This is a genomic window from Corynebacterium sp., from assembly GCF_030532715.1.
In the GTDB taxonomy this organism is placed as follows: domain Bacteria; phylum Actinomycetota; class Actinomycetes; order Mycobacteriales; family Mycobacteriaceae; genus Corynebacterium.
This window is the reverse complement of the sequence record NZ_JAUNKO010000003.1, coordinates 228,079-284,528: the sequence shown is the minus strand read 5'-3', so window position 1 is coordinate 284,528 and position 56,450 is coordinate 228,079. Positions and strand designations below refer to the sequence as shown.

Annotated in this window: 57 protein-coding genes and 1 tRNA gene (2 of these 58 only partly in view); 30 read left to right on the top strand and 28 right to left on the bottom strand. The window is 59.4% G+C overall.

The window, feature by feature from the left end; translation table 11 throughout:
• Together Q4D83_RS06560 and Q4D83_RS06555 are read right to left on the bottom strand one after the other, a co-directional pair.
• Positions 1-764, bottom strand: partial view of a DUF5979 domain-containing protein gene (locus tag Q4D83_RS06560; RefSeq protein WP_303174042.1) — the 5' end (the start) only. 1,849 nt of this gene lie to the left of the window's left edge; the window shows 764 of its 2,613 coding nt (coding positions 1-764); its start codon is at positions 762-764; its stop codon lies off the left edge, out of view.
• A 383-nt stretch (positions 765-1,147) separates the two neighbouring features.
• Positions 1,148-3,334, bottom strand: a complete 2,187-nt coding sequence (locus Q4D83_RS06555; protein WP_303174040.1) for a DUF5979 domain-containing protein — start codon at positions 3,332-3,334, stop codon at positions 1,148-1,150.
• A 192-nt stretch (positions 3,335-3,526) separates the two neighbouring features.
• On the opposite strand from Q4D83_RS06555, the gene Q4D83_RS06550 reads away from it, so the two are divergent.
• Positions 3,527-3,895 carry a hypothetical protein gene (locus Q4D83_RS06550; protein WP_303174038.1) on the top strand — a complete coding sequence of 123 codons (369 nt, stop codon included), beginning with the start codon at positions 3,527-3,529 and terminating at the stop codon, positions 3,893-3,895.
• Positions 3,896-3,950: 55 nt separating this feature from the next.
• Here Q4D83_RS06550 and efeB read toward each other — a convergent pair whose 3' ends face one another.
• The 6 genes from efeB to Q4D83_RS06520 all read right to left on the bottom strand — a co-directional run bounded on the left by efeB (position 3,951) and on the right by Q4D83_RS06520 (position 10,849).
• Complete coding sequence (gene efeB / locus Q4D83_RS06545; RefSeq protein ID WP_303174036.1) at positions 3,951-5,204, bottom strand: iron uptake transporter deferrochelatase/peroxidase subunit; 1,254 nt, start codon at positions 5,202-5,204, stop codon at positions 3,951-3,953.
• Positions 5,205-5,230: 26 nt separating this feature from the next.
• Positions 5,231-6,505, bottom strand: a complete 1,275-nt coding sequence (efeO, locus tag Q4D83_RS06540) for an iron uptake system protein EfeO (RefSeq protein WP_303174035.1) — start codon at positions 6,503-6,505, stop codon at positions 5,231-5,233.
• A gap of 78 nt (positions 6,506-6,583) precedes the next feature.
• On the bottom strand, positions 6,584-7,474 hold the full coding sequence (gene efeU, locus Q4D83_RS06535) for an iron uptake transporter permease EfeU (protein WP_303174032.1): 891 nt from the start codon (positions 7,472-7,474) through the stop codon (positions 6,584-6,586).
• A gap of 111 nt (positions 7,475-7,585) precedes the next feature.
• A complete protein-coding gene (gene purD / locus Q4D83_RS06530) occupies positions 7,586-8,848 on the bottom strand; it encodes a phosphoribosylamine--glycine ligase (RefSeq protein ID WP_303174031.1) in 1,263 nt (420 codons plus the stop codon).
• 20 nt (positions 8,849-8,868) lie between these two features.
• Positions 8,869-9,528 (bottom strand): TrkA family potassium uptake protein, encoded by a 660-nt coding sequence (locus Q4D83_RS06525; RefSeq protein ID WP_303174029.1) that lies wholly within the window; start codon positions 9,526-9,528, stop codon positions 8,869-8,871.
• Positions 9,521-10,849: a TrkH family potassium uptake protein gene (locus Q4D83_RS06520; protein ID WP_303174028.1), complete on the bottom strand. Its 1,329-nt coding sequence runs from the start codon at positions 10,847-10,849 to the stop codon at positions 9,521-9,523. The genes Q4D83_RS06525 and Q4D83_RS06520 overlap by 8 nt, the downstream gene beginning before the upstream one ends.
• Before the next feature lie 58 nt (positions 10,850-10,907).
• On the opposite strand from Q4D83_RS06520, the gene Q4D83_RS06515 reads away from it, so the two are divergent.
• From Q4D83_RS06515 to Q4D83_RS06485, 7 genes are all read left to right on the top strand, one after another.
• A complete protein-coding gene (locus Q4D83_RS06515) occupies positions 10,908-11,315 on the top strand; it encodes an HIT family protein (protein WP_303174027.1) in 408 nt (135 codons plus the stop codon).
• Between the two features lie 37 nt (positions 11,316-11,352).
• Positions 11,353-12,132 (top strand): triacylglycerol lipase, encoded by a 780-nt coding sequence (locus Q4D83_RS06510; RefSeq protein WP_303174026.1) that lies wholly within the window; start codon positions 11,353-11,355, stop codon positions 12,130-12,132.
• The gene (locus tag Q4D83_RS06505; protein WP_303174025.1) at positions 12,129-12,404 is read left to right on the top strand and encodes a 2Fe-2S iron-sulfur cluster binding domain-containing protein; all 276 of its coding nucleotides are present in this window, start codon (positions 12,129-12,131) and stop codon (positions 12,402-12,404) included. The genes Q4D83_RS06510 and Q4D83_RS06505 overlap by 4 nt, the downstream gene beginning before the upstream one ends.
• 1,010 nt (positions 12,405-13,414) lie before the next feature.
• Positions 13,415-13,591: a hypothetical protein gene (locus Q4D83_RS06500; RefSeq protein ID WP_303174024.1), complete on the top strand. Its 177-nt coding sequence runs from the start codon at positions 13,415-13,417 to the stop codon at positions 13,589-13,591.
• Between the two features lie 728 nt (positions 13,592-14,319).
• Entirely contained in the window at positions 14,320-14,877 is a 558-nt protein-coding gene (locus tag Q4D83_RS06495) for a phospholipase A2 (RefSeq protein WP_303174022.1), read from the top strand.
• A gap of 315 nt (positions 14,878-15,192) precedes the next feature.
• Positions 15,193-15,534, top strand: a complete 342-nt coding sequence (locus tag Q4D83_RS06490; protein ID WP_303174021.1) for a hypothetical protein — start codon at positions 15,193-15,195, stop codon at positions 15,532-15,534.
• Positions 15,535-15,589: 55 nt separating this feature from the next.
• Positions 15,590-16,954 carry an MFS transporter gene (locus tag Q4D83_RS06485; RefSeq protein ID WP_303174019.1) on the top strand — a complete coding sequence of 455 codons (1,365 nt, stop codon included), beginning with the start codon at positions 15,590-15,592 and terminating at the stop codon, positions 16,952-16,954.
• Positions 16,955-17,035: 81 nt separating this feature from the next.
• Here Q4D83_RS06485 and Q4D83_RS06480 read toward each other — a convergent pair.
• Positions 17,036-17,111, bottom strand: a tRNA-Thr gene (locus tag Q4D83_RS06480).
• Positions 17,112-17,169: 58 nt separating this feature from the next.
• Here Q4D83_RS06480 and Q4D83_RS06475 point away from each other — a divergent pair.
• The 5 genes from Q4D83_RS06475 to otsB all read left to right on the top strand — a co-directional run bounded on the left by Q4D83_RS06475 (position 17,170) and on the right by otsB (position 21,886).
• The gene (locus Q4D83_RS06475) at positions 17,170-18,564 is read left to right on the top strand and encodes a threonine/serine exporter ThrE family protein (RefSeq protein WP_303174017.1); all 1,395 of its coding nucleotides are present in this window, start codon (positions 17,170-17,172) and stop codon (positions 18,562-18,564) included.
• A 41-nt stretch (positions 18,565-18,605) separates the two neighbouring features.
• Positions 18,606-18,956 (top strand): hypothetical protein, encoded by a 351-nt coding sequence (locus Q4D83_RS06470; protein ID WP_303174016.1) that lies wholly within the window; start codon positions 18,606-18,608, stop codon positions 18,954-18,956.
• Complete coding sequence (locus Q4D83_RS06465) at positions 18,953-20,356, top strand: trehalose-6-phosphate synthase (RefSeq protein ID WP_303174015.1); 1,404 nt, start codon at positions 18,953-18,955, stop codon at positions 20,354-20,356. The genes Q4D83_RS06470 and Q4D83_RS06465 overlap by 4 nt, the downstream gene beginning before the upstream one ends.
• Positions 20,353-20,805 carry an META domain-containing protein gene (locus Q4D83_RS06460; RefSeq protein WP_303174014.1) on the top strand — a complete coding sequence of 151 codons (453 nt, stop codon included), beginning with the start codon at positions 20,353-20,355 and terminating at the stop codon, positions 20,803-20,805. Before Q4D83_RS06465 ends, Q4D83_RS06460 begins: the two co-directional genes overlap by 4 nt.
• A 397-nt stretch (positions 20,806-21,202) precedes the next feature.
• Positions 21,203-21,886, top strand: a complete 684-nt coding sequence (gene otsB / locus Q4D83_RS06455) for a trehalose-phosphatase (RefSeq protein WP_303174012.1) — start codon at positions 21,203-21,205, stop codon at positions 21,884-21,886.
• On the opposite strand, the gene Q4D83_RS06450 is transcribed toward otsB, so the two are convergent.
• Complete coding sequence (locus tag Q4D83_RS06450) at positions 21,858-22,940, bottom strand: LacI family DNA-binding transcriptional regulator (RefSeq protein ID WP_303174010.1); 1,083 nt, start codon at positions 22,938-22,940, stop codon at positions 21,858-21,860. The two genes, otsB and Q4D83_RS06450, sit on opposite strands and share 29 nt — an antisense overlap.
• A 69-nt stretch (positions 22,941-23,009) precedes the next feature.
• Here Q4D83_RS06450 and Q4D83_RS06445 point away from each other — a divergent pair, with 69 nt between their 5' ends.
• From Q4D83_RS06445 to Q4D83_RS06435, 3 genes are read left to right on the top strand one after another with little or no spacing between them, the layout of a single operon-like run.
• Positions 23,010-23,945: a metal ABC transporter solute-binding protein, Zn/Mn family gene (locus Q4D83_RS06445; RefSeq protein ID WP_303174007.1), complete on the top strand. Its 936-nt coding sequence runs from the start codon at positions 23,010-23,012 to the stop codon at positions 23,943-23,945.
• Positions 23,942-24,631, top strand: coding sequence for a metal ABC transporter ATP-binding protein (locus Q4D83_RS06440; RefSeq protein ID WP_303174005.1), 690 nt, complete (start codon positions 23,942-23,944; stop codon positions 24,629-24,631). Before Q4D83_RS06445 ends, Q4D83_RS06440 begins: the two co-directional genes overlap by 4 nt.
• 26 nt (positions 24,632-24,657) lie before the next feature.
• Positions 24,658-25,464, top strand: a complete 807-nt coding sequence (locus Q4D83_RS06435) for a metal ABC transporter permease (protein WP_303174158.1) — start codon at positions 24,658-24,660, stop codon at positions 25,462-25,464.
• A gap of 8 nt (positions 25,465-25,472) precedes the next feature.
• Here the strand turns inward: Q4D83_RS06435 and rlmB are convergent, their stop codons facing one another.
• The 5 genes from rlmB to Q4D83_RS06410 are packed head-to-tail and all read right to left on the bottom strand — an operon-like array spanning position 25,473 to position 29,554.
• Positions 25,473-26,420 (bottom strand): 23S rRNA (guanosine(2251)-2'-O)-methyltransferase RlmB, encoded by a 948-nt coding sequence (gene rlmB, locus Q4D83_RS06430; RefSeq protein ID WP_303174004.1) that lies wholly within the window; start codon positions 26,418-26,420, stop codon positions 25,473-25,475.
• 5 nt (positions 26,421-26,425) lie between these two features.
• A complete protein-coding gene (cysS, locus tag Q4D83_RS06425; protein WP_303174003.1) occupies positions 26,426-27,802 on the bottom strand; it encodes a cysteine--tRNA ligase in 1,377 nt (458 codons plus the stop codon).
• A 3-nt stretch (positions 27,803-27,805) separates the two neighbouring features.
• Positions 27,806-28,291, bottom strand: coding sequence for a 2-C-methyl-D-erythritol 2,4-cyclodiphosphate synthase (gene ispF / locus Q4D83_RS06420; RefSeq protein WP_303174001.1), 486 nt, complete (start codon positions 28,289-28,291; stop codon positions 27,806-27,808).
• Positions 28,285-28,986 (bottom strand): 2-C-methyl-D-erythritol 4-phosphate cytidylyltransferase, encoded by a 702-nt coding sequence (gene ispD / locus Q4D83_RS06415; protein WP_303173999.1) that lies wholly within the window; start codon positions 28,984-28,986, stop codon positions 28,285-28,287. Before ispD ends, ispF begins: the two co-directional genes overlap by 7 nt.
• Positions 28,973-29,554 (bottom strand): CarD family transcriptional regulator, encoded by a 582-nt coding sequence (locus Q4D83_RS06410; RefSeq protein WP_303173997.1) that lies wholly within the window; start codon positions 29,552-29,554, stop codon positions 28,973-28,975. Before Q4D83_RS06410 ends, ispD begins: the two co-directional genes overlap by 14 nt.
• A gap of 166 nt (positions 29,555-29,720) precedes the next feature.
• Between Q4D83_RS06410 and Q4D83_RS06405 the strand changes: the two genes are divergently transcribed.
• The 3 genes from Q4D83_RS06405 to disA all read left to right on the top strand — a co-directional run bounded on the left by Q4D83_RS06405 (position 29,721) and on the right by disA (position 32,849).
• The gene (locus Q4D83_RS06405; protein ID WP_303173995.1) at positions 29,721-30,272 is read left to right on the top strand and encodes a hypothetical protein; all 552 of its coding nucleotides are present in this window, start codon (positions 29,721-29,723) and stop codon (positions 30,270-30,272) included.
• A gap of 167 nt (positions 30,273-30,439) precedes the next feature.
• Positions 30,440-31,786, top strand: a complete 1,347-nt coding sequence (gene radA / locus Q4D83_RS06400) for a DNA repair protein RadA (protein ID WP_303173993.1) — start codon at positions 30,440-30,442, stop codon at positions 31,784-31,786.
• Positions 31,787-31,793: 7 nt separating this feature from the next.
• Positions 31,794-32,849, top strand: a complete 1,056-nt coding sequence (gene disA, locus Q4D83_RS06395; RefSeq protein ID WP_303173991.1) for a DNA integrity scanning diadenylate cyclase DisA — start codon at positions 31,794-31,796, stop codon at positions 32,847-32,849.
• A gap of 101 nt (positions 32,850-32,950) precedes the next feature.
• On the opposite strand, the gene Q4D83_RS06390 is transcribed toward disA, so the two are convergent.
• Together Q4D83_RS06390 and Q4D83_RS06385 are read right to left on the bottom strand one after the other, a co-directional pair.
• Positions 32,951-33,646, bottom strand: a complete 696-nt coding sequence (locus tag Q4D83_RS06390; protein WP_303173989.1) for a hypothetical protein — start codon at positions 33,644-33,646, stop codon at positions 32,951-32,953.
• A gap of 5 nt (positions 33,647-33,651) precedes the next feature.
• Positions 33,652-34,290, bottom strand: coding sequence for a carbonic anhydrase (locus Q4D83_RS06385; RefSeq protein ID WP_303173987.1), 639 nt, complete (start codon positions 34,288-34,290; stop codon positions 33,652-33,654).
• A 60-nt stretch (positions 34,291-34,350) separates the two neighbouring features.
• Here Q4D83_RS06385 and Q4D83_RS06380 point away from each other — a divergent pair, with 60 nt between their 5' ends.
• From Q4D83_RS06380 to Q4D83_RS06355, 6 genes are all read left to right on the top strand, one after another.
• Entirely contained in the window at positions 34,351-35,199 is an 849-nt protein-coding gene (locus Q4D83_RS06380; RefSeq protein ID WP_303173985.1) for an A/G-specific adenine glycosylase, read from the top strand.
• A 469-nt stretch (positions 35,200-35,668) separates the two neighbouring features.
• Positions 35,669-36,670 carry a mannose/fructose/sorbose PTS transporter subunit IIA gene (locus Q4D83_RS06375; protein ID WP_303173983.1) on the top strand — a complete coding sequence of 334 codons (1,002 nt, stop codon included), beginning with the start codon at positions 35,669-35,671 and terminating at the stop codon, positions 36,668-36,670.
• Positions 36,667-37,470, top strand: a complete 804-nt coding sequence (locus Q4D83_RS06370; protein WP_303173981.1) for a PTS mannose/fructose/sorbose transporter subunit IIC — start codon at positions 36,667-36,669, stop codon at positions 37,468-37,470. Before Q4D83_RS06375 ends, Q4D83_RS06370 begins: the two co-directional genes overlap by 4 nt.
• Positions 37,471-37,493: 23 nt before the next feature.
• Positions 37,494-38,375 (top strand): PTS system mannose/fructose/sorbose family transporter subunit IID, encoded by an 882-nt coding sequence (locus tag Q4D83_RS06365; protein WP_303173980.1) that lies wholly within the window; start codon positions 37,494-37,496, stop codon positions 38,373-38,375.
• Positions 38,376-38,444: 69 nt separating this feature from the next.
• Positions 38,445-39,260: an HAD family hydrolase gene (locus Q4D83_RS06360; protein WP_303173978.1), complete on the top strand. Its 816-nt coding sequence runs from the start codon at positions 38,445-38,447 to the stop codon at positions 39,258-39,260.
• The gene (locus Q4D83_RS06355) at positions 39,257-39,682 is read left to right on the top strand and encodes a hypothetical protein (protein ID WP_303173977.1); all 426 of its coding nucleotides are present in this window, start codon (positions 39,257-39,259) and stop codon (positions 39,680-39,682) included. The genes Q4D83_RS06360 and Q4D83_RS06355 overlap by 4 nt, the downstream gene beginning before the upstream one ends.
• 9 nt (positions 39,683-39,691) lie before the next feature.
• Here Q4D83_RS06355 and Q4D83_RS06350 read toward each other — a convergent pair whose 3' ends face one another.
• From Q4D83_RS06350 to Q4D83_RS06340, 3 genes are all read right to left on the bottom strand, one after another.
• Positions 39,692-39,862, bottom strand: a complete 171-nt coding sequence (locus Q4D83_RS06350; RefSeq protein WP_303173976.1) for a DUF4236 domain-containing protein — start codon at positions 39,860-39,862, stop codon at positions 39,692-39,694.
• 59 nt (positions 39,863-39,921) lie between these two features.
• Positions 39,922-40,395 carry a GNAT family N-acetyltransferase gene (locus Q4D83_RS06345; RefSeq protein ID WP_303173975.1) on the bottom strand — a complete coding sequence of 158 codons (474 nt, stop codon included), beginning with the start codon at positions 40,393-40,395 and terminating at the stop codon, positions 39,922-39,924.
• A gap of 74 nt (positions 40,396-40,469) precedes the next feature.
• Positions 40,470-43,019 (bottom strand): ATP-dependent Clp protease ATP-binding subunit, encoded by a 2,550-nt coding sequence (locus tag Q4D83_RS06340; RefSeq protein ID WP_303173974.1) that lies wholly within the window; start codon positions 43,017-43,019, stop codon positions 40,470-40,472.
• 304 nt (positions 43,020-43,323) lie between these two features.
• On the opposite strand from Q4D83_RS06340, the gene Q4D83_RS06335 reads away from it, so the two are divergent.
• Positions 43,324-44,700, top strand: a complete 1,377-nt coding sequence (locus Q4D83_RS06335; RefSeq protein ID WP_303173972.1) for an MFS transporter — start codon at positions 43,324-43,326, stop codon at positions 44,698-44,700.
• Positions 44,701-44,708: 8 nt separating this feature from the next.
• Here the strand turns inward: Q4D83_RS06335 and Q4D83_RS06330 are convergent, their stop codons facing one another.
• From Q4D83_RS06330 to Q4D83_RS06315, 4 genes are all read right to left on the bottom strand, one after another.
• Entirely contained in the window at positions 44,709-45,380 is a 672-nt protein-coding gene (locus Q4D83_RS06330; protein ID WP_303173970.1) for a TetR/AcrR family transcriptional regulator, read from the bottom strand.
• Positions 45,381-46,142: 762 nt separating this feature from the next.
• The gene (locus Q4D83_RS06325) at positions 46,143-46,595 is read right to left on the bottom strand and encodes a DIP1984 family protein (protein ID WP_303173969.1); all 453 of its coding nucleotides are present in this window, start codon (positions 46,593-46,595) and stop codon (positions 46,143-46,145) included.
• A gap of 28 nt (positions 46,596-46,623) precedes the next feature.
• Positions 46,624-46,851 carry a hypothetical protein gene (locus Q4D83_RS06320; protein WP_303173967.1) on the bottom strand — a complete coding sequence of 76 codons (228 nt, stop codon included), beginning with the start codon at positions 46,849-46,851 and terminating at the stop codon, positions 46,624-46,626.
• 16 nt (positions 46,852-46,867) lie between these two features.
• The gene (locus Q4D83_RS06315; protein ID WP_303173965.1) at positions 46,868-48,451 is read right to left on the bottom strand and encodes a glycerol-3-phosphate dehydrogenase/oxidase; all 1,584 of its coding nucleotides are present in this window, start codon (positions 48,449-48,451) and stop codon (positions 46,868-46,870) included.
• A 238-nt stretch (positions 48,452-48,689) separates the two neighbouring features.
• Here Q4D83_RS06315 and Q4D83_RS06310 point away from each other — a divergent pair, with 238 nt between their 5' ends.
• Together Q4D83_RS06310 and Q4D83_RS06305 are read left to right on the top strand one after the other, a co-directional pair.
• Positions 48,690-50,321, top strand: coding sequence for an FAD-binding oxidoreductase (locus Q4D83_RS06310; RefSeq protein ID WP_303173963.1), 1,632 nt, complete (start codon positions 48,690-48,692; stop codon positions 50,319-50,321).
• Between the two features lie 25 nt (positions 50,322-50,346).
• Positions 50,347-51,249 (top strand): diacylglycerol kinase, encoded by a 903-nt coding sequence (locus Q4D83_RS06305; RefSeq protein WP_303173962.1) that lies wholly within the window; start codon positions 50,347-50,349, stop codon positions 51,247-51,249.
• On the opposite strand, the gene lysS is transcribed toward Q4D83_RS06305, so the two are convergent.
• The gene (gene lysS, locus Q4D83_RS06300) at positions 51,246-52,823 is read right to left on the bottom strand and encodes a lysine--tRNA ligase (protein ID WP_303173961.1); all 1,578 of its coding nucleotides are present in this window, start codon (positions 52,821-52,823) and stop codon (positions 51,246-51,248) included. The two genes, Q4D83_RS06305 and lysS, sit on opposite strands and share 4 nt — an antisense overlap.
• 110 nt (positions 52,824-52,933) lie before the next feature.
• Between lysS and Q4D83_RS06295 the strand changes: the two genes are divergently transcribed.
• Both Q4D83_RS06295 and Q4D83_RS06290 read left to right on the top strand, forming a co-directional pair.
• A complete protein-coding gene (locus Q4D83_RS06295) occupies positions 52,934-53,887 on the top strand; it encodes an SPFH domain-containing protein (RefSeq protein WP_303173958.1) in 954 nt (317 codons plus the stop codon).
• Positions 53,888-53,891: 4 nt separating this feature from the next.
• Positions 53,892-54,095 (top strand): hypothetical protein, encoded by a 204-nt coding sequence (locus Q4D83_RS06290; protein WP_303173956.1) that lies wholly within the window; start codon positions 53,892-53,894, stop codon positions 54,093-54,095.
• Here the strand turns inward: Q4D83_RS06290 and Q4D83_RS06285 are convergent.
• The 3 genes from Q4D83_RS06285 to Q4D83_RS06275 all read right to left on the bottom strand — a co-directional run.
• Positions 54,088-55,242, bottom strand: a complete 1,155-nt coding sequence (locus Q4D83_RS06285) for a globin domain-containing protein (protein ID WP_303173954.1) — start codon at positions 55,240-55,242, stop codon at positions 54,088-54,090. The genes Q4D83_RS06290 and Q4D83_RS06285 overlap by 8 nt on opposite strands.
• 9 nt (positions 55,243-55,251) lie before the next feature.
• Positions 55,252-55,698 carry an Rrf2 family transcriptional regulator gene (locus Q4D83_RS06280; protein WP_303173953.1) on the bottom strand — a complete coding sequence of 149 codons (447 nt, stop codon included), beginning with the start codon at positions 55,696-55,698 and terminating at the stop codon, positions 55,252-55,254.
• A 148-nt stretch (positions 55,699-55,846) separates the two neighbouring features.
• Positions 55,847-56,450, bottom strand: the 3' portion of a protein-coding gene (locus Q4D83_RS06275; RefSeq protein ID WP_303173950.1) for a pantoate--beta-alanine ligase. Its footprint extends 185 nt past the window's final position; only the last 604 of its 789 coding nucleotides appear in the window; the start codon falls outside the window, past its right edge; the stop codon is at positions 55,847-55,849.

Below are 56,450 nucleotides of genomic sequence, written 5' to 3'. Positions count from 1 at the left end.
CACTTCCGAGGTTCCTTGGGGAATTTATCCACAACGCCCTCGACGCCAACACCGTTGCCCGGCAGAAACGCAACCTTCGCCTGACCGTTGAGGTTCAGAGTGACCTCGCGCGACTCCAACGCCTTCGTGGCCTGCAGTTCGGTGCGCAGGGTGCCGTGCACATCATCGCGATTCACAAAGGCACCGTTGAGGATACAGGTAATAGAGCGATCGCCCTGGCTGACGGTGCATTCTCCGCCCTTAACACCACCCTCGTCCAACAACGGGAAAACTTCCGAGTTGTACAGCGTAAACGTTTCGGGGTACACGATGGAGAACTTTTGGCCCTCGGTCACACCATTGGGCGCCATCCAGTCCACTTCAAAAACACCGAGCTGCCACTGCTTCAAGGTGGCATTCGGGTCTTTATTCGAACCGTTGGTCACCCGAACTTCGCCGAATTGGATAACCTTCTCGGCTTCCGGCGCGGGCTGTTCGACCAATTCAGCAGGAGGCGTCGCAGCATCCTCAGCTCCGTCGCGTTCCTCACTTGGAGTTTTCGCACCAGCACCTGGTTCATTGACACCAGTTGTATCGGAATCCGTTGCATCGGATTCCGGCTCCTCGGTTGTTGATTCCTCTTGTTGCTGCTCTGTGGCCGCTGAGGTCGTGTCAGCTCCAGCTTCTTGCGCCGTGGCTCTAGGCACGACCAGCATGCTGCATGCCACGACGATGACCGCAACGACAGCCCAGATCGCCTTCCAGGTGACCGGTTTGAGTCGCATTCGACGACGTTCCTTTCAATTGTGCCCACTATCCCCAGCTTGGCTGCGGCGGAAGCCCCGACGCTTTCAACTCCCCAACACAAACTGAGAATAGTGACTCCGATACTCACTAGAGCATAAGTAAACGCTTACATCAGCCATGCTGACAAGTTTTAACTATCGCAGCCAATGTACCGCTGCAACCCAAGCTGCAGATTCACCACTTCCCCGGCCATTTCCCCAGGACATCAGGGGTACAGCATTATTTACCCCCGCCATCTCCAGGCGAGCGCCCCGGTGTCGAAAACTGCACGCGCCCCGTTGCCAACCCCGATCGTCCGCAGCCTCGTACGCTGCGGACATGAAGCAACTATTCAAAAACCTAAAATATAACTTAAATACTGTTAGTTTTCGCGTATCGAAGTTCCGAAACCGCCCAACATGGGAATCAGATTCAACAATGAAAACCAGCCGAAACCACGTTCCGGATGATTAATCACGGTCACGAGCAGTTCCGCTTCCTCATCAAGCACGGAGATGGTGGCACTTCCGTCACCATGATCTTCGACCGCACCACCGACACTGCCGTTAAACGCCGGCGTTGTCCACGAGGTTTCACCGTGAATCTCGCGCTCCCGCAGGGTGACCTTGGTGCCCAGCGGCAGCGGTGGGAAATCTGAGTACACATCGCCCGCCCGCAGCGTAAATTCACGAACCTCTTTCGTGCCATTCAGCTCCCAGGAAGCTTCGAACTTAAACTCCTGATCCCCCATGAGTTCAGTCGCGGCCTCGTTGCTCATCTCCTTCGTGATCGCCAGACCGCCGACCCGGCGAGCATAGACATTCACAAATTGGGCTTGCGCAATGTTGTTGTTCCCGGTGATTGTCACGGTACGCTTCCCGCTTTGCGGTTCAGTAATCAGCCGGTAACCATTGTGCGCCGCGGCCTTCTCATCTTGAGTGATCACACATTCGGTACCCACAGGGAATTCGCGATCGCTTAGCGCGGGCTGACCGTCACCAAGCGCGCTGATTTGCCCCGTTTCAGTGTCGTCACCGACCTTGCAGCGATAGTCGAATGTGAATTCGTGCTCTGTGTCCGCATCCAAACCGCTTACCTTATTCAATACCGCGAACGGTGCCATGGCTCCAACGACGGTATTCTTCAACACCACCTTAATATTCCGGGATGCCACGGTAGTAAAACGAACCCGCGAACCACCGTCCAGAAACTCTAGGTCTTCACTGGCCTGCTGCGCCCCCGCACCCTCCTCTGTCGCTGCCACAAACGTGGGTTGACCAAAGGTAATGCCGGGAAGCTCCGGTGTGGTCACCTGCCCCAATTCAACGACCGACCCTTCCGGCAACTCGGTCGGCCCACTTGTGTTGCCGTCGAGAGAAGTCTTGATTTCTTCTTCCCAATATTCCCCGTCCGGAGTGGTAATCAACGCCGTGATACCGAACGTTGCGTCACCGGGAATGAGCTCGCGAGACGCGGCGTCGGAAAGCTCTTGTCGAACCTCATAGCTAGCCTTTTTCGCACCGTGGATCGTGCCGCTACTGCTTTGCCAATTTTTCACGGTGTCTTCGTCGCTGAAGTCTTGGCCAGCCCCGGTTACCACAACTGTGTTCGTAGTGCCCACGGCCTTCGGCGCAGGCTGTCCGTCCGCGGTTTGGGAGCTGTACCGCAACCGGTAGAGCAGCGTCGGCTCCCACTGGCCGCTGGCGTTGACGGGGTTGAGTTCGAAGGTGGCGGTGCTACCGTCCGGGCTCACCTTAAACTTGCTCACGTTTTGTTCGCCCACCTGTGAATCAACCTCGGGGCGGCCCCCCTGGTGATTCATCGTGTGCGCCGTAACCTTCGGCGGCACGGCAGGATCGAACTTGTGTTTATGCCCACTGAGAGTGCTGGTGACCTGCACTGCCGCGGACTCACGCCCCGCGAGCAGGGGGCCGGGGATATCCACGCGCCACCCACTGGTGACGTAGTCGTCGTTATACCAGCCTTGCGTGTGTAGCGTGCCACCCACGTGGTCGCCGGCGCCGATAATGCCGCCCGCACCGGGCAACGCCACGCGGTGAACAGTGCCGTCGATAGTCATGGTCAGGTGACTATCCGTGGTGGTTGTCTGGGCCTGCACTTCCGTGTGCAAGGTACCTCGAACATTGAGACGACCAGCAAACTCCTCGTTAAATTCGCAAGTGACGGATTGATTATTCGCACGCACGTGGCAATCCCCGCCAATTTCCCCGTCCTTGCTTTTCAGCTGGAACACCTCATTGCCGTACAGGTGAAACCCGTCCGGGTAGTGCACGATAAAACGCTGCCCACTGACGACGCCCGCCGGTGCACTCCACTGAAAATCGAACGCCGCAAACTCCCATTGCCGCAGTTGATCGCCAGGCGAGCCCAGCACCCGCGAAACCTGCACGTCCCCCACCTCAACGCTTCTCGACGCCGCACCATCCGTGTCCGCCGCAGCCCACGCCGCCGGCACCACGCAAAGCGTTAGCATCATGGCCAGAATCGCAAACAATGCCGAAACCATTGCGGGCCTCGAGTTGTTCCACGTCACCAGATTGACTCGCATGAGACCACATTTCCTTTCGGCACGGCTGGGCGCGGCCTTCCCAGGCGGTAGCAAGACCGACAATCCAAGTTTAATAAGATCTTACTTAAACAGCAATAAGCCGAGCTACGCGCCGGACTTGGCCGAAACATGGAGGCGAAAATAGACGATGAAACCTACACAACCCATAAGTAAAACCAGTAGGTGTTTCGCATGCAGACTACGTTTTTTGTCATAGCCCTCATCGCCATCGCGATCCAGATCTTCCTGCGCCTAGGGATCGTAATGGGCATGCCTTTAGCTGACGTTGTGTTCGCTAACCCGTTCACAAACCGGCGTGGCTATTGCGTGATTGCCATCATCGCATACGCGGCACTCATCATACTTTTGCTTTGCTATATGGGAATCCTCCCTGGGCAGCACGACCCAACAATTTTAGCGATACTCTTCGCCGCACTCGCATTGGTCTGCCGTGACGTACTTACCACCGTATTCTCACGCAACAACAAAAATCGACTGCTCATGGGCCCGCTCAATTTAGTGTTGGCAGTATCGCTAGCAGTCACCATATTCGGCACCTAGCGCCGTTCTTGCCAGAGCAGGACGCGACGAATGCGATTCCGCGACGCGTCCCCTCCTATGCCTCAAACAACTGCTGGCCGACGTATTGCCCTTCTTGGATACCCGGCGGAACCAAGAACACCGCTGATCCGGTGGTTTTGAGGTATTCGATGAACATGTCGTCCCGCGCCATGTTTTTGTGCACCTTGGCGAATCGTCCCGGGGCTTTCACAAAGGCGATGAAGAACAAGCCCGCATTCAACCGGCCTTGAGTATCATTTCCATCGACAAAGTTATAACCGCGGCGCATCATGGCGATGCCATCGTTATTGTCGGGGTGGACACGGGCGACGTGGGATCGTTCATCAATAAGCAACGACCCCGTGTCATCAGTGGCGGTGAAATCAGGTGGCGTGAATTCATCCCCTCCAGAAAGTGGCGCGCCTTCCCGCTTGTCCCGGCCGGTGACTCGCTCTTGTTCCTCGAGCCGTACACCATCCCACACTTCAATAGTCATGGTGATGCGGCGGGCAACCAAGTAGGTTCCACCCCGCGCCCAACCATCGTTGATCCAGACGTGTTCTTTCAACCGTTCTGGCTCTTCGGCTTTGATATTGCTGGTGCCGTCCTTCTGACCAAACAGATTTCGTGGAGTCTTTTGCGTGGTCGAAGTCGAAGACGTGCGCCCAAATCCGAGCTGCGACCAGCGCAAAACCGCGCGGCCAAAAGCGATGCGGGTGAGGTTTCGAATCGCATGCACGGCAACTTGCGGATCATGAGCACAAGCTTGGACGCAAATGTCACCTTCACTCATGGCGGGATCAATGAAGTCATTGACCATTTTGGGCAACGGCGCGAAATCCGCGGGTATTTTATCCGCGATGTTAAATCGATCCTTGCCTTCCGCATCTTTGAACAGGCTCCGCCCGAAGCCGAAGGTGATTGTTAACCCACTAGCGGGCAGGTCAGCGGCCTCACCGGTGTCTTCGGGCGGCAGGTACGGGCCACTATCAAACGCCCCGCTGGCTGTGACGCCCAAACCCAACGTGAGCCGACTAGCTGCATACGTCCAATCCCGGAGGAGTTCGATCACATCGTCACGGTTCATGTCCGCCACAATGTCAAATGCCGCAAAGTGCATGCGATCTTGGGCTGGCGTAATGATTCCCGCTTGGTGTTCACCGTAGAACTCGTAGGTGAGGTCAGCTTCTTCAGGGGTGGACGAACACCCCGTGAGCATTCCTAGACCAGCCGCGCCAGCGCCTCCTGCACCTAGCAGTGCGAGGAATCCACGCCGAGACAATCCCGTGTTGGCAGGTGAGTCGGACATTACTCCGGTGGCCTTTCTTTCCGCGGCTACTTCAAAGTGAGGTCGGTGAGCTTAGCGAGGGGTTCCCGCACGGCATCGAGTTTGGCGGTGAGCTCCTTGCGCTCAGACTCGGACACTTCGTCATATAGCTTGAAGCCATCCTCGTAATTGCCGTACTTCTCCAGTTCCGCTTGGAGATCATCAAAAGCTTTCTCGATTTCAGCTACGAGCTTTTTGCCGTCATCCGACTTCGGCTCCACAATGGGCGCCACCAAATCGAAAGCGATGCGGGAACCTTCGAGGTTGGCTTGGAAATCCCACAGGTCGTAGCCGCTCCACCAGTTTTCTTCACCGGTGATCTTGTTCACTGCGATTTCTTCGAGCAATGCTGCCGCTCCATTAGACACCGAAGCGATGTTGAGCTGTTGCTCTTCGATGAACTTATCGGAGTGGATTTCGTCGTACAGCTTGTTGACGTCCTTGACGAGTGTCTCGCTGATTTCCTTTCGGGTTGCTTGGTCGGAAGGCTTCCAATCCTCATAGGCGGAGGTGCCGTCCGGCTGCAATTTGTCCTTCTTGGGTACCCACAGGTCCTTTTCAATCCGGTGGAATCCTAGCCATTGGTCAAAGGTGGAGTCATCCTCTTTCAACAGGTCGGCCTCCGCCAAATAGTCGATTTCGCGGTAATCAATACGCGGGTCGAGGATGCCCAACGCCTCGGCGATTGGTTCGATACGCTCATAGTGGATACGTACCTTGGCGTATTCTTTGCGGGCGGTTTCATCGTCGCCGTCTGCGTACGCCTTGGCGAATTTCTCCACGCCTGGGACAAGTTCGGCAACTTCGTTCTTGGCAAAGTTCACGTAGTTTTGCACCGCGGCGTCGAAAAGCTCTTGGTCTTCGCCGGAAAGTTCGATGGGATCGCCGGTGACGGTGAAAGCGGTTTGGCCAATGTTGGCGCCGCGCATTCCGGGTTTACATGCGGTGAAATACTCCCCTGGCTGCAGCGATACCGTCATGCTTGCCTTTTGCCCTGGGGCGATGTTTTCCTTCTCCGAGACAATTCGCAAACCGTCCGAACCGAGCAAGTAGAACTCGGTGGTCTTGTCGCCATCGTTAGCGATTTCGAATGTAGTAGTACCCGATGCGGCGGTATTCGTAGCCACCGTGCATGCATCAGCTGTGGAGGACACGGCAATCGCGTCGCCTGCTGCGGCAGAGCCCTCGCTTTGAGTCGTTGCATTGTTATCAACGCAAGCAGTCAGCGCAACCGATGTTGCCAGCGCACCGATGCCGGCGCAGAGGAATTTAAACGTGGACATGGCTTCTCCTTGAATTCATGTTGTGACATTGCGCAAGTGCGGATGAACAGCGCATGTCTCAGTCGGCAGCATGACTGATCACCGGCTTCGTACTCGCCGCAAAAATGCGGGAAACACGATTGCCAAATACAACACCCAAGCTGTGATTTCCAACCAGGACATCATGGGCGCGAAACCAATGGTCCCTTTTAAAAACGCCGCTACAAACCCCGCCGGATCAATAATGTGCCCGACGTCAAAAGCCCAGCCGAAGGGATATGCCGCGCCCCAGAAGGGTTGATCGGCAAACCCAACCAACACTTCACCGGTGCGGAAGTTTGTCGGAGTAATCGGGGCACCCGAAAACGGCCCCGGCAAAAATCGCGCCTCCTGCAAATCGTGAATACCGTAGGCCAAAATGCCCGCACTCATCACAATCAAAAACGCACCGGTCCAGTTAAAAAAGGTACGTATATTGATTCGCAGCATTCCTTTGCTGATCGCGGTACCTAACCCCACCGCCACGAGAATCCCAACGAGGGCACCCAGCAAGGCGACTGGGGCGGTTGACCATGCCCAGAGCAGCAAGGTAGTTTCCAAACCTTCGCGGCCGACCGTGATGGCTGCCAGCCAGAACATAGACCAGCCAGCACCGGCGAGCAACGCTTTACTGGCGCTTTCCTCGAGCTCCGATTTGAGGGTTCGGCCCGCTTGGAGCATCCAAAAAACCATCCAGGTGACCATCACTACCGCGAGCAGCGAAAGCGATCCTCCCAGCAATTCTTGGCCTTCAAAGCTCAACCCGTAGCGGCCGAATGTCAGTGCGGCGCCGGCAATGACGGAAAGGACAACTGCGACCCCCACGCCCAACCAGATTTTCGATCGGGCGTCAGCTCGTCCCACTTTGGTCACGTACGCCAGCAGGATGCCGATGACGAGCGCGGCTTCGAGGCCCTCGCGCAGCCCAATGAGAAAAGTTGCAAGAAACACGACGCTGTTGCCATCTACTCCCTATCCAACCGAACTTTAGGCAAGCATAACCTATCGATTGTTGGAGTGTCCACCAAACAAGCGCCCGTCACATCATGGAGCCATGGCTGCTCACACAGAAATGCGACCTTGCACTGCGGGCAATGCGATGTCGCTGCGGTAGTGACCGCCCGAGAGTTCGATGCCGGACAAGACCGCGTAGGCCGAGTCGCGGGCGTCGGCAAGAGTGGGCCCGGTACCAATCACGTTGAGCACCCGCCCGCCTGCGGAAACAAGCTCGCCCTCGCTGTTGCGTGCGGTGCCAGCGTGGCGCACGGAAGGATGTTCGGCACCCGTAATAACGTCCCCGGTGCGCGGGGTGTCGGGGTAATCCTTCGCTGCAAGCACTACAGTGAGCGCGTAACCGTCCTCCCATTCGAGCGGCGGCTGAGCGGCAAGCGTACCCGTGGCCACGGCGTTGAGCAGGGTTGCCAGCGGGGTCTTCAGCAACGCCAACACGGCCTGGGTTTCTGGGTCGCCGAATCGGCAATTGAATTCCACCACGGCGGGGCCTTCCGCGCCCCACGCCAAACCGGCGTACAACAGGCCGGAATATGCGCAACCGCGGGCAACCATCTCCTTGGCCACCGGCACGCATACTTCGTCGACAATGCGCTGCACACCGTCGGCGGGCAGCCACGGCAGCGGACAATACGCCCCCATGCCGCCAGTATTCGGGCCTTCATCGTTGTCGCGCACACGTTTGTGATCCTGCGCGGGCAGTAACGGCACCACGGTTTCGCCATCTACCAGGCAAAACAGGGAAACCTCCGGGCCATCGAGGAAGCTTTCCAGCAGCACGGGGTTGCCCGCCGCGAGCACGGCGTCCACATGCGCACGGGCGGCCGCGCGATCCGGGGTGACCACCACACCCTTACCTGCGGCAAGGCCGTCGTCCTTCACCACCCAGGTGGGGCCGAAACGGTCGAGCACAGCTTCGATCTCAGCGTCATCTGCCCCCGGCGCGATAGCCTCCGCATGCGCGGTGCGCACCCCGGCAGCCGCCATAACATCCTTGGCAAAGGCTTTCGAACCCTCAATTCGTGCCGCATCTTTATTCGGTCCAAACACTGCGATTCCAGCGGCCCGCAGCGCGTCAGCCACGCCGGCAACCAACGGGATTTCCGGGCCAACTACCACGAGGTCGGCACCTAAGAATTGCGCCAGGGCGGTAACCGCCACCGGATCATCCACCTTCACCTCGTGCATTTGGGCGAGCTCGGCCATGCCCGCGTTGCCGGGAGCGACGTGCAATTCGGACACCGCGGGATCGAACGAAAGTCCTAACAATAGGGCGTGTTCACGGGCGCCCGAACCGATTACAAGAATGCGCATGCACTTTAGTGTAAACACCTCTACCCGGAGGTACCGAAGCGTTCCAGGTCTTCGATGCGGCCCGCTGCGACGATCAGGTCGCCGGAGGTGATCACGGTGCCTGGCGCGGGCGTCGAAAAGCGGCCTTCCGCGGGTCGAACCGCAACAATATCCACGCCCGGTGGGGTTGCCTCCACTGGTTTACCCAGCATGGACAGCGGCGGCGCGAGCTTCACCATGGCGAAATCACGGTCGAACTCGGTGTACTCCTGCAGCCCGCCGGCAATCAAATGCGCCACCCGGCGGCCAGTATCCCGCTCCGGGCGGATGACGTGATGCACCCCAATCTGCCGCAAAATCTTAGCGTGCGGGGCACTATCCGCCTTCGCCCAAATGCTGGGCACACCGAGCTCCACAATCGCGGACGCTGCCAGCACGGAAGCCGCCATATCCGAGCCGATGCCAATCACCACGCGCTGCGCCTCCTCGAGGAACAATTGGCGCAGTGCGTCAATGTCGGTGGCGTCGGCAATGACCACGTGCGTAAGCATCGGGGCGGCCTTCGTCGCCACGGCTTCGTTCGCATCCACGCCGAGCACCTCCACGCCCGAATGCATCAACTCCTCACCAAGCGCCAAGCCGAAGCGGCCCAGCCCAACAATCACCACCACCGGGTGCTGGCGCGAGAACCTTTTAACCAATGAACGGCCTTTCTTCTGGGAAGGAATACAACCTACGATTCTGCCGCTCCGCCAACGCCGCCACCACCGTAATCGGCCCAATACGGCCCGCGTACATGAGCACAATGAGCACGTATTTCGCTGCGGTAGGCAACGCGGCGGTAATGCCCGTAGACAACCCCACGGTGGCGAACGCGCTAAACACCTCAAACGTCACCTGCGCCGAGGTGCATTGGGGAGCAAGGATTTGAATTGTGGTCACCCCAAAACCGATGAGCATCAGCGAAATCACCAGCACGGCCAGCGCCTGGCGGACAGTACGGTCCGGAATCCGTCGGCCCCGCACCAACACCTGATCCTGGGCACACACCTCCGAAACAAGCACGCTGACAAGGACGGCGAGAGTGGTGATCTTCACCCCGCCCGCCGTGCCGCCAGAGCCGCCGCCGATAAACATGAGCACGTTAGTCACGGCCAGGGTGGAGGGGTGCATGTGGCCCACATCCACTGAGTTAAACCCTGCCGTGCGGCTGGACACGCTGTGAAACCAAGCGGCGAGGAGCTTCTCGGGTGTGCTGAAGCCCTGCAACACCCCGTTCCACTCCAGGGCCGCGGTAACCACGGTTCCCACCACCAGCAACACGACCGTACCCCAAAGGGTAAAAACCAAGGTCAATGATGATCTTCGGCGCACACGCAAACGTAGAAACAATTCCGTGAGCACGGGGAAGCCGAGGCCGCCCAGGATAATCGCTACAGCAATGGGGAAAATCACTGCGGGGTCGCCAACGTAGGCGACAAGGTTGTCCGGCTTGAGCCCAAAACCGGCGTTGTTAAACGCAGAAATGGAATGGAACACGCCTTCCCACACGGCGGCGGGCCAGTCCATGTCCGCGCGAAACCGCAGCGTCAACAGCGCGGCAACCAGCGCTTCGATGGCCACGGTGAAGCCGAGAACGCCGAGGAGGAGTGGCTTCACCTCACTAATCGCGCGGCCACGCCCCTCCGCGGCGGCGTTCAACCGGCCGCGCACGCCGATACGGCCCACGATTGCGAGGCTGGCGAGCGTGGCAAGTGTCATAATGCCGAGGCCGCCGAGTTGGATCAACGCCAAGATCACGAGCTGACCGAAATGGGACCAATACGTCGCCGTATCCACCACCACTAAGCCGGTGAGCGCCACCGCCGACGTTGCGGTAAACAACGCTGTGGTGAGGTCAGCGGAATCCGCGCCGGCGCGAGCGATTGGCAGCATGAGCAACCCCGTGCCCACCAAAATCAACAACAGGAAGCTTCCCGCGACCAATTGCGCGGGGCTGAGTTGGTGCCGATACCGTCTCACACCACACCACGCTAGACCTCACGGCGAGGCTTGCCCAGCGCGGCTACGCTTAAACAATATGAGCACCGTATTCACCAAAATTATCAACGGCGAACTGCCAGGCAGGTTCGTATATCGCGCCGACGACGTTGTAGCGTTTCTCACTATCGAACCCCTCGCATACGGGCACACCCTCGTGGTCCCCGTCGCCGAAGTGGATCGTTGGACCGACCTTGAGCCCGCGGTGTGGGCACGGGTGAACGAGGTAGCCCAACAAGTGGGCCAAGCGATCATCAAGGCGTTCGATTGCCCTCGCGCGGGCTACATTATCGCGGGTTTCGACGTCCCGCACACCCACATCCACGTCTTCCCCACCGCCAGCATGCGCGACTATAACTTCGCCAACGTGATTGGCATGAACGACACCGACCCGGCGCTCATGGACGAAGCCGCCGCGAAAATCCGCGCCGCCCTTGAATCCGCCTAACCCGCGACGATTACTCAAGTTAGGAGCGTACGCCCAGATGCCGGAACCACTCGGCACGAAAATCCCCTCCCGTGGCTGGGTAGAGGACGATTGGCGAGCCCGCCCCACCCCGCAGCGGCCGTGGCCGATCGTGCTTATCCACGGCACGTCCGGCAGCCCCGGCGATTGGAAAGACCTCGCCGCGCAACTCCGCGGGCTCGGGTGGGCGGTGTTCGTCCCCGGCTACGGCTACCGCGCCACCAACCCTATCGAGGAATCCGCCGACCAGATCCGAGCATGTATTGACGTCATTCTCGCCACCACCGGCGCGGAAAAGGTCATCTTGGTGGGCCATTCGCAGGGCGGGGTGCTGGCGCGCTACTACATCAAACACTTGGGCGGCGATCGCCATACCAAACATGTGATCTGCCTCTCGAGCCCCAATCACGGGACCACACTCGGCGGGATGCTCGGCAAATTGGTGGCTTCCGGCAAGCAAGCTGAGCTGATGAGCAAAATGATCATCACCTATTTCGGACCTGCCGGCATGCAACAAATCACCGGCTCGCGGTTCCTCGCGGAGCTCAACACAGGGCCCGAGTGCGCCCCCGAGGTTGGCTACACGTGCATTGCCACCCGCACAGACAGCACCGTCGTGCCCGCTGAATCCTGCTTTTTGGATACCGCGACGAACTTATGGGTACAGGACGATTACCCCCTCGCCGTGGTATTGCACGCAGACATGACGATGGATAAACGCGTGCGCGCGCTCGTTACCCAAACGGTAGAGTCTCTGCGCCCAGTCAACCCTTCCGCCTCACCGAAACGCACACGATGACACATAAAGCCTATAAAGACGACAACGAGTACGCTTTCGATTGGCCGGCCAACCAAACGCTTCTCGACGCCCTGCTCGCCGCCGATGTCCCCGCCAACTACTCGTGCCAGCAAGGCCAATGCGGTGCCTGCCAGTGCAGCCTCGAGGGCGGAAAATCGCACATGCTTGTCAACCATGTGTTAAGCGATTACGACATCCGCGATGGTGAAACTCTGGCCTGCCAAACCATCCGCGACGAAGAAGGCCCCTATACAGTGACCTACTGGTTCTAACGGGCACGTTCTAAGGGGCACGTTCTTAGGGGCACGGCCTTTCCACACATTCAAGTTCGAACTCTTCCGAACCTCCCGCCATGTCCAGTGCCAGCCACTTCAGCCCCTCCGCATTACACCGCCGATGGGTTGTGCGCCACCGCCGACCTAGGGCTCGTCTTACTATTCTTCAACCGGGGTCTCACTGAGGTGTCCCCATGAAGAAAATCAGGACGATCGCAATTCAGCGAAAGCACAGGATCTATCAAAGCAAGCTATTGGCAAAGCCGTGAAGCGCGTACAAGATTGAACCTTTTGCCATCTATCGGCCCCACAACATCTGCCTCAGGCAGATCTGACATGGCGAATTCGGCGTCCTGCGCAAACGCCGCCACTCGATGGCCGGCATGTCGAATCTGCCTGCGCGCAAAAATCCGTCGGCTTCTTCCGGCCCCCAAATCACTGCACCACCAACAAGACCGATCACATGCACTTCACTGAGCCGCACCCCGCGCGGGATTTCACGGCCTTGAGCGTTCGCGCAAGGATTAAAACCTTGGCTACAAAAGTACAAAAGTTACGCTGGGAAGCTTGACCGTACTCATTGAAAATTGTACCGCTGGGCAAGTACTAGCAAATGTTCGACTGATGAGATTTTCGGACTAGCCAACGACATCGAAACCGCAGGTTATACACACCATTGCCCCTTAGTTTGGGGTTGGCCAACAGTCTGGAATGCACCTTGGTCTACTACTAGAGTAAAAAACCTCCCGCAACGTGTGATCGCCACGATCTACGGGGTGTCCCAACCGAAAACTTCCCGCGCCATCAACACAGTCCTTGACCTTTTGGAACGCTTTCTCCCAGCCGCACCAACCGTGGACGATCTCGTACCAACCCGCCATCGCGTCCTCGATGGCACGTTGGCGCCATGGGCGGTCATGGAAAGGGCAACAATAGTTGATCAGCGGCAAAACATAAAACGACCGGCCAAAACCTCGCGGTCTTGACCAACCAGAGCGGCAATACCTATGTACATCAGCCCGCCAACGCCTGGGAGAGCCCACGATAAACGCATCGCCGACACACTGCGCATTACCACCGTGTTGCCAGGCGATTATCTCACCGCTGACCTTGGGTACGTAGGTACTGGTTTTGGCATCCCCCAGAAACGCAAAAACGGGCAAAAAGTTCTCGAACCCTGGTAGCAACACTTCAACAATGCCATTACATCGATCCGCTGGGGCAAACGAACAAGCAATCGCCCACATCAAAAACTGGAGAATACTTCGCATCGACTGCCGATTACCCGTAGCCACCACGAAGCGCACAATACAAACCCTCACCAAACTATTCTTCTACAAGCACCCATGAATAACCTTCAAGCTTTAACAAAAGACACAGATCGAAATGAATGAACCAAAAAGTCAGTACCGAAGGCCGAGAGGTTACACAATCTCGGAGATAAGGATCCTAGTCAGCAGCAACAACCGGCTAAGGGCACATGTAAGGTGCGGCATACTTCACCAATTCTTTCAATGGCACAGGACATCCTTACACTCATTCGTTACGCCTTTCAATACCCCTAACAAATCTAACCCAACAACATCGGCTCGTGAAACCGATAACAAAGGACTCCCACACCAAATCGCACATAATCTGCAGGTTACCCCCACAACTTTCCATAGATACATAATGCCGAAATCTGTAAAAGTGAAAACGCCCCCACGAAAATAATTTGTAGCTACTTATCTTTTAGTTGCACACAAAACTGAAAGCTATTTATCAATCCCGACATGGCTTTTTCAGTGGGGCTTGATATGGGTTTCCTATAAAATACAGCACGAACAATCGCTACTATTTCATTTGGTGTCGGGGGTGTTTGAGAATAGTCTTTGAGCTAAAACTTAAGGATGGGTAACCTTATGCTAAGCCAATGGCTAACCTGTACACTATTCGAGAGGATACATGGAGTATGTCAATTTGCACTTCCCTCAAGCACCGTTTGTCCGCTTCAGCAGTTGCATTGCTAATGGCAATCACTGCACTGACGCTTCCGACCGCAAATGCAGAAAATTCCCTGCCCATCGAAATGGAGCAAGCTACTGTCGCGGTACTTGAAGCTCATAACGTGGACCAGACATCACCTGAGTTCATCCAAGGCTTTGAAGAAGCGTCATCGATCATGCAAGGTTCCGGTAACAACTACACCACTTTCCGCGCAGCAAATGGATGCAGCTACTCCCCAGACCGCTTCGGAAAGTTTAATTTCCGCCCTGCATGTGATGCCCATGATCGTTGCTACGGAAGAAACAGCCGCGTAAATCGCCTCGATTGCGACAATCGATTCCTGAGCGACCTTCGTCGGGTTTGCAACAACACTCGCGCGACCAACCCCGAAAAAGATGCATGTCGCTCGGTGACTGGTGGCTACTACTCAGCAGTCAGGGCTTTCGGAGGAAGGTTCTATCAAGGACGGGGTTTGAATAACTAAGCAATCTTGAGGATCGTTTCTGGCGCCTGACTGAGAATACTGGTAGAATTGGGCTTTTAATCAGCTAGGCGCCGAAACGACGTAACTGTCATTAACAATTATTTTAATGCATTTTTCGTGCCAACATGGACTACGCGCAAACAGCGAATCTCCTAAGTGTATTTAAGGCACAATCGAATCCAACACCCTTTAAGCACTCTGAGTGATCTCAATCTTCACTCTCGACCATCGATCCGTCTAACATTAAGGAATGACATGAAGCGCATTTTAAGCATAGCAAACATTTGTTTTGCATTATTTAGTATGCTTCTTGTTGTGATTTCTACCATCTTGGTAGCCTCCGGTGCCGAATCAACCGGCGTGTTTGATCTTTACGTATTAAGCTTGCTGCAAATCACCGCTGCGGGCCTCGTCGCAGCCATCGTTTGCACACAATGGTTCCTTGGGGATAAAGCCCCAAGAATTACGCGGGCGCTGTCCGTCGCTGTGCTCGCATTGGTCCTAGCATTTGTGGTCTTCTTTGCGGTTTCCTCCGCAGACGTTGCTGGCGGCGCAAACATTGGCTTAGGCCTGTTAGGCATGGCGATCTCCTACCTTGGCTTTGCTAATGCCCTTGCTGTCGTGATTCCTCGGTTGCGTCTCACGGCACGCCAATAGCCCGTCTTGGTTTTCCACAAGATAGTTTTTGCCGTGACGTACTAAGGTTTTGTCCATGAGTACGACCACGCAGCCAGGCGCCCGCACTGACCGAAAAACTGTCCTAGCGTGGGCGCTGTGGGATTGGGGTTCCGCCGCGTTCAACGCCGTATTGGTTACCTTTATTTTCGCGGTGTACCTCACCGATTCGGTGGGGGCCAACGTAGGCGAACAACTCCCCTCGTGGTTGTCTGGCTTCAGCTCGGTATCGGCCTCCGGCTGGTACGGCTATGCGATGGGTATTGCGGGCGTGTGTATTGCGCTCACCGCCCCGGTGATGGGCCGCCGCACTGATATTAAGGGGACCCGCAAACGCAGCGTGACAGTCTGGTCTTGGGTCGCCTTCGTGCTCATGGCCTGCCTGTTCTTTATCAAGAACACGCACATCGGGTATTTCTGGGCGGCCCTTGTCATCATGGGCATCGCGTCCATTGTGTTCCAGCTGGCAGAAGTGAGCTATTTTGCCATGTTGCGCCAGGTATCCACCCCGGAAAACGTTGGCAGGATTTCCGGTTTCGGCTGGTCCATGGGGTATTTCGGGGGCATTGTCGTCCTGCTGATTAGCTATTTGGGCTTTATCCAGGGCGAAGGAGACACCCGCGGGTTGCTGAATGTGCCGATTGCCGAGGGTTGGAATATTCGGCTCGTGGCGCTGCTGGCCGCGTTTTGGTTTTTGCTGTCGGCGATCCCGCTTATGGTGCGCGTCCCCGAAATTGCGCCAGACCCGACGGCACAATCCGGAGGCATCAAGGAATCTTATAAACGGCTCGCCCAAGAGATTAAGGAATTGTGGAATGAGGATCGGCACGCAGTGTATTTCTTGCTCGCATCCGCGGTGCTGCGTGATGGCCTTGCGGGCGTGTTTACCTTCGGTGCTATCCTCGCCGTGTCCTCCTATGGGCTCAGCGCCGGCGACGTCTTATTGTTCGGTGTTGCCGCAAACGTAGTAAGCGCACTTGGGGCACTGGGCATGGGGTATTTGGACGATCTGATCGGCCCGAAGCCGGTGATTGTCGGCTCGCTCATTGCCATGGTGGCCATGTGCTCTACCTTGTATTTCCTCGACGGGCCAGTAAACTTCTGGATTTTCGGCCTTATCCTCACGTTGTTCGTGGGCCCGGCACAAAGCTCTTGTCGTTCGTTTTTGTCGCGCATGACACCGGATGGCCGCGAGGGCCAAATGTTTGGCCTGTATGCGACCACTGGGCGCGCGGTAAGTTGGCTCGCCCCGATCGCTTTTGGCACATCCGTTTCATTAGCAGGGACGGACCGCGCCGGAATCATCGGAATTGCGCTCATTCTTGCTATCGGCGCGATATTGTTGCTTCCAGTGAAGTCGCCAAAACTTGCTGCTCACGCAACACCAAATGGCGTGGCGTAACGTCGGCGGGTTTACTGTCGAATATTCCCCACGGGTATACGACAACAGCAGGCTAAGGGGCTACCTTAACCTGCTGTTGTGTGGAGCTGGAGACGAGACTTGAACTCGCAACCTACGGTTTACAAGACCGTTGCGCTACCGATTGCGCCACTCCAGCACTGCCACAAGATCGTACCTGACGTCCCTCGCTGAGCCCAATCCACAAAGGCACCTGCATGAAACTGTTCGACCGTTTGCTTTCCGGCCGCGTCGCCACTATCGACGCCGTGAAAGCCGCACCGCCGCCGTCACCGTTGGCGCCCGTAGACCTGACGGACCCCAGCCAGGTTTCCACCGTGATGGACTTGGCGGCGCGCATCGGCGATGTCTTGTTGTCTTCCGGCACCGGCAATAACGATACAAAGGCGCAAATTCACGCAGTGACCTCCTCGTATGGTTTGCTGTACTGCCATGTGGACATCACTTTGAACACGATTACAATCTCCACAAACATTGGCGTGGAAAAGAAAACTCCGTTAAGTGTGTTCCGGGTGGTGCGTCGGCTGACGGTGGATTTCTCCAAGCTTTCGGAAGTGGACCGACTTATCCGATCGATTTGCGCGGGCGCGACTCCACCGGAAGTAGCAGACAAGATTCTCGACGAGCTCATGCACGCCCCACCGCCCTATGGCTTCCGCACTGCATGGTTTGGCTGGTCCCTATTCGGCGCGGCCGTGGCCGTATTACTCGGTGGTGACCTTCTGGTAGCGGTTATCTCCTTTATCGTCGCCGGGGTGATTATGGGTGGTAGCGCGTGGCTGGATCAACGCGGACTGCCGCCGTTCTTCCAGAACGTGTTTGGCGGTTTCATTGCCACCGTGCCAGCCGCCTTGTCGTACCGGTGGGCGAACCTGCTGGGCTTTGAGGTTTCCCCAGCGCAAATCGTCGCCTCAGGAATCGTGGTGATGCTGGCCGGGTTGACCCTGGTCCAAGCAATGCAGGACGGTATCACCGGCGCCCCAGTCACCGCCAGCGCACGCTTCTTCGAAACAATCATGCTCACGGGCGGCATCGTCGCCGGGGTGGCGATTGGTATCGAGGCATCGCACGCCATCGGGGTGACGCTTCCGCAACTGCAAACCAGCGCAAATCCAAACCTGACTTCGGTAACGGTGAAGGTTGTTGCGGGAGGGTTGGCGTCGGCAACCTATGCGGTGGCGTGTTACTCGGAGTGGTCGTCGGTGGTGGTAGCGGGGCTGACCGCCACGACCGGTTCGTTTATGTACTATGCGGTGTTGCTGCCACTCGGCGTGCCGCCAGTCGTCGCAATTAGTGTCGCGGCAACGATTATCGGCTTGGCAGGCGGCTTGCTGGCACGTCGATTCTTGATCCCGCCGCTCATCACCGCTATCGCGGGCATTACCCCACTGCTGCCTGGGTTGTCCATCTACCGCGGCATGTACGCAATCCTGCATTCTCAAACCTTGGTGGGCTTCTCCAGCATGGTGTTAGCACTGGCGATCGGTTCCGCGCTGGCCGCCGGCGTGGTCCTCGGCGAATGGTGCGCTCGAAAACTTCGCCGACCCCCGGTATTGCTGCGGTACCGCGCGTTTGCCAAGCGAATGGCGTAGAATGAGCTACCAAGTTTGTCTTTTATCACCCAGGAGGATCCGTGCCACCGAAGGTCACTGACACCCGCAACACCAACGCCGAGTCGCTGCACGCGGTGGAGGAAGAGACCGCCGAGGCAGCCCGTCGCATTGTTGCAACCTACTCTACGGACTTTTTTGATTGCGCAACCCTGATGTGCATGTTGGGTGTGGAACCTGAGGGGCTTCGCTACAGCCGCATCGCCGCCGAGCATGAAGAAGCTAACGCGCCAAAGAAAGCCGCCAAGAAGGCCACGAAGAAGACCACCAAGAAGGCTGCGAAAAAGGCCACGAAGGCCACGAAGAAGACAACTAAGAAAGCCGCCAAGAAGACGACGAAGAAAACAACGAAGAAGGCTGCGAAGAAGTCATGAACAGTGATTTCGTGGTGGTAGCCAACAGGCTGCCGGTTGACCTGACGACCCATCCAGACGGAACTCACGAGTGGTCGCCAAGTCCCGGCGGTCTTGTCACGGCCCTGTCGCCAGTGCTGGCGCGCCACCACGGATGCTGGGTCGGCTGGCCCGGTGTGCCGGACGAAGCACCCGAGCCGTTCGAAGCTGACGGCGTGCTCCTCCACCCCGTCACCCTCACCGAGGGCGACTACGAGGAATTTTACGAAGGCTTTTCTAACGCCACGCTGTGGCCTTTGTACCATGACTTAATCGTGCCGCCGGAGTACCACCGCACGTGGTGGGAAACCTACCGCAACGTCAACCACAAGTTCGCTCAGGAAGCCGCGGAGGTAGCCTCCGAAGGGGCGACGGTGTGGATCCAGGACTACCAATTGCAGCTCGTACCAGGCATTCTGCGGCAGCTGCGGCCTGACCTGAAAATCGGTTTCTTCCTGCACATTCCGTTCCCGTCGGCAGATCTGTTCCGCCAGTTGCCGTGGCGCGAGGAGCTGATGCGTGGGCTGTTGGGCGCGGATCTGATCGGCTTCCACCTCGAACAAAATACCGAGAACTTTTTGTCCTTGGCGCGACAGGTCACGCTCACCGGTTCGACGATTGGGCAGCCGGACAAACTACGCGTGGAAGGGACGGCGTCGATACGCGAGGTTACGGCGTATATCACCGCGCCGGACGGGCGCAAGGTCGGGGTGGCGGCGTTCCCAATTTCGATCGACTCTTCGGAAGTGGCGGCGGCCGCGGCGAACGTAGAACCGATCGAGGCGGAGGGCACGGTCATTCTTGGCGTGGACCGCCTTGACTACACTAAGGGCATCCTACAGCGCCTCCTCGCATTCGAAGAACTGCTCGAATCGGGCGCGGTGGAGGCGGCGAACACCATGCTGATTCAGATTGCGACGCCGTCGCGGGAACGCATCGACCAATACCGCCGTACGCGGTCGCAAGTCGAGGAAGCCGTGGGGCGAATCAATGGTCGATTCGGCACGGTGGCGCACCCGGTGGTGCACTATATGCACAGGTCACTGTCGAAGGCAGAACTGTTGCGCTACTACAAGCGTGCGGACGTGATGTTCATTACCGCTTATAAGGACGGGATGAACTTGGTGGCAAAAGAGTACGTGGCATGCCACGGGGACGGCTCCGGTGCGCTGGTGCTGAGCGAGTTCGCAGGCTCTGCAATCGAACTTCAGCGCGCATGGTTGTGCAATCCGCACGACATTGAATCCGTGAAGCGCCAGCTGCTCAACGCATTGACTGCGGACCCTGAGGATGCGCGCACCCGCATGCTGGAGCTGCACGAACAAGTGCTCACCTACGACGTCAACGAATGGGCGCGAAGCTTCCTGGAGTGCCTGCAATGATCCGCGTTGGCGTTGTCTGCTGTGTCGGTGCGGCATTGCTCACGGGTTGCTCAGCGACGCAACCCGAAGTTGTCGACTCCACCTGGCAAATTACGAACGTTTATACGGATCCAGGGACACCGAGCGGGTTACCGGATTCGGTCGCTGGAACCGCGACCATGGTGTTCGGAGATTCCACCGTGGCGGGCTTCACTGGGTGCGCACCGTTCCAGGGGCGGGTGACGTTTACCAAGGATGGCGAGGGCGCAAAGCCCGCAGACGCTGACCACGTGGAATTCCACGACATGGAGATCAAAGAAGCTGACTGTGACGGCAAGGAAAAGTTCTTTCACGACGCCCTGACCGACATGCTCCACGGCGGCTTCAGCATGTCCCGCGATGGGAAGGACTTGGTGCTGACCCAGGACGGCGAAGCCATCGACCGCCCAGGTATTCGATTGGTGGATTAGCGCTTAGCGTAAGTTGACTTGCTACCGTAGCCGTAATTCCACCAGTAAAATAACCTGGCAACAAAATGCTGGCAAACGCACTGTTTTACTCAGCGTTTACAGCCCGACAAAGCCACTCCACAAATTAACAAACAAAATTGGGACTCCCCCATAAAGATCTCCTATTACGCAAAACCTGTGAGTGAAGTTTCTCGCGGTGAGTCAGGCTGAACGCACCAACTTCAATCACTTCGGAAAGGTTGCGTACTGCTCGCACTGCATAACCACCACCAACCGTAACCATGTTCGAATGATGATGCGGTAGCGCTTGTCGATGTACGTACTCATTGACCGCCAGTGTGGGTTAGCAGCCACCAATCTCAGGCGCGCAGGGCGACCGTAATGGCACTATGGTGGTATGGCTCCTTTACTCGTGGTTTCTGATTTTGATGGCACGTTGGCTGGGTTCAGCGCGGATCCGATGAATGTCCCGGTGAATGCGAATTCGATTGCGGCGCTGGAGCAGTTGGCAGCGTTGCCAGATACTCGGGTGGTGATTTTATCGGGCCGGTCACTGGATGTATTGCGGCAGCTTGCCCCCGTCTCGTCGGCGATTGAGCTAGTGGGCAGCCACGGTGCGGAGGGAACGAAGCCGGCGGTGCTGACGGATCTTCAGCGGTTGTTGCTGGCAGATCTTGAGCGGGAGCTGCTGGCATTAGCAGAGGAGCATCAGGGGGCGCATGTGGAGGTGAAGCCGTATCACCGGGTGTTGCACACCCGCGGGATGGCCAGCGGGGGCGAGCAGCTCTTGAAACGTGCGGAGGCGCTGGTCCGCCCTGGCATTGATGTCACCCACGGCAAGTGTGTGTTGGAGTTTTCGGTGCTTGATACGTCCAAGGGTGGTTGGATTCGTGCGAATCGCGGGGACGCGCACGTGGTGTTTATTGGTGATGATGCCACGGACGAGACGGGTTTTGCGGTGATGCAACCCGGCGACCTTGGGGTGAAGGTGGGCGCTGGTGAAACGTTGGCGCTGCTGCGCTTGGAGTCAATTGACCAGGTGGAGACGTTCCTTAGCGCGTTGGCAGCTCAGCGTTCGTAGCGCGCGGCGTCGATACGGTGTTGCCGGGGAACCAGGTGGTGTCGAGGATGCGTTCGGGTTCGATTGCTTCGCCCTCGATGAGCCGGAAGAGCGCACGCGCGGATGCAATGCCTTTCTCGCGGTTTGGTTGGATCACGGTGGTCAGTCCACGGGCGAGCGCGGTGGACACGCCGTCAAAACCTGTGACGGAGAGGTCTTCGGGCACCCGGATGCCGCGTTCCGCGGCGTAATCGAGCACGCCGAACGACATGGAGTCCGTGGTGCACAAAACAGCCGTAATGTCGGGGTGCCGTTCCAGGAGTTCTTGTGCAGCATCGCGGTTGTTTTGGCGATCATTAATGTGCCGTTCCACAACGGGGATGTCCCCCGTAATGCCGGCGTCGCGGAACACGTCGAGCGCGCCGAGGACGCGGGAGCGCTGCACGTGTAACGACGCCGCATGTAACCGCTCCGCGCTAACTTCGCCGTCGTTGCGCAATCGGTCCAGGCGGATGCACAGAATGCCTATTCGACGGTGCCCTGCGGCTACCAGTGCGCGAGCGGCGGGCGCGATGGCGGCGCGGTCGTCGATACCAACGAAGGGCAAGCTTGTTCCCACCGGCTGGTCGCACACCACGAGCGGCAATTGCCGGGCAACGGCCGCCTGTAAGTAGGGGTCTTGGGCGGCCACGGAGTACACGACAAACCCGTCAACCACGGCGGAATTCACCAGGTCAGGAGCCACCGCGCCGGAAGGTTTCGCCGGCACCAACGTGAGCGCCGCTCCCCGCTCTTGGCCAACCTCAGCCATTCCGGCAAGAAAATCCACCGAAGCGAGGTCGTCGAACGCGTAGGTGAGGTGGTCAGTAAACAGGACGCCGATCGTTCCCGTGCGCCTGCGGCGAAGCGAACGTGCGGTCGGATCCGGCCCGGCGTATCCGAGTCGAGCGGCGGTATCGAGGATTTTCTCCCGAAGCTCTGGCGAGAGCTGTTCGGGACGATTGTAAGCATTCGAAACTGTGGTCCGTGAAACACCCAACTCGCGCGCCAACGTGGCGAGGGTCTGCTTTGCCATACATCGAATTTACCAGTTCAAACAAAAACGTACTTGACAAACATTTCCATTTTCACGATGGTTGAACACATGATTCGTCGCTTGCTTTCTATCTCTGCTGCCGCTTGCTTAGCGGTTTCCTGTACACCTAACTCGCAAACAGACTCGAATGCTACGAGCGGCGCCGCGTCTTCCTCCAGCTCCGCCAGCACCCAAGGCGACGCCGTCAAGATCGTCGCCTCGACGCAAGTGTGGGCGGACGTTGCGGAACAGGTTGTGCCGGGTGCGCACATCACGGCGATTGTTTCGGGCCAAGACACGGACCCTCACTCCTTCGAGCCTGCCGCGGCTGATTTGGCAAAGGCGAAGGAAGCGGACATCGTGGTCGTCGGCGGGGGCGGCTACGACGCGTGGCTGTACCAGGCCGTGGACGAAGCGAAGGTTGTGCACGCCTTGCCGCTGACCACGGGCCATCACCATGGCGACCACGACCACGGCCACTCCCATGAGGGCCACTCGCATGAAATGGGCTCTAACGAGCACGTTTGGTTCGATGATCAGGCGGTGACTGACCTTGCGAAGGACCTTGCGGCGAAAGTTGGGGAGACCGCCCCGGATGCGCAGACCACTCCGGAGAAGGTGGCGGAGTCGTTGCAGTCGGCGCACGAAATGGTTGCTGCGTTGCCGGCGGTGAAGATTGCGCAGACGCACCCGATTGCGGATTTGCTGGTGTCCGATAGCAAGCTTGAGGATGTGACACCCGAGGGCTACCACCATTCCGCACTGAACGAGGCGGAACCGACTGCGGCGGACGTGTCTGCGTTTTTGGACGCCATTGAGCAGGGCGAAATGAAAGTGCTTATCGACGCCCCGCAAACCGCCACCGATACCACGCGCCGTATCCGCGAAGCCGCGGAGAAGAAGGGCATCAAGGTGGTTGATGTGTATGAAATGCCGGCCAAGGGCGAAAACTATTTCGACTTCTATAGTGATTTTGTGAAGCGTCTGGCGGATGCCACGAAGTGACGTTAGCGTTTCATAATGCTGGGATCCAGCCCCTGTGGTCGGGGCTGGATTTCCGTGTGGAATCGGGCGAGTTCCTCACCGTGTTAGGCCCGAACGGGGTTGGTAAGTCCACGTTGCTGGCCGCGATTTTGGGTACTCGGAAGCTCACCGCGGGCAGTATTACTGCCACGGATCGTATTGGCTATATTCCGCAGCAGCGAATGTTTCCTTCGGGGCTGCCGTTGCGGGCCCGCGATTTGGTAAGTTTATCGCTCGCTCATGGGATGCTGCGTTCCCGCAGCCCGAAACGCCGGGAGGTCGACGAGCTGCTAGCGCGAGTCGGTGCGAGTCACTTGGCCGACCGGCGGGCGGGCTCCCTGTCGGGCGGACAGCAGCAGCTGGTGCGCCAAGCGCAGGCGCTCGCTGGCGATCCCGAATTGTTGTTGTGCGACGAGCCCCTACTCAGTCTTGATTTAAACATGGAAAAGCGCACTGTCGAATTGCTCAAGCATTCCGGCGCAACGGTGGTGTTTGTGACGCATTCCATCAACCCGGTGATGCGGGCCACTGATCGGGTGTTGTATTTGGCACCCCACGGGCACACCGTGGGCACGGTGTCGGAGGTGATGCGCGGCGAAGTGCTGAGCGAACTGTACGGCACGAAGGTCGATGTGGTGCGAGTTGATGATCGCATGGTGGTGATTTAATCGTGGAGCAGTTTTACCAGGACACCATGTACTTGCTGGGCGTCGACTTTGTGCTCCAGGGCCTGCTGGCCGCGGCGTTGCTCGGCGTGGTTTCTGGGGTGATGGCCCCGCTGGTGGTGCTGCGCCGGATGTCGTTTGCGGTACATGGCACCTCGGAGTTGGCGCTGATGGGGGCGTCCGCGGCCTTGCTGGCGGGATTAAACGTAGGCGTCGGCGCGGTGATTGGTTCGGTGGTCGCGGCGATCGTCCTGGCGCTGCTGGGCATGCGGAATCAAGATAGTGCCATCGGTGTGGTGTTTAGCTTTGGCATGGGGCTATCGGTGTTGTTTATTCACCTGTACCCAGGCCGCGCTTCCACCGCGTTTACACTGCTCACCGGCCAGATTGTCGGGGTTTCCGGGGCGAGCGTGGGGTTCCTCGCGGTGATTGTGCTGCTGGTGGTGGGGGCGGTCGCCGTGTTGTGGCGGCCATTACTGTTCGCTGCGGCGGATCCTGTCATGGCGTCGGCAAGCGGGGTGAATGTGCGGCTGATGTCCGTACTGTTTGCCGTGTTGGTGGGGTTAACGTCGGCGCAATCGGTGCAGATTGTGGGCGCGCTGCTGGTCATTGCGCTGCTGATCACGCCGGGCGCGGCGGCGATCAGCGTCACCGCAAACCCTCTCCTCGCGGTACTGCTGTCCACGGCGTTTGCCCTGGCAGCAGCCGTCGGTGGGTTCGTGCTGTCCCTAGCGCCCGGGCTGCCGGTCAGTGTGTTTGTGACCAGCATTTCGTTTGCGATCTACCTGGTGTGCCGGGCGATCGGGGCGATCCGGGAACGCCGCCTCGCGGCGTAACCCGGCGGCTAACGGCGGGCGGCGCGACGCTGGCGGGCGAATTCCCCAAGCACCACGCCGGCGGCAACGGAAGCGTTGAGCGATTCCACCCAATCGGCGGTGGGGATGGACATGATCGTGTCGCACGTTTCCCGCACGAGGCGGGACATCCCTTTCCCCTCGGAACCGACAACAATAACGGTCGGCGTGGTTCCGTCGTAGGTATCCAAGGTGTGTTCCCCGCCTGCGTCGAGGCCAACCACCTGGTAGCCCGCCTGCTGGAATTGCTTCAAGGTGCGCGTCAGGTTCGTCGCCTTCGCCACGGGCAAGCGGGCGGCAGTGCCCGCCGAAGTGCGCCACGCCACTGCGGTGACGGAGGCGGACCTGCGCTCTGGGATGACCACGCCGTGCCCACCGAAGGCGGCGACGGAGCGAATCACCGCGCCCAGATTGCGGGGGTCCGTGATGTTGTCCAGGCACACGATCATGCCGGGTTCGCCGGCGGCCGCCACATGGTCGATCAGGTCCTCCACCTCGGCGTATTGATATGGGGGGATCTGCAGGCCGATGCCCTGGTGCATGCCGTTACCGGTCATGCGATCCAACTCGTGGCGCGAAATCTCAAGCACCGGGATGCTGCGGGCAGCGCACAGGTGGACGGCTTCGGAAAGGCGGTCATCGTTGGAGGTGCCTTCCACCACGTACAGGGCATTCGCCGGCACCTTAGCGTGTAAGCATTCCACCACGGGGTTGCGGCCAACCACCAGCTCCGTGGTTTGCTCCTTCACGTGACGTCCAGAGTCCCTGCGCTGACGCTCCAGCTTACGCTTGTGAGCTGCGTGGTAGACGCGATCCTCCGCCTTCGGAGTAGGGCCTTTCCCGCGCAGCCCGCGGCGCACCTTTCCGCCAGAACCAGTCTGGGCGCCCTTTTTATTGGTTTGACGAATCGCACCTTGGCGCTTGGAATTGCCTGCCATATTGTCTAATCCTCTTCTTTCAGCGACCATTCCGGGCCGTTGGGGGTATCCACCACATCAATGCCAGCCGCCGCCAGTCGGTCTCGAACCTCATCGGCGGTGGCCCAATCACGCTGCTCGCGGGCGGTGGTACGGCGCTGCAACTCGGCGCTGACCAGTACGTTCAGGGCGTCGATAGCCTTGGTCGAGGTGGTTTCACGCCAGGTATCACTGAGCGGATCCACGCCGAGCACGGCCATCATGGCGCGCACCTGGCCGGCAAGAGCGCGGGCAGTTTCGGTATCGCCTGCGGCCAGCGCCGAGTTGCCCGCACGCACGGCGGTATGCACCTCGGCGAGCGCCGCCGGAACACCCAAATCATCATCGAGAGCCTGTTCAAACCCCGCGGTCCAAGTGGTGGGTTCCGCGTCTTCAAAACGATGCACAAACGCCTCCACCCGGCGATACCCGGCGGCAGCCTCCTTCAAAGACGCCTCCGAATACTCCAGCATCGAACGATAGTGCGCGCTGCCCAGATAGTAGCGCAGCTCTACCGGGCGCACCAAGGTGAGCACGTTGGGCACGCTCAGCACATTGCCCAGGGATTTACTCATCTTTTCGCCCGACATGGTGACCCAACCGTTGTGCAACCAGTAGCGCGCAAACCCATCACCCGCGCCGTGCGCCTGGGCGATCTCATTCTCGTGGTGCGGGAATTGCAGGTCCAAGCCTCCCGCGTGAATATCAAACTCGCCGCCCAAGTAGGTCGTGGCCATCGCGGAGCATTCGATGTGCCAGCCGGGACGGCCCGGACCCCACGGCGTTGGCCAGCTCGGCTCGCCCGGTTTCGCGGCCTTCCACAAGGTAAAGTCGCGCGGATCCCGCTTGCCGGTGCCCGCGGATTCCCCCTGATCCAACTCGTCGAGCTTTTGCCCGGACAGCTGCCCATAATCGGCGAGGGTGGTGGGCTGGAAATACACATTCCCGTCGGCGGCGTAGCCGTGACCGTTGCCGATGATCCGTTGAATGTACTCCACTATTTGGGTGATGTGCCCAGTGGCGCGCGGTTCAATCGACGGCGGCCGCACCCCGAGTTGCTCATACGCCCACTGGAACGCCCGCTCATGCGTAGCGGCCCATTCCCACCAGGGCCGCCCATGTTCGGCAGCCTTAGCGATGATTTTATCGTCAATATCGGTCACGTTGCGCACAAAGGCAACGTCGAGCCCTTTGGCCTCCAACCAATTCCGCAGGATGTCAAAGGCGACCCCGGAACGCACATGCCCAATGTGCGGGATGGTTTGGACGGTAGCACCACATAAATACACCGAAGCATGGCCCGGCTTCAGCGGGACGAAGTCGCGGAGTGTACGTGTATTGGTGTCAAAGAGTCGTAGATTCACACCCTAAAGTGTATCGTTCCGCTTCCACACCACGGCAGTCGCCACAGCGGCACGCCCCTCACCGCGACCGGTGAACCCCAGGTGGTCGGTGGTGGTAGCGGCTACGGAGACGGGCGCACCGATATAATCGCTCATCACACGTTCCGCTTCCTTACGCCGCGGCCCCAACTTCGGGGTGTTACCCACCAGCTGCACGGCGGCGTTGCCGATGACAAACCCCTCCGATTCCAGCAGGTCGCGCGCCTCCCGCAGGAGACGTTTGCCGGAAACATTGTCGTATTCGGAGCGGCCGACGCCGACGAAACTCCCTAAGTCGCCGAGGCCTGCGGCCGACAACAAGGCATCCACCACCGCGTGCGCCACCACGTCCCCGTCGGAGTGGCCCTCGCAACCGTCCACACCTTCAAAGAGCAGGCAAGCGATCCAGCAAGGTTTGCCGGGCTGCACCTGGTGAGCGTCCGTAGCCACGCCTACCCGCGGGATTAACATGTTTCTCCTTCGGTCAGTGCGCGTGCGAGTGCAAGGTCCAGCGGGGTGGTGACTTTAAACGCCATCGCGTCCCCATCCACGCATCGCACGGGAGTTCCGTTCCATTCCATGAGGCTAGCGTCGTCCGTGGCCAGACGATCCGGGCGAGCGGCGTATGCTGCCTTGAGCTGCGCGACGTCGAAACCCTGCGGCGTTTGCACAGCGCGCAACTCGCTACGATCCGGCGTATCGACGACCACCCCTCCCGCAACCCGCTTCATCGTATCCGTCACCGGCAGCACAGGAATCACCGCGCCGTGCTGACGGGTCGCCGCAATCACGCGACGAATCATCTCGGGTGGGGTGAGGGCGCGGGCAGCATCATGAATCAACACGATCCCACCGCTCACGTGTGCAAGTCCGGCGCGGACCGAATCCATACGCTCCGCCCCGCCGGCCACAACGCGGACCGATCCGCCAAACATGGCTTCGGCCGTCTGCACCATGTCGGCGCTGACCACCACCACAACCTCCGCCACCCCAGCGGCGCGCAAGCCAGCAACACTACGTTCCAACAACGTCGAACCACCCACCGAAACAAACGCCTTCGGAATACCCGCCCCCAATCGGGTGCCCTGTCCCGCGGCGACCACCAACGCCGTAACTGATGGCTCGGTGGCCGGTAGCTGGATGTGCGGTGGGCTAGTCTTCGTCATCGTCGAAGTTAATATCGTCGAGATCGATATCCTCGACAGGTTTCTTCTCCGGCTCGTCCTCAATTTTCAGGGCGCGATGGCGCTCAATCGTGGCCGCGATCTGGGCCAACAGATCATCCGACTTCGCCTCATCAACATTCTTGGCAAGCGCCAACTCCCCGACCAGCACCTGGCGAGCCTTCGCCAGCATGCGCTTCTCGCCGGCCGACAACCCCCGGTCCTGATCGCGGCGCCACAAATCGCGCACCACCTCAGCAACCTTGTTCACATCGCCGGAAGCGAGCCGCTCCTGGTTAGCCTTATAACGGCGAGACCAGTTGCCGGCCTCCTCCACATCAGTCTCACGCAGCACGGAGAACACCTTTTGCAGGCCCTCCTCCCCGACCACGTCGCGTACGCCAACCAGTTCGGCATTTTGGGCGGGGACTCGCACGGTCAGGTCAGACTGATTGATCTGCAGCACCAAGTAATCGATTACCTGGCCGCCCCGTTCACGTTGCTCAATGGCCTCGATGACCGCCGCGCCGTGGTGCGGGTATACCACCACGTCACCGACCTTGAATTCCATACCCACTCCTTGCGGCTTCCTCTTTTCAACAGCGTACATAGTATCATGCGGGCGACCTGCGCGTTTCGGGCCCCATTCCCCCCGTGTAGTGCGGGAACCAAGTGTACAGACTAAGATAATCGCGTAACCCCCGTCTGACCCCCTTTCCCTGTTGGAGTGACAAGAAGTGAAAACCCTCCGCATTGCCATCGCCGGTATCGCTGCACTGGCCACCCTGACCGCCTGCGGCGCTGGTCAGATTTCCCAAACCGCCGATCAGGTCGCCGCAGTTGACGGCGTTCCCGCACAAACAGACGATGGCAAGGTGCTCGTCCGCGACGTAACTATCGTGGTCAACGATGATTCTTCGGCCGCGGTGAAGTTCACCGCAGTCAACGATGACACGAAAATGACCTCCCATTCCTTGAAGAAAGTTTCGGTTGGCGGCACGGAAGTCACACTTTCGGATACCCCCGCCATGGAGCGCAACTGCTCCATCGTTGCGGACGCAGCCGAATACACCGACATGCTCACCGAAACCGAAGGCGTGTGCATCAAGCACATCAGCACGGAGATCAAGAATCCCGGTTTCGCGGTCGGCGGCCACAAAGAAGTGGAATTCACGTTCGACAACGGCTCGGTGAAGGTCGAGGCGCCGATCGCCGCAAACCTGCACGAGGCCGGCAAAGAAGATCGCGTCGTCTCCGACAAGATGGAATCCAAGGACGCAAAGCACTAATCTTCGCGGGTTTCACAGGGGCCTTTCGGGGCCCCTCTTCACTTCCACCGGGATTGGATTGGGGTCTACCAATCCCGGGCTAGGCGGCACACCATGCGCGGGTTCAGCACATCATTGGGTGGATTCTAAAACAATCGCAGATCAGCGCGACAAGTACAGTACTGGGCATGGCCAAAAAGGAACGAACCATCCATACCTGCACCGAGTGTGGGTATTCCAGCCCGAAATGGTTGGGGCGCTGTCCGGAATGCGGGTCTTGGGGCACACTCGAAGAATCCACACCTGGCACATCAAACGTTGTGGGGGCCTTGGCCCCGACATCGCCGGCGGTTCCGATTGTTGCGGTGGATGCGGCGGCGTCGACAAGCATCAAGACTGGGATCGGGGAGCTAGATCGGGTGCTGGGTGCGGGCATCGTTCCCGGAAGCGTGGTCCTGATGGCCGGGGAGCCGGGAGTAGGAAAATCCACGCTGCTGCTGGAGGTTGCGTCCCGGTGGGCGGCGCTCGGACGGATCGCATTGTATGTCACGGCGGAAGAGTCAGCAGGCCAGGTGCGGCTGCGGGCGGAACGCACCGGGGCGCTGCATGAGACGCTGTACCTCACGAGCGAACCAAACCTCGATGTTGTGTTCGGACATGTGCAAGCGTTGAAACCCTCCCTGCTCATCGTCGACTCCGTACAAACCATGAAAGCCTCTGGCGTGGAAGGCGTACCCGGCGGCGTTGCACAATCACGTGCGGTAACGGCGGCGCTCACCACCCTGGCAAAAACTTCCGGGGTGCCGGTGCTGCTCGTCGGGCACGTCACCAAAGACGGCAACGTCGCAGGCCCCCGCGTGCTCGAACACTTAGTTGACGTGGTGTTGAATTTTGAGGGCGATCGGCATTCCAGCCTCCGACTGCTACGCGGCATGAAAAACCGCTTCGGCGCCACCGACGAGGTCGGCTGCTTCGAACAACAAGCCGACGGCATTAAAGAAATCTCGGACCCCTCCGGGTTATTTCTTTCCCACCGCGACGCCACACCCGACGGCACCGCCGTCACCGTGGCCATGGACGGAGTGCGTCCGATCCTTGCCGAAGTACAGAGCTTGCTGGTGGATACCCCAAACAAAAACCCGCGCCGCGCCGTAACAGGTCTCGACGCCGCGCGCGTACCCATGGTGCTCGCCGTCCTCGCCGCCCGCGCCGGCAAACGCACATCCGAAAAGGAAGTGTATATCGCCACGGTAGGCGGCATGAAAGTGGGCGAGCCCGCAGCCGATCTCGCGGTCGCACTGGCCACCGCCTCCGCGCTCAGCGGCACCCCACTGCCCGAAAAGACCGTGGTGTTGGGCGAAGTCGGACTCGCAGGCGAAATTCGTCGCGTACCAAACCTCCAACGGCGCCTCACAGAAGCCCACCGGCTGGGGTACACACGTGCTATCGTCCCGGCGGGTCAAGACCCGGAAATTCCAGGCATGCACATCGAACATGTCGCGGATATTCGAGCCGCCATCAACGCAGTAAGCTAAACGCATTATGCATGCACACCCTTTGACGCTCAACGCGACATTGAAGCGTCTCGCCCCCGGCACGGCACTGCGCGACGGTCTGGAACGAATCCTACGCGGACGCACCGGTGCGCTGATCGTGCTCGGGTTTAACGAACAGGTCGCCACGCTTTGCGACGGCGGGTTCGAACTCGACGTCGAATTCACCGCTACGCGTCTGCGGGAACTGTGCAAAATGGACGGCGCGGTCGTGCTATCCGATTCCGGCAACCGCATCCGTCGAGCAAACGTGCAACTCATGCCCGACGCCGCGCTACCAACCTCCGAATCCGGCACCCGCCACCGCTCGGCGGAACGCACCGCCCTGCAAACCGGATACCCAGTGATTGCCGTAAGCCAATCAATGAAACTGATTACCGTGTACGTCAATGACCAGCGGCATGTGCTCCAGGACTCCGCGGAAATCCTCTCCCGCGCAAACCAAGGTTTGGCCACGATGGAACGCTACCGGCAGCGACTTGATCGAGATAACCAATACCTGTTCCGCGCGGAATTGAACCACTATTCGGCGGTGGCGGACGTCGTTGCCGTGGTGCAGCGCATGGAAATGCTGCGACGGGCCGCGGCGACGATCCACCGCGACGTCATCGAACTGGGCGTCGACGGTAAGCAATTGGGCATCCAGCTCGCCGAACTGCACGGCGACAACGAACACGACCTTGAGGTTATCGTCCGCGATTACCTAGTCAGCGACGGCCTGCCTAACGACGCCGCAGTACAAGCCGCCCTGCAATCCCTCCAGCAGCTGCCCGATACCGACCTTGTGAAAGGCACTTTCGTCGCCCGAATCCTCGGATTCCCCGTCGCCGAAGAATCCCTAAACCAATGGGTGGTACCGCGCGGCTACCGAGTGCTCAACCGCGTACCGCGGGTGCAATCCTTCCTCATGGATAAACTCGCTGGTCATTTCGGTGACCTGCACCGGCTGCTCGAGGCTAATATCGACGACATTGCGAAAGTAGACCACGTGGGCACCTTGTGGGCACGTCACATCCACGATGGCCTGAGCCGGCTCCGACGGTGACGTGTCTCGGGTCTCGGGTCTCGGGTCTCCGAGGGTATATATACCACGTTTGTTTTTTACACCCGTTAAACCTTTTACTGCCGTTAAACTTCTTACACGCGTCAATTCAGATTGAAGGTTTGTCCGTCTGAGTTGTTCGTGCCCACCAAGGTGTAGAGCAGATAAGAACCCGATGGCACGCTTTCCCGCCCGGCACAGCTACCCGGGGAGGAATACGTGCGCGACCAAATCGCCTCGTAGTGACGCTCCGATTCCGCGGGGAATGTGCGCGCCGAGGAATCTTCGGAAGCGTTGCAGTCGATGTCAGACCAAATGCGGCTGTTGGTAGCCAAGTCATACACCTCGAAGCGGAGCTGTTCTTCACGCAGGTCAATGACGCAATCTGCGGTCGTGGGATTGCGCACCGTGAGGTAGAAGTGTGGTTGCGCATCGGCTGCATAGCTCGGCCGGTCACTGCGTGCTTCCACGATAAGATCCTGTAATTCACAGGTATCTTTTTTCACAGGTGTGAGGTTGGATTCTGTGCTTGTGCCGGTGGTTGTTCCGCTGGTTACGGTGTCTTCGTCTGTGCGAGTGTCTCCTGTTTTTTCAGCTTTGTTGGTGGAGGATGTGGGCGCGGTGGTGGGCGAGCCTGCGGAGGAAGTCGGGGTCGCGGTAATGGTTTCCGTGCTGGCGCTCTTGCTTACGTATACCAAGATGCTGGTCACAGAGCCGATGAGCACGAGAAGCACTACGAGCGCCGCGACGCGTCGGCGGATGTAGATTACTTCTGGGAGTCGTCGGGAGTTACGTTGCACGCATGTTATTCTAGTGAGTCCACGCCTACAGTTACGACAGGCTCGGCGTAGCCATCAGAAAGTCTGTAGCGAACCCCAACAATGCCACAGGTTCCACGGGAAATTTTTGCCTTAATCTCAGGTGATCGGCTCATAATCTGATCCACTGTCTCAGCAACGTGCCTCACCTCGAATTGTGCAGTGGTGGTGTCGCCTGCCGCCCGTGCCTCCAGAATGGATGGGCTGACCTTTTCAATCAGCACCCGCTGAAAGCCGTCCGGGATGCCTTGCCCGTCCAACGCCGCCTGGGTCGCCGCCACGGCGCCGCAGGATTCGTGCCCCATGACTACCACCAGCGGCACCCCGAGTGATTCCACCGCGTATTCGAGGCTGCCCAGCACCGCGAGGTCGATGATTTCCCCCGCCGTACGAATCACAAACACATCCCCCAGCCCTTGATCGAAGATCATTTCTACTGGCACGCGGGAATCCGAACACGCAAGCACGGCGGCGATGGGGTTTTGCCCTTGCTGGAGTTCATGCCTGCGGCTGACGTCTTGGTTGGGGCGTTCCTCCCGAAAGTGCATAAAGCGCTCGTTTCCGGCTTGCAATTGCTGCCACACACTGTGAGGAGTTTTGCCGCGGTTCATTTCGTTGGGAGCCATATTGATATTTTGCACCCGTAACCGCGCTTGGGGGCAATTGTCGGGGGTACACTACTGCTCGTGATTGATGACCTCCTCTCCTGGTATCAGCGTCACGCCCGCGATATCGTGTGGCGGCGCGGCACCTCCCCGTGGGGTGTGCTGCTCAGCGAAGTGATGAGCCAGCAAACTCAGGTGTCGCGCGTGGAACCGTTGTGGGAAGCGTGGTTGTCGCGTTGGCCGACTCCTCTGGCGTTTTCGCAGGCCAGCCCCGATGAGGTGTTGCGGACGTGGGGCAATCTTGGCTACCCGCGCCGTGCGCTCCGCCTGCTGGATTGCGCCCGCGCGATTGTGAAGCACCACGACGGCGAGGTTCCGAATACGGTGGCGGACTTGCTGGAATTGCCGGGGATCGGCGACTACACCGCACGCGCCGTCGCTGCCTTTGCCTATCGACGCCGTGTTCCCGTCGTAGACACAAACGTGCGGCGCGTACTACGACGATATGTCCAGGGTGAGTTTCATCAGGGCAATCCTCGGGCTGCGGATTTGCGCGCGGTGGCGGACTTGCTGCCCGCCGAGAATGCGCCCGAATTTTCGGTTGCCTTGATGGAGTTGGGCGCGCTGGTTTGCACGCCAGAGCCAAAGTGCGACGAATGCCCTATCAAAGAAACGTGTGCTTGGCAGCTGGCTGGTTGCCCAATGCCCGCCGAGGCGCCGCACCGCCGCACGCAAAAATTCGCAGGCACGGACCGTCAGGTGCGGGGCATTATTATGGCTCACCTGCGTGATAATTCGGAGGTGACGCGCGCCAGCATTGATATTTTGTGGCCGGATGCGCCCCAACGGGACCGCGCTTTGTATTCCCTGCTGGTCGACGGGCTCGCCGAGGAACATGTCCCCGGCAAGTTCCGGTTGCCCGTCGCCTGAGCAGCAGTTGGACGAAACCAAGCAACGTAGCTAGCGCCTGAAGGGCGGCAGGATCTCGACCGCTTCGACGGGGGCTGCTTGGGGCACCCCCTGCGGACTTCGATGCGGGAATGTTCTTCGGTGTCGCAGGGGGATACGCACGTGCATTTCAACACTGCCACCGCTACGAGTTGTTGGAAAAACAACATGACGGGGGTAGCAGCGTTGGCGTTTTATTCCGATATCGCGGCAAGTCAAGTTTATTTGCACACTTCCTAAAGAGATTCCGGGGGTGATCAGACCAATTTTGCGGCCAAATGAAATCATGCAGTGTGGACTTCCAAATATCTACAATTCAATATGATTACCGTTACAATTTGCGATATATGACTGCCTCGTTATCAGCCTGGGAGATAGCATGAGATTTCAATAGGAAAAGACCGAGACAACGCCGATAACCTCATTGTTTACCCATGATACGGAGGAACATATGGTCTGTATAATAGTTGCTGCACATGGGGAATCAGCCCCAGCATTGATTGACTCAGCCACGATGATTGTTGGCGAGGTAGACAATATCCATGCGGTTACTTTTGTTCCCGGACAGGGGCCCGAAGACCTCCTCGAAGCCTACGAGAATATCGTAGGGAATTCATCCGATGATCTCCTTTTCCTCGTGGACCTATTCGGCGGTAGCCCATATAACGCGGGCGCTCGTTTTGTGGCGGAACGGGATAACGCGGACGTTGTTTCCGGTGTGAGCATCCCCATGTTGGTCGAGGTGTTTACCGCCGCTCGGCGCCCAAATGTCACGGTGAACAAACTAGTGAATAAGGCGTTGAAGGCCGGAACTACTGGCGTACGTTCATTCAAGGTTGGTAAGCCGAAGCGGGCTGCGCCGAGTGATGCGAAAGACCCGGCGCCAGCTGAGGCTTCGCCAGCTGAGGCTGCGCCGGTTGAGGTTGACCCGAATTTTCCCCGCGACCCCGAGGCCACCATGAATGTGGCGTTGTTGCGGATTGATTCGCGGCTGATTCACGGCCAGGTTGCGGGGTCGTGGGTGAACCACGTGGCACCGAAAACGCTCATCGCGTCTTGCGACGCCGCGGCCAACGACCCCCTACGCAAATCGTTGTTGTTGCAGGTTGGGCCGGCTTCGGCGCGGACCAATGTGCTGGACCTTGCGAAAACGGTTCGGGTGTACTTCAACCCAGAGTACAAGGGGATGCGCACCATGATTGTGGTGGAGAGCCCGATGGATGCGCTCAAGCTGTTGGAGGAGGGAATCCAAGTCGACGAGGTGAATGTGGGTGGGGTGACCTTTAAGCCGGGCATGACGCTCATCACGGAGGCAGTTTCCGTCAATGAGGAACATATTGAAGCCTATAAGGGAATCCATGCTCGCGGAGTGCCGATGATATTGCAGCAGGTTCCCACAAGTTCTCGCACAGAAATGATGGGCAAGCTCAAGGAGAAAGGATTGCTGGGATGAGCGCCATTTCATTTGTTCTTGTTGTGCTCGTGGCGCTTGTCGCGGGCATGGCGTCCGTGTTGGACGAACGCCAGTTTCACCGACCGCTGGTGGCATGTACCCTCATGGGCTTAGTGATGGGGGACCTGAAAACCGGCATCATCCTGGGCGGCATGCTGGAGCTGATTGCCCTTGGCTGGATGAATGTCGGTGCTGCTATGGCGCCGGATGCGGCGCTGGCGTCTTCGGTAGCGGCGGTCGTCGTTATTGCTGGTGGGCAGGATGTAAACACCGGTATTGCTATCGCGGTCCCGCTTGCCGCAGCTGGCCAGGTACTGACAATCTTCGTACGGACCATTGCAGTCTTTTTCCAGCATCAGGCGGACAAATTCGCGGAAAACGCTAACTTCCGCGGCATCGAAATCATGCACTTCACGGCGCTGTTTCTGCAGGGTCTGCGCGTGGCTATCCCCACCGCCGCCGTCGCAGCGGTCGCCGGTACGGACACTGTGGAGCGGTGGCTGAGCGCAATCCCTGAGGTTGTTTCGGTAGGCCTGCAGGTGGCCGGTGGCTTCATCGTGGTTGTCGGTTACGCAATGGTGATCAACATGATGAAGGCTCGCGCCCTCATGCCGTTCTTCTTCCTTGGATTCGTGTTGGCCGCGTTTATCCCAGATTTAAACCTGGTTGGTCTCGGTATCATCGGCGCCTGCTTGGCCGTGGTGTACGTGCAGCTCAATCCCCTGTTCCACGACAGCATCAAGCCGCCTGCGCGGGCTATGGCTACCACCGGCCCAAACTACGACAACGAGCTTGAGTGAGCGACGGAAAGGACACAACGATCATGACTACACCAACAACACCGGATGCCGTTGTGGTTGAACAACCGGGCGGCCCACCGGAATTAACGCGACGCGATTACATTTCCACGTATATTCGCTCTTCGTTTATGCTCGGGTCGTTTAACTTCGAGCGTATGCAGGCTATTGGCGTGTGCGTTTCCCTCATGCCCGCCATTCGACGCTTCTACTCCAAAAAGGAAGACCAAGCTGCGGCGCTCAAGCGCCACCTGGAGTTTTTTAACACCCACCCGTGGATCGCCTCCTCCATTTTCGGTGTGACGGCGGCCATGGAGCGCCAGAAGGCCGCGGGTGAAGACATTTCCGATGCGGACATCACCAACGTAAAGGTTGGCCTGATGGGTCCGCTGGCCGGTGTCGGCGACCCGCTGTTTTGGGGTACCGCCCGCCCAGTGCTGGCCGCGCTTGGCGCCTCGTTGGCTACCAACGGCAATATCCTCGGCCCGATCCTTTTCTTCGCGGTCCTCACCATATTCCGGATGGCCACGCGCTGGTACGGCTTCAAATTGGGATACCAGAAGGGTGTTGAGGTTGTCTCCGAAGTCGGCGGCAATACCTTGCGGAAACTGACGCAAATGGCGTCCATTATGGGTCTGTTTGTGATGGGTTCGCTGGTATCCAAGTGGACATCCATTTACATTCCGCTGGAGATTTCCCGCTACGAAGACCAAACCGGCACGGAAATTGTGACCACAGTGCAAGACATTTTGGACACCCTCCTGCCGGGGCTGGCGGCGCTGCTGTTGACGTTCCTATGCATGTGGCTCCTGCGCCGGAAAGTCAACGCCATTTGGATTATCTTCGGCATGTTTGCCATCGGCATTTTCGGCTATTGGGCCGGCATCCTCGCGCCCGCCCCGGCGTAGCTTTTCCGGCGTGGCTGCCCGCACCCCCCTGCACCAGTCGCTGTTGTTGTAGTAGAAAGGCATGTACACATGTTGTTGCCCGCCCCGCCCCGGAAACTGTTGGTGAGCGACCTCGACGGAACACTGATTTTTCAGCGCCGAATTGCCCCCGAGGTTGTTGCCGCAATGGAATGCTGGCGCGGGGCGGGCTACCTCGCAGTGTGCGCAACGGGGAAATCGATTGCGGCAACACAGCGAGCCTTGCAGCCAAGCGGTATAGCGTTTGATTTCTACGTGCTATACACCGGTGCCGTCATCACTGACGCCAACTACACCATATTGAACAGCGCGACGTTGCCCTCGGACGTGGTGTTGGACGTGGTGCGGGCGCTCGCCGATGTGCCCGGTGTGGGGGTGTTCGCCACCACGTTGGATACGCCGGACCTTCGGCTGGCGAGTACGCTTCCCGCGGCGTCGACAACCGATATCGTTCAGCACTTCGAACCGCTGGCGCTTAGCGACGTCGCGAAGCACCAGTTCGTAGGCATCCCGCTGTGGGTCGACGCCGGCGCGGACACGGAAGCAACCATCGCCAAGATACAGCAGTGGGTAATCACGCGCTACGGCGCGCTGGTGGACTGCCACCGCAACCAAAATTTCCTGGATATTGTGCCGCCTGGGTGCACCAAACGCAGTGGCATCGAATGGCTCGTCTCGCACATCGGCGGCGAACATGGTAACGAGTTTGAAACATACTCGCTCGGGGATTCCTGGAACGACCTCGACATGCACGCCTGGGCAGACCACTCGGTGTCGTTCCCCCACTCGCCGGCCGAAGTGCAAGCCGCAACGGACATCGTGGCGAACTCCGCCGCCGACTACATTCGGAAGGTTCTCGCGCAATGAGCACCGACAAGCAACCCGCCCCCAGCTTCAAAGAAACCTTTATCGCCGTCGGCCAACAAACCCTGTCCAAGCAGCGTCAAGACTACGTCTACTCCGTAGGCAAACTTGTCACGGGCCTGATGGTGCTGGCTGGCGTGTTATATCTGTGGTTCCCAATCGCAGCCGTCGTCGCACTCGTTTGCGCAATAATTGCCATGTGGGGACGCTGGATACTCACCCGGCAAGTCACCCGCGACCTCGCGGAAATGCGCGCCGCCAAAACCGGGTACACCACCACGGGCGACCCAGACTACGCTCGATTTATCCGCCTGCGCGGGGAACAAATGCTAGCAGACAATAAGGCCCTCACACCATTAGCAAAAGCCGAAATCGGCGACCTGATCGCATGGGCCGCCGAACGGGCACCCCGATCTGAAGCGTAGCCCTCCGAGCTAGCGCCAACGGCCGCGGTAGGTAAGTCCGCCGGGAAGGTTGACCCAGAGCCCGCCGCGACTGTTTACCGTCACGGGCCCGACTTTGGTTGAGGCGGACGCCCCTGAGCCCGAGATATTGATCCAGCTGTTCTTGCCTATTTTTTTGCGTTTGCGGAACGTAATTCCCATGCAGCTTCAGCTCCTTGTACATGTGTGTGGGGCTTGCGTTTGCAGTATAGCCGGTGCGGTTACAGGCGTTGAGCCAACACAATCTCGTCGTGAATGATAATGCCGCGTGCGCCCACCAACGGAATGGCCGGGTTTTTGCGGCGGGCTTCGTCCACGCTTCCGGGCAACAAGCTCACCAGCCTAAAACCTAAATGCTGGAGGAAGCCGAGGGCGGCGAGATTATCGTTGTACACGCTCACGGTGATGCGTTCGCCCGGTATGCGATCTTTCAGGAAGGTTTCTACCAGGAGGCTGCCCACGCCCTTGCCTTCGCGCAAGGCATTCAAACACAAAATCTCGCAATCGTCTCCATGTTCGATATAGGTGAGGACGCCCACGACGTCTCCGTTACACACCGCAAGCAAACCTGGTGTTACCGCCACATTATGCTCGACACCGCGCGTGTAGGTGATCTCCGAACCCCAGCGTTTGAGCAGATACTGCCGCAGCCACTCGCGATCTTCGGGAAGAATCGCCCGAACCTGGATTGCCATGCCCCGAGTCTAACAACAAAACATCCGACGTAGCTGAGGAAACCAGCTACATCGGATGTGCATGTAGTTGCTCGTTAGGAGTCCGCGGTGAGCTCCGCAGCTTCGACCGCAAGCGTGTCAAAAGCATCCGCTGGCAACGGCTTCGGCTTGGGGGTGAAGGTGAACGCATCGTCGACAACGTCGACGGTGATGATCTCACCGGCGCCCAGTTCACCGAACAAGATTTTCTCGGAAAGCACGTCCTCGATCTCGCGTTGGATCGTGCGACGCAGCGGGCGGGCGCCCAACACCGGATCGAAACCGCGCTTGGCCAGAAGGTTCTTGGCAGCGTCGGTGAGCTCCAAGGCCATGTCCTTGGCCTCGAGGGCCTTAGCCACGCGCCCAATGAGCAGATCCACCATCTGGACAATTTGCTCGCGGGTGAGCTGGTGGAACACCACGATATCGTCGATGCGGTTCAAGAACTCGGGGCGGAAGTGCTTCTTCAGCTCGTCGTTGACCTTGTCTTTCATCCGCTCGTACTGGCCGTCCGCATCGGATTCGCCGACGGCGCTAAAGCCCATGCCCACCGCCTTGGAGATATCTTGGGTACCCAAGTTGGAGGTGAAGATGAGCACGGTGTTTTTAAAGTCCACGACGCGCCCCTGGCCGTCGGTAAGCCGGCCGTCTTCGAGCACCTGCAACAGGGTGTTGTAGATCTCCTTGTGTGCTTTTTCGATCTCGTCGAACAGCACCACGGAGAAAGGCTTACGGCGAACTTTTTCGGTAAGTTGCCCGCCCTCTTCGTAGCCAACATACCCAGGGGGCGCACCAAACAGGCGAGAGGCGGTAAACCGGTCGTGGTATTCGCCCATGTCGATCTGGATGAGCGCATCGTCCTCGCCGAACAGAAATTCGGCCAATGCCTTGGAGAGTTCGGTTTTACCCACACCGGATGGCCCGGCGAAGATAAAGGAACCCGAGGGCCGCCGCGGGTCTTTCAACCCGGCGCGGGTGCGGCGAATGGCACGAGAAACAGCCTTCACCGCATCGTCTTGGCCGATGATGCGCTTGTGCAGCTCCTCTTCCATGCGCAGCAGGCGCGTGGATTCTTCCTCCGTGAGCTTAAACACGGGGATGCCAGTCCAGTTGCCCAGTACCTCGGCGATCTGCTCCTCGCCCACCTCGGCGATTTCCTCGAGGTCGCCTTCGCGCCATTGCTTTTCCTTGGCGGCGCGTTCTTCGCCGAGGATGCGTTCTTTGTCGCGCAACCCGGCGGCCTTTTCAAAGTCTTGGCCGTCAATGGCGGCTTCTTTTTCACGGCGCACCTTGGCAATGCGCTCGTCGATTTCGCGCAGCCCGGCAGGCGCAGTCATCCGCTTGATGCGCATGCGGGCACCAGCTTCGTCGATAAGGTCGACGGCTTTGTCCGGCAAGAAGCGGTCGTTGATATAGCGGTCGGACAGGTGCGCGGCGGCGGCTAGCGCGCCGTCGGTAATCGAAACACGGTGGTGTGCTTCGTAGCGGTCGCGCAAGCCTTTGAGGATATCGATAGTCATTTCCACGCTTGGCTCAGGCACCTGCACGGGTTGGAAGCGGCGCTCCAGGGCGGCATCCTTTTCGATGTGCTTGCGGTATTCATCAAGGGTGGTGGCGCCGATGGTTTGCAGTTCACCGCGCGCGAGCTTCGGCTTGAGTAACGACGCCGCGTCAATAGCGCCCTCCGCGGCACCGGCGCCGACGAGGGTGTGAATTTCGTCGATAAACAGGATGATGTCGCCGCGTTGGTTGATCTCCTTGAGCACCTTCTTCAGGCGTTCCTCGAAATCACCGCGGTAGCGGGAGCCCGCCACCAGGGAGCCCAAGTCCAGGGAATACACCTGCTTGTCGCGCAGCGTTTCCGGAACTTTGCCGTTGACAATGTCTAACGCTAAGCCCTCCACAACGGCGGTTTTACCCACGCCGGGTTCGCCGATAAGCACCGGATTGTTCTTAGTGCGGCGAGACAGCACCTGCATAAGGCGCTCGATTTCCTTCTCGCGGCCCACCACGGGGTCGAGTTTGCCCTCCTTGGCCGCCTGGGTCAGGTTGCGGCCGAACTGATCTAACACGAGGGAATTGCTACGCTCCCCTGCCCCGGATTGGGCGCGGCCGCCGGGGGTAGAGCCCGCGCCCACGGCGTCGTCACGTCGCGTTTCGGCGTTGTTATCGTAACCGGACAGCAGCTGAATAACCTGCTGGCGCACGCGCGGCAAATCGGCGCCAAGCTTCACCAACACCTGGGCGGCCACGCCTTCGCCTTCACGGATCAAGCCGAGCAGCAAAAACTCGGTGCCAATGTACTTGTGGCCCATTTGCAGGCCCTCCCGCAGCGAAAGCTCCAGCACCTTCTTCGCGCGTGGGGTAAAGGGGATGTGCCCTTGGTGCGGCGTGGTGCCGTGGCCGATAATCTCCTCCACTTCTTGACGCACCGCATCAAGAGAAATGCCCATCGACTCTAATGCTTTGGCAGCTACGCCCTCACCTTCCTGGATGAGGCCCAGCAAGATATGCTCCGTGCCGATGTAATTGTGGTTCAGCATCTGAGCTTCTTCTTGGGCCAAAACGATAACGCGCCGGGCGCGATCAGTGAACCTCTCGAACATGTCTCTCCCTAAATATTCTTCAGTCGCACCCACTCTAACGTGGATGACCAAACGTTCATGCCCCGATTTGCCCGCCAGCGTGACAAAATTCAATCTTTTTGCTGGTCAGGGCGGTGTACGCCGATAGCGAACACGGGCGATACGCACACCGCGAAACCCCCGCAACCAACATCAACGTCAGCCCCGCCGCAACGCTCACGCGACGCATCCCTGCGCCGGAAACCCCGCACAACCACCGGTTATAACATATAATTATATTGCGCGTCACTTATAGGTTGTTTCGGTTTCTATCTAGGAGTACATCATGAGCTCCCTCACCCTTCCGTCGTGGTTGCAGTCACCACCACCCGCACCACGTAGACCCGACGCCGAAGTGCACGCCCGCTACCCGCGGCTGCGCTTCCAGGTGTTTATGGGCATTTTCCTCGGCTACGCCGGGTTCTACCTCATCCGCAACAATATTTCGGCGATCGCGCCGTTGCTACTAAACGAAGACGGGGCGATTGATAAACCCGCCGTGGGCATTATCAGCAATGCGGTGCTCATCAGCTATGGGCTGTCCAAGTTTTTCATGGCGATGGTATCGGACCGCTCTAACGCTCGCTACTTCCTCCCCCTCGGCTTGGCACTGTCGGCGGTGGCCAACCTCGTCGTGGCGTTCACCCCGTGGATTTCCGCCAGCGTGGGATTGTTTGCCACCATCATGTTTATCAACGGCTGGGTCCAAGGCATGGGGTGGCCGCCATGCGGGCGCATCATTGTGCAATGGTTTTCCACCAGCGAACGCGGCTGGAAGGGCTCGTTATGGAACACGTCCCATAATGTCGGCGGCATGGGGTTGCCGCTGCTGGTGGGCTGGGGCTTACATTTGACGCACGACGACTGGCGCTCGGCGTACTGGCTACCAGCATTGGTGGCGCTCCTTATCGCCCTCGTTGCCTTCCTGTTGATCCGCGACAATCCGCCAGCGGTAGGCTTGCCGCCGATCGACGAGTACCGCGACGACCCCGCCAAAGTGGAAGTGGACAAGGCCGAGGGTGAAAAACTCTCCACAAAAGACCTGGTGTTTAATCACATCCTGAAAAGCCGGGTGATTGTGCTGTTGGCCTTGGCAAATGTGTTTATCTACGCGCTGCGCTACGGTGTGCTCAACTGGGTGACCACCTATCTTTCGGAGGTACACCACATGAGCATTACCAGCGGGCTGGTGAGCTTCGCCGCCTTCGAGCTAGCCGGCATCGTGGGTACAATCCTGGCGGGCTGGGCGTCGGACAAAATCTTCCACAGCAACCGCAGTGTTACCATCGCGCTGTTTGTACTCGCGGCGGGCATCTCCATCGCGGCGTATTGGTTGGCCCCGCTGGGCACGCCCTTCTGGGTGATGGCACTACTGGTGGCCCTGATCGGCGGATTCATTTACGGCCCCGTAGCGCTCATCGGGCTGCAAGCGCTGGACTTGTCGCCGCGGGACATCGCGGGCACCGCCGCTGGGTTTACCGGCCTGTTCGGTTACCTGCTGGGCGCCACCCTCGCATCCACCGGAGTGGGCTACCTCGTGCACTACGCCGGGTGGAACATCACCTTTATCACATTCCTGGTGTTTACCGCGCTCGTGCTGTGGATTTTGATCTACATCGGGAAAGCGGAAAAGGAGCTCATCGCGCACCGCGGCGAAGCTTAAACCACCTGCTATGCATCCACGCCGTGTTCAGCGACAGAGCCCGGCTCGGGGACACTCGTAACGATACGTCCGTCGGCCGGGCTTTCGTCCGCCAAGGTCCCTTCGAAAAGTTCCAGGCGGCTTTCGGATAATGGCACCAAGTAACCACGAATCATGACCTCGAGTTCCGCACGCCACACGTTTGGGTCGGGGTCAATCTGCAGGAGCGCATTACCGCTCAGCGAAAGAATCTGCGTAGCGGTCAATACAACGGCGGCCATTTTGTCCGGATCACCGGGTCTAATTTCGCCCTCCAAGTTGCGGAAAAGCGCGGCAAGGAAACGCATCAGACGTTGCTGGGTGCGGCCGAAACGCTGCACAAAATACTTACTCAGCAACTCGGGATCACTTTGCACGATCGCCTGGAGGAGTTCGTTGGTGCGGACGGCTTCTGTGCAATCCAGCACCACGTTAATCAACTCATCGAGGGTTTCGGGCAGCGGATACGCAAAATCCAGCACAGATACGAGTTCGCGGGTAAGCAGGTCACCGAGCAGCTCGTTGACATCGGCGTATCGGCGATATAACGTCGGGCGGCTCACACCAGCTTCTCGTGCCACACCCGCCATTGTGGTGCGTTGAATTCCATCACGCAGGATGCAAACTCGCCCCGCATCCAATATCGCAGATTCTATATCCATAAGACCATCAAACCACGTGTGAGTTTTAGGCGCTTAAAAACTGAAGCCCAATCCCATATTCGCATATAAACCCATCTCATTTAGGCGCGCATTGCCCGATCGCCTCGCAGACACATCAAAAAGAAAAACCTATCTGATCGGCGCAATCTAACAGCGCGCGAAAAACTTTGAACTATAAGTCATCAGCATAACACCCCAGGTGAAATTGATTATTTTCAACTAGTTTTCGCACATGGAATTGCCCAACGCAGAGACAATTCGACGCGTTCCCATACATAGATTCGGATACAGACTACGCACCCTACGCGCACTGTATGAGAATTGTCATCGTGCTGCGTGCTACCCCCACACTTCCCCCACGAATGACAAACCCGCCAAACCGATAGCCCAAAATTCACGCCCTTTATCCGCGTTTGATTGCAATCTATCTAACAACCGATTTTAGGTACCAACATTGTCCGCAAAACCCGAGCGCATCCCCCATTTTTGGCGCTCAGCAGCCAACGGCAACCCGCGCCCGGCTACCGCCGAGCCCACGTGTATGAGTCCCCTAACCCAGCCCTCGCTTCCGGCCCCTCAGTACGTGGTAGTGCATTGTCGTGCGGTGCATGGTGCTCATGTACGGTGTGTGGGCGTGCACGGTATGTGGGTTTATCCACAATGGCAAGCGGCCCAGCACTTGCACGTAAGCGTCCAATGTCGCAAAAAAGGTGTACTCGCCGGGGTGGTCGGAAGCTACCAACTCATTGCTTATGCGCCAGATTACAGCAGATCCACCGACCAGTTCAGCTGCTGGATCTTGGTGTCCAGCTCACGGTGTTGCTTCGCCGCAGCGTCGGCGCGGGCGCGGATATCGCGGACGTCGATAGTTGGGATGCTGCGCAGCTCGCTAGCGCGGTAGCGGGTCTCCGGAGTCGCATCCTGGGCGAGCTGCGAGTAAAGGTGCACTCTACGCTGGGCGCTTTCCCGAGCGGCGATAGCGTCGGTGAGCGTCCAGTGCTCGTCGAAGGCGGTGGCGGAGTTTGTGGCGTTGATACGCCGAATGAGCTTCTCCAAACTCTCAATCACTCGCTCGGATTCCCGGAGCAGTTCCTGGGGGTCTTCGCTGGGATCCGTGCCTTCCTGCACGAGTGCGGCTTTCCGCAGCCGGTCTTGGAGCTGGCCAAGTCGGCGTTGCGCATCGGCCCTGGCCACCAACGCTTCTGCAAGTTTCATACGGTTTACGGTAGCACGCCTGGCACGGCTATTCGGGGACTCCCGCAGCCCAGTTCGCCGCCCGAATACCGCTCGTACGCTCTGGCCGAACGGACGCGACGCTTCTCGGCGCCCCAGTGCTGGCCTGTCCGCCTTGTCTGCGCTTCGCTTTGGCCGCGAGTTTCAGCGACGTACTGATCACGCGGGCGGTGAGGACGGGGTGGTTAATCTGCGCGAAGGTGAACACTCGGTTGCACAGGTTTCGGATGGGCTGCATGGCGTTGGGGTTCCTTTTAGGGTTTCGGTCCGCAGACCTGCTGGAATAGGGCTTCCACCTCGGGGAGCGCGCGTTGCCTATCCGCGGGCACGAGGCCGATGCGGGTGCGGCGGTCGAGGATGTCGTCCACGGTGAGTGCTCCTTCGTGCGTGATGGCGTATTCAATTTCGGCTCGGGTGATATCCATGCCGGCAACCAGGCCGAGCGGGTCAGCTACCGTTGCCTCCGCCACCACCCGGGGCGCCTCGTAGCCGAAACGCGCCACTAGGGATTCCGGCAAGTCCGCAAGCGCCGCGGCGGACACGTCGAGGCTGTCACGGTGCGCAGGCGCGCCCACCAGCGGGAACGTACGCGTCACGCAGGGCCCAGCGGCGAGGCCACTGGCTGTGATTACAGTATCAAGCGTCTGCTCCGCCATCAGCCGATACTCCGTGAATTTGCCCCCAACGACGGAGACTACCCCATTGTCTGCGGTGATTATGGCGTGCCGGCGGGAGAGGTCAGCGGTGGTGCCGCCGGGGGCGTCGATAAGCGGGCGGAGGCCGGTGAACGCGCCCGCCACGTCCTCTCGGCGCAGAGGAATATTCAGCACCTCGCGCGCACCGGCGAGCAGAAACTCAATGTCCTCCTCGGGGGTTTCGGGCACATCCGGAATCTCGCCGGGGGTGTCTGAATCGGTAAGGCCGAGGTAGCAGCGGCCCAATTGCTCCGGAAGGATAAACAAAAACCGGGACAGCGACCCTGGCAGCGGGAAGGTCAACGCGCCCGTAGGGTTGCCGAACAACGCCGACGGAAACACCAGATGGGTGCCACGGGACGGGCGGATAGCGATGTCAGGGTCCACAGTGCCCGCCCACACCCCGGTCGCGTTCACCACGGCGGCGGCATGCACCTGGAATTGCTCCCCAGTGAGCTCGTCGGTCAACGTGGCGGAGGTGCCGGACAGGTGCCCCGCCGAGCAGCGCGTAATCACCCGGGCCCCCTCACGCGCCGCAGTGCGAGCCACGGCGGTAACCAAACGAGCATCGTCGATCATGGAACCGTCGTAATTCACCCAGGCGCCGCGCAACCCTTCCCGCTTCACCGCAGGGCACAGCCGCAACGTTTCCGCAGGCGAAGCGTATCTGGAACGCGGCAACACCGCCGTGGACGTGCCCGCCAGCATGCGCAGCACATCCCCGGCTAGGAAGCCCACGCGCGTGGCCAGCTTTTGCACCAGGTTCGTATCGCTGCCCAGCGCAGTGACCTGCGCCAGCGGCCGCACCAAGTGCGGAGCAATCGTTTCCAGCAGCCAACCGCGTTCCACCGCGGAATCCCGGGCGATACCGAACTCCAACTTCGCCAGGTAGCGCAACCCGCCATGAATCAGTTTGGAGGAAAAACGCGAGGTACCAAATGCCAGGTCGCACCGCTCCACCAGCACCGTAGACAGCCCACGCGTGACCGCATCGAGGGCGATTCCGGCGCCGGTAATCCCGCCGCCAACCACGAGCACATCAACATGCGCGCCGTCCTTGAGCGCCTGTATATCGGCGGCGCGGCGTTCGGCATGCAACGCGGAAGCTTGCGGATTTACTGCTCGCGGGTCGGTGGTTGCCATGGCGGGAGACCATCCTTCACGATTACGAAATTTTATGCGTACACCACTCAGTGTACCCCCACCAAACTACCGAACATATCTGCGCATAGCTTTGCGGAAATGCAGGCTGAGCGCGGAAGCACCGACCATGCTTTTCTAACGAAAACTACGTTGAGCTGGCAGGTTTGTTCGAATAGACGTTCTGCTACCGGCATGGACTAGGCCGTTACACTATTTAAAATAGTGTAAACTTCCGAACATGAGTGCACAGCTGCCAGTTCCGCCGATGACGTTTTATCGTTGGGGTACGCCCGACGAAGCTAAACCCTTAAACCCGGGAATTCGGCGCCTGCTGCGCACCGTGTTTGCAACCGATCCCAGCGAACCTCACGACGTCTCCCCCGCAGACATCAAACTCTCCCCATGCCAGGTAACCCCCGCTGACGTGGCCGAATTCACCGCCATCGTGGGACCGAACTTTGTGTCCACCGCCAAAGAGCACCGACTGCCGCGCGCCCGGGGGAAGTCTTACCCGGACCTGCTGGACTGGCGCTCCGGCGCGCCTATCGACGCCCCGGATGCCGTCGTCGCCCCGGCTACCGAAGCGGAGGTATTGAGCATCCTGCAATACTGCACCCAAGAGGGCATTGCCGTAGTGCCATTCGGCGGTGGCACCAGCGTGGTGGGTGGCCTCACCCCCGTGCGCGGCAAACATCGGGCGGTGATCAGCCTGGATGTGGCGCGCTTCAACCAGCTGGAGGACGTCGATCCAGTCTCCGGGCTGGCCACCCTCGGCGCCGGCATGTTCGGCCCGCAGGCGGAAATGGCGTTAGCCGAGCACAACCTACAGCTCGGGCACTTCCCGCAGTCCTTCCCCTACGGCACCATCGGCGGCTACGCCGCCACGCGGTCCTCCGGGCAAAGCTCGGCCGGCTATGGGCGCTTCGACGAAATGGTCCGCGCCCTGACCGTGGTCACTCCCACCGGAATCCTCGAAGTCGGCGGCAATGCGCCCGCCTCCGCCGCAGGACCAGACTTTAAAGACGTATTCCTGGGCTCCGAGGGGACACTCGGCGTGATCACCAAGGTACGGTGCCGCGTCCACCCCATACCCGAATCCAAACGCTACGAGGCGTTCCGCTTCCCAAACTTTGCGGCAGGCTCGGCAGCGGTACGGCAAGCCACCCAGCAACAAACCGGGGCGACGGTGATCCGGCTTTCCGACGAAATCGAATCCAGCCTCAACCTAAGCTCCGGAAACAAGATCGGCGGCTCCGGCGGCGCTGCCGCAAGCGGCGGTTGCCTCTGCATCACCTTGTGCGAGGGCACCGCCGAACACGCTGCCTCCCGGCACGCTGAAACTCGGGCGGCGATGCTCGCCGCAGGCGGCACCTCACTCGGCGACGGGCCGGCACGTGCCTGGGAGCAGGGTCGATTCAGCGCGCCCGTTGTGCGCGACGCCCTGCTCGACGCAGACATCCTTTGCGAGACCCTCGAAACCGCCACCGACTGGAACAACGTGGCAAACCTGAAACTAGCGGTGAGCCGGGCGCTGGCGACCTCCCTCACCAAATCTGGGACGATGGCGGTGGTGATGTGCCACATTAGCCACGTGTACCAGACTGGATGTTCCCTGTATTTCACCGTGGTGGCGAACCAGTCTCAACAACCGCATCAACAGTGGGCGGATGCGAAACGAGCCGCCTGTGAAGCGATTGTTGCCCACGGCGGGACGATTACCCACCATCACGCTGTTGGCACAGATCACCTCGCTTATATGCAGTCCGAGATCTCCCCGTTGGGCACAGACCTGCTGAAGGCGCTGAAAAACACCCTTGACCCTGAAGGTATTCTCAATCCCGGCAAACTCATCCCGGAGGCTGCTAGCTAGTTTCTACTGAAAGGCCTGACCCCTTATGCTGCACCGCATCGCACTGCTCACCAACCCCACCGCTGGGAAAGGAACCGCGATGCGCGCGGCCGAGGCCGCTCGGCAGCGTTTCCATGCACTTGGCATTGACGTCATCAGCATCAGCGGCGCCAGCGCGGAGGCAGCGTCGGAGCTCGCCCGAAAGGCGCTGGATAGTGACGTTGACGCCCTCGTGGTCTGCGGCGGCGACGGATTGATCGGCTTGGCCCTCCAACACCAGGCCCACCACGAAATGCCGCTGGGAATCATTCCCGCTGGGACGGGCAACGACCACGCCCGAATGTATGGCATCCCGTTAGACCCCGCAGCGGCTGCCGAGGTGGTGGCTCGCGGCAATGTGAAGGTAACCGACCTGGGCAAATTGACCGCCGGGGACGACCCAGACACCAGCGTGATCTTCGGCACCATCGCCTGCCAGGGGTTTGACTCGCTGGCAAACGAACGCACCAACAAGATGAAGTGGCCTACTGGGCGCAGCCGCTACACGGTGGCCTCGTTACTCGAGCTCATCAGGTTCCGCAACATTCCCAGCCGCATCACCATCGCGGAAGAGGAGGCAGTGCGGGAGCTGGACGTGATGCTGGTGGCGGTAGGCAATACCAGCAGTTATGGCGGCGGTGCGACTATCTGCCCAACCGCCGACCCCACCGACGGCTTGTTCGATGTGACGATCGTTCACGCCATGAAAAAACTTGAGGCGCTCGCCAAGCTCGGCGCCTATTTCAAAGGGGAGCGTCACGACGACCCGCACGTCAGCACCGTGCGCACCTCCCGCATCCGCATCGAAATGGACGGCGAAATCCCCTGCTATGCGGATGGCGATCGTTTTTCCCTCGTGCCCATCGAGGCGGAAATTCTCCCCAATGCGGGCCGCTACCTCGTCCCCTAAGCCTTAGGCTCCGGTTTCACCATGGGGAACAACACTGTTTCCCGGATGCCTAGGCCGGTGAGCGCCATCAGCAGGCGGTCGATGCCCATGCCGGTACCGGCGGTGGGCGGCATCCCCTGTTCCATAGCTGCGAGGAAGTCTTCGTCCAGCACCATGGCTTCCTCATCGCCACCGGCGGCCAATCGGGCCTGATCTTCGAAGCGCTCCCGCTGCACCACCGGATCCACGAGCTCCGAATACCCGGTTGCAAGTTCGAATCCGCGCACGTACAGGTCCCATTTTTCGGTGACGCCGCGCTCGCTCCGGTGCTGCCGAGTCAGTGGCGAGGTTTCCACCGGGAAGTTACGGACGAACACCGGACCGTACAATTGGTCGGAGCAAAGATGCTCCCAGAGTTCTTCCACGAGTTTGCCGTGGCCCCAGCCACCCTTTTCGGGAACGGCGAGCCCCACGACGTCGGCAAGCGCTTTGAGCTCTTCCACGGTGGAATCGACGGTAACTTCGGGTTGGCCGGGGTACTTGCGGGCCAGCGCCTCGTTGAGGGAGGGGTACATTTCCATGGTCGCCCACTGTCCGCCAAGGTCGTATTCGGTGCCGTCGGCGAGCGTCACCACGGTAGAGCCGAATACTTCTTCGGCTATGGCTTGGACGAGGCGTTGGATGGTATCCGCGCAATCGTCATACGTGCCCCACGCTTGGTAGGTTTCCAGCATTGCGAACTCGGGGCTGTGCGAGGAATCCACACCTTCGTTGCGGAAGTTGCGGTTCACTTCAAACACGCGGTCGATTCCGCCGACGACGCAACGCTTGAGGTAAAGCTCGGGCGCGATACGTAGGTACAGGTCGATGTCCAAGGCGTTTGAGTGGGTTTCAAACGGACGCGCGGCCGCGCCCCCGTGCAGGGTTTGCAGCATGGGAGTTTCCACCTCGACAAAGCCTTCGCCTTCGAGGTGGCGGCGCAGAGCGCGCATGACCTTCACACGGGTCATCGCGTTGGTGCGGGCCTGCTCGCGCATGATCAGGTCCGTGTAGCGTTGGCGCACCCGCGTATCCTCGCTCATTTCTTTGTGCGCCACCGGCAGCGGGCGGAGAGACTTGGCAGCCATGACCCATTCGCTGGCCATGACGGACAGCTCACCGCGGCGGGAAGAGATCACGCGCCCAGTGACAGAGACGAAGTCGCCAAGGTCAACGTCGGCTTTCCAATCCGCGAGGCGGTCGGCACCGACTTCCGCGAGGGAGAGCATCGCTTGGAGCTTGGTGCCGTCGCCGTCTTGCAGCGTTGCGAAACAGAGTTTGCCGGTGTTGCGCACGAACATGACGCGCCCAGCGACGGAAACCACGTCTTGGGTTTCCGCGCCGATTCCAAGGTAGATGACCCCGTCCCGCTCCTCCACACCGCCCTCGTCCGGCGTGGCCACGTAGCGCTTGCGTAATTGCGCAAGGGAGTGGGTGCGGGGCACCGATACGGGGTAGGCCTCACCGGTTTCCAGCAGTCGGGCACGCTTATCGCGGCGGATCCGCAGCTGCTCCGGAATGTCGTTGGTGGCAGAAGGATTGTTCGCGTCGTTCACGGTTGTTAAGGGTAGCTGATTGTGTCCCACAGGTACGAACCTTGAAAAGTGATATCACTTTCCGGTAATCTGATATCAGAATTTTTTGACCCAAGGAAAAGGTTCCAACTATGAACAAGAGTATTGACATTGCGAACGCCCCCGATCCGGTCGGCCACACCGGCGCTGCCGTCGCCCTCTCCGAGAAACCAGTGTGGTCTGCCGGCGCTGCCACTACCGGCGTCGCCATTGTGGTCGCCGTCCTACTGCCCGCGCTATCACTGCTCGGGGTCATCGCCGCAACCAACGCCACCGGCACGCCCTCCGTTGGCCTGATTATTGTCACGGTGGTCACCTTCCTCATCCTGAGCCTGGTACTCAGCATGGTACGAATTGTGAACCCCGGCCACGCGCTAGTCGTACAGTTTTTCGGCAACTATGTGGGCACCTCGCACCGCACGGGTCTTTCCCTCGTGCCACCGCTATGCTCCACCAGACGCGTGAGCCTGCGGGTACGCAACTTCGAAACTGGCGCCATCAAAGTCAACGACCTCAACGGCAACCCAGTAGTCATCGGCGCGATCGTCGTCTGGCAGATCGCAGACACCGCGAAGGCGATGTTTGCAGTGGAAAACGTTAACCAATTCATCTACTCGCAGGCGGAATCAGCGCTACGGCATGTGGCCACCACTCACCCCTATGATTCCTCTGACGCGATCACCAACCCCTCCCTGTCCGGATCCACCGATTTGGTATCCACGGAGCTTGCCAACGAAGTTGCCGCCCGCGCCGCGCTCGCCGGCTGCGAAATTATCGAGGCTCGCATCTCCGCGCTGTCGTTCGCGCCGGAAATCGCCCAGGCTATGCTGCAACGCCAGCAAGCCGCGGCAATCGTGGATGCCCGAGAAACCATCGTGGAAGGTGCGGTGTCGATGGTACAAACAGCGCTCGAACAACTGGAACGCCGCGACATTGTTGATCTTGACCCCGAACGCCGGGCGGCCATGGTGTCAAACCTGCTGGTTGTGCTGTGCTCCGACACCAACACCCAACCCGTGGTCAATACAGGCTCACTGTATAACTAAGGCAATGGCCCGCAAGAATGTTCCACTTCGGATTGATCCTGCCGTCTACGACGCAATCGCGCGCTGGGCGGCCGAGGATCTCCGAAGCGTCAATGCGCAGATTGAAACAATGCTGCGCGATAGCCTGCGGCGCGCCGGCCGGCTACCGAAGCACACCGGCGATATCCCACGCCGCGGGCGCCCCCCGAAGCGCGAATCGACTAGCTAACCAGCCAATCGTTCGGGGAGAACAGCTCGTAGTGCACTTGCCCCGGCTTCTCGGAATTGAGCTGTTCGCGGATATTTTGTAGGAAGTTGGTCCCGCCGCACAGGTAAACCTGCGCACCCTCGGGGATCCTGCCCGCCACCTCGAGGCGCCGCCCATCGGCACGATAGAACGCCTCGAAGGTGGCGTTTGGCAACTTGGCCACAAGCGCTTCCATCTGGGCACGCTGCGCGTGTGTCGCCTCGGATTCATCCGCGTGCAGCACGGTAACGTGGCGCTCCGGCGATACCGCCGACAGCATGCCCACCATGGGGGTGGATCCAATGCCCTGAGAAATCAACACCACGGGCGCATCCCCATCATCGAGCACGAGTTCGCCCGCGGGCAGGGTGACATCCACTTCATCGCCAAGGTTTAACCGATCCCGCAGGAAGCTGGACACCTCCCCATCGCGCTGCACCACGATCCGCCACGTGCCTTTGTCTGCACTGACCAGCGAGTATTGCCGCAGCTGGCGCGCGCCGTCGTCAAGCACCACGCCGACGGAGGTGTATTGCCCCGGCAAACCTGCGGGCAAATCGTCGCCCACCAGTTCATACACGGTGACAGTGTCGGTGAGGTCTTCCCGCGCCGCGAGCTTGGCCTTGCGGAACACGTCACCCGCCGCAACTCCTGCGGACTCGTACAAGTCCTTTTCGTACTCGATGAGCACGTCTGCCATCAGCCAGTACACGGCGTCCCACGCAGCGGCGACCTCGGGCGTGACCGCGCTGCCCAGCACCTCCACAATGGCCGCGAATAGATGTTCGTGCACGATGGGGTATTGCTCTGGGGTAATGCCCAGCGACGCGTGTTTGTGCCCGATGCGCGACAGCATTTCCACCGGGTCCGGCGCCTCTGGGTCCACGAGCATCGAAGCAAACACGGCTATCGACGCCGCGAGCGCCTTCTGCTGCTCCCCCTGCTGCTGGTTGCCCCGGTTGAAGGTGTCTGCAATGAGCTCGGGGTGCGCGGCAAACATCTTCTTATAGAACAATGGTGTGATCTCGTTGATGTGCGCGCCAATCGCCGGCAAGGTTGCGCGCACCACCTCCGCGTGCTCCGGGGACAATTCGCGCAGGCGGGTGTTGGGCTGGTGTGTCACGTACATGGGTAGCGTCTACTCCTTGAGTACAAATTCAACAGGGTAACGCGCGCGAGCATCCGTCAGCAGGTCCTCGAGGGTGATCGAATTTAAGGACCGGTAAAACGCTTCCTTCGCATCGGCGAGTTTGTAGCGCAGCAAACAGTCGTAACGGACAAATGGGCACGGGCGTTCGGATATGCAATCCACCAGCTCTTCGTCGCCTTCGAGCTTGCGAATGAGATCGCCGACACCCATGGGGTACGCCTCGTCGCAAATATAGACGCCGCCGATACGGCCGCGCACGCTCCGAGCCACGCCCAACTCCACTAATCGCGCCACGATTTTTGCCACATGTGCCTCTGACGCCTGGATATCGGCAGCCAATTTGGACACCGTGAGGCGTTCCTCTTCGTCCGCGATACCTAACCGCATTACCAACCTCATGCCGAGGTCAGAAAACCGCGTCAAATGCACATTCATCACCCTACCCAAAACATGTATTTTGCGTTCACCTTTTAGTCCGATGGAAACGCCGAGTACTCTCAGCTGGGCCCAACGAAGCGCCAGCCCACAAAGCTTAACCCATGCGGGGGTGCAAACAGCCCGGATACCAGCGGCAGCGTTAGCGCTAGACGCCAGCCTGCTCCCCGAGCGACGATTTACTCACGCCCACCAGAATGCCGGCGTGATCCGTGAGCGTAATCCCCTCCACCACCGCACTGATATGCAGCCGAGCATCCTCAGGGCCACTCCCTGAAACGTGCAGAGATTCGACTTGCACTTCGGGGGCAGCAGCGAGTACCGCTCGGGCCGCAGCAAGCACTGCGTCCGCACCCGCGTGTGCCGCATGAGCGCCGGCGGCGAGCGCCGCGGAAAGCGCAAGCGCCGCTTCCCTACCCGCAGGGCTGAGCTCTCGATTACGCGCATCCACTGCGAGGCCGTCCGGCTCCCGCACAATGGGCACTGCATGCAGGCGAACATCCAAATTAAAGTCAGTGACCATGTGTTGCGCGGCCCGCAAAAATTCGTAATCTTTTTCGCTTAAGAAAACGTCGGTGGGCGCGGTGATATTGATCAGCTTCAGCAACGAGGTCAACCCATGGGACAGCGCCGCTGAATCCGCCCCGACCAGGGTGCGGCTCCCGTGCGGGTAGAACGTAGGCTCATCAAGCGCCAGCACCACGTCCGCGCCCGACTCCCGCAACTCCGCAGCCGCAGCAACCTCACGCAGC

Coding starts and splice junctions, on each gene's coding strand:
- Q4D83_RS06555 (WP_303174040.1), bottom strand. CDS start 3,334: ATGCGAGTCAATCTGGTGACGTGGAACAACTCGAGGCCCGCAATGGTT.
- Q4D83_RS06550 (WP_303174038.1), top strand. CDS start 3,527: ATGCAGACTACGTTTTTTGTCATAGCCCTCATCGCCATCGCGATCCAG.
- efeB (WP_303174036.1), bottom strand. CDS start 5,204: ATGTCCGACTCACCTGCCAACACGGGATTGTCTCGGCGTGGATTCCTC.
- efeO (WP_303174035.1), bottom strand. CDS start 6,505: ATGTCCACGTTTAAATTCCTCTGCGCCGGCATCGGTGCGCTGGCAACA.
- purD (WP_303174031.1), bottom strand. CDS start 8,848: ATGCGCATTCTTGTAATCGGTTCGGGCGCCCGTGAACACGCCCTATTG.
- Q4D83_RS06515 (WP_303174027.1), top strand. CDS start 10,908: ATGAGCACCGTATTCACCAAAATTATCAACGGCGAACTGCCAGGCAGG.
- Q4D83_RS06510 (WP_303174026.1), top strand. CDS start 11,353: ATGCCGGAACCACTCGGCACGAAAATCCCCTCCCGTGGCTGGGTAGAG.
- Q4D83_RS06505 (WP_303174025.1), top strand. CDS start 12,129: ATGACACATAAAGCCTATAAAGACGACAACGAGTACGCTTTCGATTGG.
- Q4D83_RS06500 (WP_303174024.1), top strand. CDS start 13,415: ATGTACATCAGCCCGCCAACGCCTGGGAGAGCCCACGATAAACGCATC.
- Q4D83_RS06495 (WP_303174022.1), top strand. CDS start 14,320: ATGGCTAACCTGTACACTATTCGAGAGGATACATGGAGTATGTCAATT.
- Q4D83_RS06485 (WP_303174019.1), top strand. CDS start 15,590: ATGAGTACGACCACGCAGCCAGGCGCCCGCACTGACCGAAAAACTGTC.
- Q4D83_RS06475 (WP_303174017.1), top strand. CDS start 17,170: ATGAAACTGTTCGACCGTTTGCTTTCCGGCCGCGTCGCCACTATCGAC.
- Q4D83_RS06465 (WP_303174015.1), top strand. CDS start 18,953: ATGAACAGTGATTTCGTGGTGGTAGCCAACAGGCTGCCGGTTGACCTG.
- Q4D83_RS06460 (WP_303174014.1), top strand. CDS start 20,353: ATGATCCGCGTTGGCGTTGTCTGCTGTGTCGGTGCGGCATTGCTCACG.
- otsB (WP_303174012.1), top strand. CDS start 21,203: ATGGCTCCTTTACTCGTGGTTTCTGATTTTGATGGCACGTTGGCTGGG.
- Q4D83_RS06450 (WP_303174010.1), bottom strand. CDS start 22,940: ATGGCAAAGCAGACCCTCGCCACGTTGGCGCGCGAGTTGGGTGTTTCA.
- Q4D83_RS06445 (WP_303174007.1), top strand. CDS start 23,010: ATGATTCGTCGCTTGCTTTCTATCTCTGCTGCCGCTTGCTTAGCGGTT.
- Q4D83_RS06435 (WP_303174158.1), top strand. CDS start 24,658: ATGTACTTGCTGGGCGTCGACTTTGTGCTCCAGGGCCTGCTGGCCGCG.
- rlmB (WP_303174004.1), bottom strand. CDS start 26,420: ATGGCAGGCAATTCCAAGCGCCAAGGTGCGATTCGTCAAACCAATAAA.
- ispF (WP_303174001.1), bottom strand. CDS start 28,291: ATGTTAATCCCGCGGGTAGGCGTGGCTACGGACGCTCACCAGGTGCAG.
- ispD (WP_303173999.1), bottom strand. CDS start 28,986: ATGACGAAGACTAGCCCACCGCACATCCAGCTACCGGCCACCGAGCCA.
- Q4D83_RS06410 (WP_303173997.1), bottom strand. CDS start 29,554: ATGGAATTCAAGGTCGGTGACGTGGTGGTATACCCGCACCACGGCGCG.
- radA (WP_303173993.1), top strand. CDS start 30,440: ATGGCCAAAAAGGAACGAACCATCCATACCTGCACCGAGTGTGGGTAT.
- disA (WP_303173991.1), top strand. CDS start 31,794: ATGCATGCACACCCTTTGACGCTCAACGCGACATTGAAGCGTCTCGCC.
- Q4D83_RS06385 (WP_303173987.1), bottom strand. CDS start 34,290: ATGGCTCCCAACGAAATGAACCGCGGCAAAACTCCTCACAGTGTGTGG.
- Q4D83_RS06375 (WP_303173983.1), top strand. CDS start 35,669: ATGGTCTGTATAATAGTTGCTGCACATGGGGAATCAGCCCCAGCATTG.
- Q4D83_RS06370 (WP_303173981.1), top strand. CDS start 36,667: ATGAGCGCCATTTCATTTGTTCTTGTTGTGCTCGTGGCGCTTGTCGCG.
- Q4D83_RS06365 (WP_303173980.1), top strand. CDS start 37,494: ATGACTACACCAACAACACCGGATGCCGTTGTGGTTGAACAACCGGGC.
- Q4D83_RS06360 (WP_303173978.1), top strand. CDS start 38,445: ATGTTGTTGCCCGCCCCGCCCCGGAAACTGTTGGTGAGCGACCTCGAC.
- Q4D83_RS06355 (WP_303173977.1), top strand. CDS start 39,257: ATGAGCACCGACAAGCAACCCGCCCCCAGCTTCAAAGAAACCTTTATC.
- Q4D83_RS06350 (WP_303173976.1), bottom strand. CDS start 39,862: ATGGGAATTACGTTCCGCAAACGCAAAAAAATAGGCAAGAACAGCTGG.
- Q4D83_RS06345 (WP_303173975.1), bottom strand. CDS start 40,395: ATGGCAATCCAGGTTCGGGCGATTCTTCCCGAAGATCGCGAGTGGCTG.
- Q4D83_RS06340 (WP_303173974.1), bottom strand. CDS start 43,019: ATGTTCGAGAGGTTCACTGATCGCGCCCGGCGCGTTATCGTTTTGGCC.
- Q4D83_RS06335 (WP_303173972.1), top strand. CDS start 43,324: ATGAGCTCCCTCACCCTTCCGTCGTGGTTGCAGTCACCACCACCCGCA.
- Q4D83_RS06330 (WP_303173970.1), bottom strand. CDS start 45,380: ATGGATATAGAATCTGCGATATTGGATGCGGGGCGAGTTTGCATCCTG.
- Q4D83_RS06325 (WP_303173969.1), bottom strand. CDS start 46,595: ATGAAACTTGCAGAAGCGTTGGTGGCCAGGGCCGATGCGCAACGCCGA.
- Q4D83_RS06320 (WP_303173967.1), bottom strand. CDS start 46,851: ATGCAGCCCATCCGAAACCTGTGCAACCGAGTGTTCACCTTCGCGCAG.
- Q4D83_RS06315 (WP_303173965.1), bottom strand. CDS start 48,451: ATGGCAACCACCGACCCGCGAGCAGTAAATCCGCAAGCTTCCGCGTTG.
- Q4D83_RS06310 (WP_303173963.1), top strand. CDS start 48,690: ATGAGTGCACAGCTGCCAGTTCCGCCGATGACGTTTTATCGTTGGGGT.
- Q4D83_RS06305 (WP_303173962.1), top strand. CDS start 50,347: ATGCTGCACCGCATCGCACTGCTCACCAACCCCACCGCTGGGAAAGGA.
- Q4D83_RS06295 (WP_303173958.1), top strand. CDS start 52,934: ATGAACAAGAGTATTGACATTGCGAACGCCCCCGATCCGGTCGGCCAC.
- Q4D83_RS06290 (WP_303173956.1), top strand. CDS start 53,892: ATGGCCCGCAAGAATGTTCCACTTCGGATTGATCCTGCCGTCTACGAC.
- Q4D83_RS06285 (WP_303173954.1), bottom strand. CDS start 55,242: ATGTACGTGACACACCAGCCCAACACCCGCCTGCGCGAATTGTCCCCG.
- Q4D83_RS06280 (WP_303173953.1), bottom strand. CDS start 55,698: ATGAATGTGCATTTGACGCGGTTTTCTGACCTCGGCATGAGGTTGGTA.